Below are 57,258 nucleotides of genomic sequence, written 5' to 3'. Positions count from 1 at the left end.
GCACCACGATCACCGGGCAGTGCGCGCGGGCCGAGACGGCCAGCCCGACGGAGCCGAGCAGCAGTCCCCTCAGTGCGCCGCGTCCACGCGAACCCGTGATCAGGGCGGTGGCGTTGTTGCCCTCGTGCAGCAGGGCGTCCGCCGCGTCGGCGAGGTGGACGTCGGTGGACACCTTCACGTCCGGGTTGCGCCGCCCGGCGCGCTCCGCCGCGGAGGCGACGATGTGGTCGGCCATCACCTGCGCCGCGGGGCGGCCCGGACCGGCCTTCGGGGTGAGGTTCTCGTACCGCTCCCAGAGGGAGCCGTGGACCAGCCGCAGTGGAAGACCGTGCCGGGCGGCCTCGTCCACCGCCCAGTCGATCGCCGGCAGGCTGCCGTCCGACCCGTCGACGCCCACGACCAGGGGGAGGTCCATCATCATCGTCCCCACCGCCTCATGCTCGGGCAGTCTGCAGATCCATTCTCACCGTCGCACCCGCGGCCGCTCGGCGCGAGGGGGCGGTCGGTCCCGGGCCAGGGACCAAGGGCCCTCGGCCGGGGCCGGGCGGCCCGTGGTGCGACGCGGGCGCCGGGCACACGCTGAAGTCAGCGGCCCCGGTCTCGGCGAGTGCCGAGACACCGCGGGCCCGCGTGACGGACCCGCCGCCCTGCCGCGGCGGGAGCTGAAGGGAGCCCGGCGATGACCTCCACCACCAACGTGTCCGCAGGCCTCACGGCCGAGCATCGCGAGCAGCTGATGCGCGTCGCCCGCGAGGTGTCGTTCGACGCCGGCACGCGCCTGTTCGAGGAAGGCCGGCGTGCCGACCGGTTCTGGATCGTGCGGACCGGGACGGTCGTGCTCGACATGCGCGTCCCGGGCCGGCGGGCCGCTGTCGTCGAGACCCTGGGGCACGGGGAACTGGTCGGCTGGTCGTGGCACTTCGCGCCGTACGTGTGGCATTTGGGCGCGGAGGCGATGAGCCCGGTGCGCGCCTACGAGTTCGACGCGGAGGCCGTGCGGGCCCTGTGCGCCCGGGACCCCGAGTTCGGCTGCGCGGTCGCGTCCTGGGTCGGCCGGGTGGTCGCCGACCGGCTGCACGCGTCCCGTGCCCGGCTGCTCGACCTGTACGCCCCCTACGGCGGCGGGAGCCCGGTATGAGCGGCCCCCGCTCCGGTACGCACCCCGGCCACCGAAGGAGAACGACCATGCACGGCAGCCCGCACATCGTCAGCGACGTCATGACGCACACCGTCGTGGCCGTCGGCCGTGACGCCGCGTTCAAGGACATCGTCGAGGTCATGGAGCAGTGGAAGGTCAGCGCGCTGCCCGTCCTGGAGGGAGAGGGCCGGGTGATCGGGGTCGTCTCCGAGGCGGACCTGCTGTTCAAGGAGGAGTTCCGCGACAGCGATCCGGACCGGTTCACCCAGCTGGGCAGGCTGTCCGACCTGGTCAAGGCGGGCGGGATGACGGCGGAGGACCTGATGAGCTCCCCGGCCGTCACCGTCCACACCGACGCCACCCTCGCCCAGGCCGCGCGCATCATGGCCCAGCGCAAGGTCAAGCGGCTGCCGGTCGTCAACGAGGAAGGCCTCCTCGAAGGCGTGGTCAGCCGGGCGGACCTGCTCAAGGTGTTCCTGCGGACCGACGAGGACCTGGCCGAGGAGGTCCGCCGCGAGGTCGTGAACCTCCTCTTCCCCACACCCGCCGGGCCCGTCCGTGTGGAGGTCCAGGACGGGGTCGTCACCCTCACCGGCCACGTCCGGGACACCGCCCTCGTGCCCGTCGCGGCCCGTCTGGTCCGCGCGGTCGAGGGTGTGGTGGACGTCGACTTCCGGCTGGCCGGGCACCCGGCCAGCAGCGAGCCGCGGTAGGCCGCGCGACGACCGGACGACCGGCGGTTTCCGTTCCGGAGACCGCCGGTTCCCTTCAGGTCAGTTTCCCTTCAGGTCAGTTCAGGTCAGTTTCCCTGCAGGTCAGTCGGGTCAGTCGGGGCGTCTTCGGGCGGGGCGTGCCGCTCAGCCCGTCATCCGCTTCCTCCACTGCGGTCCGACGCGCTCCCACTCCGCGTCCCACGCGGCCAGCCGCCGCCGGTCCAGTCGCGCGCGAGCGAGTCGTCCGCCGGCCCAGACCGCGACCGCGGTGCCGGACCCGGCCAGCAGGCCGGTGGCGGCCGCCTGGAACGCCGACTCCGTCGGAGTGAGGGGCTCGTCGACCAGCGCGCCGGTGCGGTCCGTCCACACCGTCACCCGGGTTCCGGCCGCGGCGGCCGGCTCGACCTGGGTCCGTCCGGTGTGCGCGCCGCCACCCGGGCCGGTCCAGCGCACCGTGGCCCACACCGTGTCGCCGTCGGAGCCGTCCGTCGACGCCTGCGGGGTCTTCGGCGCCTGCTGGGTCAGCACGGCCGGGACGGCATACGCATGAGCGCGCTGTGCGGCGAGGGCCCCGTCCGTGGCCCCGGCCGCGGCCAGCCCCACCAGCACCCCGCCCAGCACGGCGAGGACGCGGGCGACGAGCACGATCCAGGCCTCGATGCGGTCGCTGCGCCGGCGCAGCGGGTTGTTCCGCCACCGCCACAGCCGCACCCTGCCCACGTTCCTTCGGCGCGTCTCCGTCATCGCGTTTCACCCCTCACGGGCGTGCTTCCAGTCTGCGCCGCCAGTGCCTCACCGCGCCTCTCGCGGCGTCGGTCATCACGGCGGGCAGCGCGAAGACCCCGCCCCGGACGCCGCCGATCACAGCGTGATCCGGCGCCCGGTCACGGCCACCGGCTCGATGCTCAGCCACAGTTCGCGCCGGCCTCCCGCCCACGGGGTGCTGTACGCCTCTCTGTCGAGCCGGGCGCTCTCCTCCGGATCCGTCACGGCCCTCGCCGGGCCGCGCGCCAGCACGCTCCAGCCCTCGCTGAACGCCTCGTCGATGCGGTCGACCTCGAAGGCCACCTGGCGCCCGGCCGCCTCCGCGGGGGTGCTGCCGGAGTCGGTACGGAAGACGATCGCGCCCTCGACGACGCTGTAGTTGACCGGCACGACGACCGGCCCGGAGTCCCTGATCACGGCCAGCCGCCCCACTCCGTGCGTCGTGAGCAGGGAGCGGCACTCCGCCTCGGTCAGCTCGGTGAACCGGGGGGTGCGGGCGGCCCGTCCGAGGCCGGTGGGCAGCTCGGTGTCACCGCCGGTGAGGTGCCACACCGTGGTCTTCAGCGCCCCGGCCAGCTTGAGGAGGGAGCCGGCGCCCGGGGCCGCGGTCGGCTGCTCCTCCAGGTACTGGAGGTATGCCGTCGCCATGCCGGCGCGCGCCGCCGTCTCCTTGCGGGTCAGGCCGAGTTCCGTACGCCGCTGGGTGATCCGGCGCCCCAGGTCGCCCGCCGGGCGCCCCTCCACGGTGTGCGACGGAGCCTGTTCGGTCATGCCGCGTCACCTCTTCTCTTTCGTCAGGCCGCCCGGAAGGGGACGACCTCCTCGTGCCGCTCCCCGCCGAGCACGACCTTGAGCGCACCGGTGTCGGCGGCCCGCGCGAAGACGTCGTACGCCTCCTCCATGTCGGTCAGCGGGAAGGTGTGGGTGACCAGCCGTCCGGTGGGCAGGCGGCCCGCGGCCGCCATCCGGAGCAGCGTGGGGGTGGAGTAGGTGTCCACCAGGCCCGTGGTGATGGTGACGTTCTTGATCCACAGGTCTTCCAGGTGCAGGGTCGCGGGCCTGCCGTGCACGCCGATGTTGGCCACGTGCCCGCCGGGCCGCACCATGCGCGTGCAGAGTTCGAAGCTCTCCGGGACGCCGACCGCCTCGACGACCACGTCGGCACCCAGCCCGTCGGTGAGGTCCGCGATCAGCTGCTCGGGAGCCTCCCTGGCGTCCGCCACCGCGTCCGCGCCGAGCTGCCTGGCCGCGTCCAGCCGTGGCGTGGCGAGGTCCACGGCGACGATCCGCTCCGGCGCGAACAGCCGGGCCGTGGCGATGGCAGCGAGCCCGATGGGCCCGGCGCCGACGACGGCGACGGTGTCGCCGGGCCGTACGTGCCCGTTGAGCACACCGACCTCGTAGGAGGTCGGGAAGATGTCGGCCAGCAGCACGGCGTCCGCGCTGTCCAGGGTGCTGGGCAGCACATGCACGGAGAGGTCGGCGTACGGCACGCGGACGTACTCGGCCTGGGTGCCGTCGATCAGATGGCCGAGGATCCAGCCCCCGCCGCCCCGGCACTGGCCGTACATGCCCTCGCGGCAGTAGTGGCAGCGCCCGCAGGCGGTGATGCAGGAGACCAGCACCCGGTCCCCCGGGCGCACCGTGTGCACGTCACCGCCTACGTCGACGATCTCGCCGACCGCCTCGTGCCCCAGCACGGTGCCCGGGCGCACCTCGGGTACGTCGCCCTTGAGGATGTGCAGGTCCGTTCCGCAGATGGTGACGGCGTCGACGCGCACGATCGCGTCGGTCGCCTCCTTGGTGCCGGGATCCGGGACGTCCTCCCAGGCGGACTGTCCGGGGCCGTGGAAGACGTAGCCCCTCATGGCGTTCCCACCTTCCGTGCGGGGGCGATGTGCCCGGTTTGCACTGCGATTCCAGCTTGGCGCGGACCGGTGGCCCGCGCTTGGGCCGGTCGGCCCCATCCGCACGCCGGGCAGGGCCTCACGCAGCCGGCCCGCCGCACTGGGGCCGTTCGGCCCTACCGCGCTCCCCACCCGCCAGGCTTTGCTCGGACCATGTACGACTCCCCCGGCGGCTCCGCCACGCGGCCTGCGGAGCGCACGGCACGCGTGGTGACGCTGCACGACGAGATCGACCTGCTCACGGCACCGGCCCTGCGGGAGCGCCTCGACCTGCTGACCGCCGGTCCCCGCCCCGACCTGGTGCTGGACCTGCGCCCGGTGTCCTTCATCGACTGCGCCGGACTGGGCGTCCTGTGCCGGGCGCGCAATCGCGTGCTGGCCCGGCGCGGCCGGCTGCGGCTGGTCACCGACAGCGGTTTCCTCCGGCGCGTCCTGCGGCACGCCGGTCTGGCCGGGGTCTTCGAGGTGCTGCCCGGCATGCCGCCGCAGCCCAGGGAGGAGTGCGAGGAGGAGCGCGGCAAGGGTGTGGCAACGGTATGACAGGGGCCGATCGGCCCTAGTGCTTCCGTTGACCGCACGTGATGATCGTTGTCACGGGCGGTGCGCCGTCCGTCCTTCCGGCGTTCCGGGGAACGAGGGATCGAGATGACCGAGCCGCGCGCCTTCACCGAGGAGCACCCGATCCGGGTCTTTCTGCTCGACGACCACGAGGTGGTGCGCCGCGGTCTGGCCGATCTGCTGGACGCCGAGGCGGACATCTCGGTGGTCGGGGACGCCGAGAACGTCGAGCACGCGCTCGTCCGGGGCCCCGCGCTCCGTCCCGATGTCGCCGTGCTCGACGTACGCCTGCCGGACGGGGACGGGATCACCGTCTGCCGGGAGCTGCGCAGCCGGATGCCCGAGCTGGCCTGTCTGATGCTGACCTCCTTCGACGACGAGGAGGCCCTGCTCGACGCCATCATGGCCGGGGCCTCGGGGTACGTGCTCAAACAGATCAGGGGCTCCGACCTGGTCTCGGCGGTGCGCACCGTCGCCTCGGGGCGGTCCATGCTCGACCCGGAGACCACGGCCCGGCTGATGCGCTCGCTGCGCGCCGACCCGGCCGAGGAACCGGGCCTCGCCCCGGAGCTGGCGAGCCTGTCCCCGCGCGAGCGGGAGATTCTCGCCCTGATCGGGGACGGGCTGACCAACCGCGAGATCGGCAAGAAGCTCTATCTGTCCGAGAAGACGGTCAAGAACCACATCTCGCGGCTGCTGGCCAAACTCGGCGTACAGCGCCGCGTCCAGGCCGCGGTCCTCGCATCCCAGCTGGAGCGCCCCGGACCGAGTGAACGCCCCACCCACTGACCCCGACCGCCACCCGCACCGGCCCCCGACACCCCCCGCGCCCCGCCACCCTCCGCTCAGCATGCGGCCCCCCATCCAGCCCCCGGTCCCCGCGTCACAGCACCAGCCGCCCGGGGCCGAGCGCCCGGTCCGCTGCCCCGACCGCCGGAAAGGCGGCGCTCACCCCGTCCCGGGCCGCACCGGCACCCGCCACACCACCCGGGTGCCGCCGCCCTCCGGGCGCTCGCCGAGCCGGAGGTCACCGCCGAGGGCCACGGCCCGCTCCTCCATGTTCTTCAGCCCGCTGCGCGCGGTGCCCGCTGGGATCCCGCGTCCGTCGTCGGTCACGGTCAGTGTCAACTCGCCCTGCGCGTACCGCAGGTACACGTCGACGGAGCGCGCCCCGGCGTGCCGGGCCGTGTTGCTCAGCGCCTCGCCGAGCACCGCGAGCGCGTGATCGGCGACATCGCCCGGCACGTCCGTGTCGACCAGCCCCTCGATCCGTACCGCGGGAGCGAAGCCCAGGGACGAGGTGGCCGCCGTGACCGCGTCCGACACCCGGGCGCGCAGGCCGCCGCCCTCCCCTGTACGACCGCCCTGCACGCGCAGTCCGAAGATCGTGGAACGGATGATCTTGATGGTCTCGTCCAGGTCGTCCACGGTCCGCGAGAGCCGCTTCACGCCCTCCGGATGCTCGACGAAACGCTGGGTGCTCTGCAGTGTCATCCCCGCCGCGAACAGTCGCTGGATGGCCAGGTCGTGCAGGTCGCGGGCGATCCGGTCGCGGTCCCGCAGCAGCGCGATCTGCTCGGCGTCCCGGCGTCGTTCGGCCAGCTCCAGCGCCAGGGCCGCCTGCCCGGCGAACCCGAGCAGGGGGCGCGTGTCGGAGTCGGTGAACGGCGTACGGCCCGCCGCGCGCCCCAGCAGCAGCACTCCCCCGGCCTTGCCGCCGGCCTCCAGCGGCACTCCCACGACGGGCCCGAGCCCGGCCCACTGCGGCGCGTCCCGGCTGGTCCGCGGGTCCTCCCGGACGTCGGCGCTCACCACCGGCTCCGCCGTCGTCAGCACGTCGTTGACGAACCCGTCCTGCCCGGACATCACCAGGCCACTGCGCCGCTCCGCGCCCTCTCCGACGGCGAGCAGCGGCCTCAGGGCGTTCTCCTCCGGCACCCGCTCGGCGATCATCCCGACGTCGGCGTCGGTGATCTGCCGCGCCCGCTCCACGATCAGTTCCAGGACGTCCGTGCCCGGAGCGCCCGACAGCAGAGCGCGCGTGACCTCGGAACTCGCCCCCAGCCACCGCTCGCGCAACCGCGTCTCCTCGTACATGCGGGCGTTCTCGATCGCCACGCCCGCCGCCACCGCGAGGGTGGACAGCACCGACTCGTCCTCGGCGTCGAACTCCGCCGCGCCGCGCTTCTCGGTGAGGTAGAGGTTGCCGAACACGCGGTCGCGGGCCCGGATGGGCACGCCCAGGAACGAGTGCATCGGCGGGTGGTGGGGCGGGAAGCCGTAGGAGGCCGAGTGCTCGGAGATCTCCGCGAGGCGCAGCGGCTCCGGGTGCCGGATCAGCTCGCCCAGGATGCCGTGCCCGCTGGGCAGGTCTCCGATTCGGGCCCGCTGCTCCTCGCTGACGCCGACGGTGTGGAACTCGGAGAGCATCCGGTCGTCGCCGATGACGCCCAGTGCCCCGTACTCGGCGTCCACGAGCACCACGGCCGCCTCGACGATACGCCGCAGGACCTGGGCGAGATCCAGCTCCCGGCCGACCGACAGCACCGCCTCCAGCAGGCTGTGCACCCGGCCCTGGGCGCCTCGCGCCGCGTCGATCCGCGCCTGGAGTTCGTCCAGCAGCTCGTCCAGCCGCAGCTTGGGCAGGTGCTGCTCGGATCGCCCGGGCCGTTCCCCGCTCATCGTCTCCTCCGACCGGTTCCCGCGGACGCACCGGGTGGGCGCCTTCTCTGCTCACGATAGTGGGCGGTGGCCTGGTCAGACCGGTTTCCGGCCGCGGCCCGACCCGCGGATCGGGGTGAACAGGGCGGTCACGGCGAGCAGGACACACATCGCTCCGGCGGCCAGGGCGACGGGAGCCGTGCCCTGTTCCTCTGCGGCCCAGGTGAGGAGGGCCGCGCCGGCGGGGGCGGCCGCGTAGTGCAGGGTCCAGAAGGCGGAGGTGACCCGGCCCAGGAGATGTTCCGGGGTGACCTCCTGACGGAGTGACATCGAGCAGGTGCCTGCCACGCCGACGCAGGCCAGGAAGGCGGCGCTCAGGGCGGCGACGACCGGCACGTCACGGGCCCAGCCGAGACCGGCGAAGGCGAGCCCGCACACCGCGACCGCCCCGGTCCACGTCGGCCCGAAGCCGAGCCGCCGGCGGATCCGGGCCACCAGCAGCGCACCGGTGATGGTGCCCAGCGCGCCGAGCGCCATGACGGTGCCGACCGTGCCGTCGTCGTGGCCGAGGTCGTGCTTGAGGTGGTAGATGACCAGGTCGTTCAGGCCGAGCGTGAGGAAGCTGAACACGAACAGCAGGACGGTCAGCGAGCGCAGCACCGGATGGCCGCGGAGGAAGGCGACGCCGGTGCGCAGGTCCCGCCACAGTCCCTGGCGCTCGCCCGTCCGCTCGTCGCCTGCCGTACGCGTGCGGAACCGTACGAAGAACAGGCACGTGGCCGACACCCCGAAGCTGGCCGCGTCGACGCCCACGGCCGCGGCCGGGCCGGACCATGCGGCGACCAGCCCCGCGCACAGCGGCCCGAGGACGCCCGCAGCGGCGGCGGTGGCGCCCAGCCGCCCGTTGGCCTCGGTGAGCCGCTCGGTGCCGACCAGGCCGCGCACGACGGTGACGTAGCCCACCGCGAACAGCATGCCGACGGCCTCGCAGAGCGGCAGCACCACGTACAGCAGCCAGATCTGCGGGCCGAACAGCCACACCAGCGGGATCGCCCCGTACAGGCCCATGCGCACCAGGTCGCACACGATCAGCAGCCGGCGCCGGTCCACCCGGTCCACGACCGCCCCGGCGAACACCGCCGCCACGACCGACGCCGCGCCGCCCACCGCCGTCAGCAACCCCATCCGCGCGACCGAGCCCGTGGCCTCCAGGACCAGCAGGGGCAGGGCGATCAGGGCGAAGGAGTCGCCGAGCACGGAGAGCGTCTGCGCGGCCCAGAAGATCCCGAAGTCCCGTTGCCGCCACAGCGGCCGGGGGCCACGTAAGCCGTCGCCGGACGCGCCCGCCGGAGTGCCGCCGCCATCGTCGGCCGCGTCCGTCAGGGGGTTTCCGCCGTAGCCGGCCGCGTCCCCCGGAGAGTTTCCGCCGGAGTCCTCCTCGCTCCGCGCCGCCTCGTACGTCATACCGCCCGCACCGCCCGGCAATCCACCGTGCGCCCTGCCCGCACCATGCGCCCTCCCCCGCCTCCCTGCTCTCGAGCTCCCTGGCTCCCGGCTCCCGGCTCCCGGCTCCCGGCTCCCGGCTCCCGGCTCCCGGCTCCCGGCTCCCGGCTCCCGGCAACTTTACGGCTCCCGCGGCGGCCGGGGACGGCGACCGGACATGCCGCCAACTGGCGTGCGGGGCGCGGGAAAAGCGCTACCGAGAGGCACGCGGAAGGGGTAGCGTCACTCGCGTGAGGTGATCTCTCTGCGCGGTGTCCCGGACACCGCAGACGCGAAACGAACCCGCTTTCCGTGACGTTTCCGCAGGAGAGATCACCATGCACATCGTCCTGGGCGGCACCCCCGAGGACACCCTGGCCGCCTTCACCGCACGGGCGGCCGCGGACCCCGGCGTCGCCGGGCTGGTCCTCAGCGGCTCCCGTGTCCACGAGGGCATGCCGACCGTCCACTCCGACTACGACCTGCACGTCATCGTCAGGGACGAGACCGCCACCGCCCTGACCGAGCTGGACCGCTTCCGCTCGGCCCACCTCGACCTCGTGGTGATCCCGCTGGCGGAGTTCCGCACCCGCGGCATGCCCGGCCGCCCCGACAGCTTCGCGCGGTACTCCTACGTCCACGCCGAGCTGCTGCTCGACCGCCTCGGCGGGACCGTCGCCCGGATCCTCGACGAGAAGCGGACGCTGGGCGCCGAGGAGGCCCGGGCCGCCGTCGACGGCTGGCTCGACGCCTACGTCAACCAGACCTACCGCTCCCTGAAGAGCTACCGCGACGGCCACCCCGCCATGGGCCACCTGGACGCCGCCGAGTCCGTCCCGTACGCCCTGGAGGTGCTCTTCGCGCTGCACCGCCGCGTCCGGCCGTACAACAAGTACCTCCAGTGGGAGCTGGAGCGGACCCCGCTGGGCGAGAGGCGGTGGGACGCGGAGCGGCTGCTGCCCGTCGTGCGCCGCCTGCTGGCCGACGGGGATCCGCACACCCAGCGCGCGCTCTTCGCCGAGGTCGAGGAGGCGGCGCGGGCGGCCGGGCACGACGAGGTCCTCGACTCCTGGGGCTCGGACCTGAACCTGCTGCGTCACCCCTGACGTCGGCGCGTCTCCCACTGTTCTCCCGAACCCCCTTGCGTCCCACAGGCGTTGGCCCGAACCTGAGCACCGTTCACTTTTCATCCGTTCGCCTTTCCGTCCGCTCGCCCCCCGACCGGAAGACACCCCCCATGAAGAGACTGATCGGCACCCTCGTGGCCACCGCCCTCGCCTGCACAGGCCTCGCAGCCACCTCCGCCGCACCCGCCGCCGCAGCGGACTCCGGCTCCTTCAGCGTCCTCACCTACAACGTCGCGGGCCTGCCCGAGGGCCTGAGCTCCGGACATCCCGAGAAGAACACCCCGCTGATCTCCCCGCGCCTCGGGGCGTACGACATCGTCAACGTGCAGGAGGACTTCAACTACCACGCCGCCCTGTACGCGGGCGACGACCACGCCCACCGCACCGCGACCAGCGGCGGCGTCCCCTTCGGCGACGGCCTCAACACCCTCTCGGACCATCCCTTCGAGGACTTCCAGCGGGTGAAGTGGAGCAAGTGCACCGGCACCAACTGCCTCACCCCGAAGGGCTTCTCGCTGGCGCGGGTGCGGCTGGCCGAGGGCGTCTACGTGGACCTCTACAACGTGCACACCAACGCGGACGACACGGCCGACGCGCTCGCCGCCCGCCGGGCCAACGTCGAGCAGCTCTCCGACTTCATCCAGGCGAACTCCGCGGGCAACGCGATCATCGTCATGGGCGACACGAACACGCGGTACACGCGGAGCGGCGACAACATCCGCACGCTGCTGAGCGAGAACGGCCTGACCGACGCCTGGGTCCAGCGGGTGAAGGGCGGAACGCCCCCGGCCCAGGGCGGTGCCCCTCTCGTCTGCCCCACCACGGCGCCCACGGACGACTGCGAGGTCGTGGACAAGATCCTCTACCGGGGCAGCAAGCTGGTGAACCTGAACGCCACGCGCTACCACAACGACTGGGCGTCCTTCCTGGACTCCGCGGGCGGCAACCTGTCCGACCACTTCCCGCACACGGTCGACTTCTCCTACACCCTGGACTCCTCGCTGCGCGCGAGCGACTTCTTCGGCGGCCCGCACGGCACGGCCTTCAACGACGCCGACGACCTGCCGGCGACCCCAGCTCCCCGCACCCTCACCCTGCGCGGCGGCGCCCGGCTGGACGCGGTCTCCCTGACCCACGACGGCGGCACGGTCCTGACCCACGGGGGCACGGGCGGCACGGCGGCGTCCCTCACCCTGACGGCGGGCGAGCACCTGACCTCGGTGAAGCTGACACAGGGCCAGAAGGACGGCCGCACCCGGCTGTTCTCGGCGACCTTCACCACCGACAAGGGACGCACGCTGTCCACCGGTACGGCCACCTCCGACGCGAAGACCTTCACGGCCCCGGCGGGCCGGCAGATCGCCGGATTCACGGGCCGCGCCGGCGACGAGATCGACAAGCTGGGGGTGGTGTACGCACCGATCCGCTGAGGCATCTGCGACGGGACGGACACGGCGTCGAGGAGGGCTTTGAAGCGGAGCCTCTCACAGCGTGGTGGGAAGCGGCGGCGGGCGCGGAACCGGCGGTTTACGATCACACGGCGCGCCTGTGGGCCTCCACTCGGGAGCCCGTCCGCTGCTTCGCAGGCGACATGGCCCCGTTCGAGAGGTGACCCCAAGCCCCCCATGCCCAGAGCCGGCCTCACCCCCGACCGTCTCGTCGCCGCCGCGGCCGACCTCGCTGACGAGGCCGGTTTCGAGCACGTCACCCTGTCCGCCCTGGCCCGCCGCTTCGGGGTCAAGGACGCGAGTCTCTACTCGCACGTCAGGAACCTCCAGGACCTGCGCACCCGCCTGGCCCTCCTCGCGGGCGGCGAGATGATCGACCGGATCGCGGCGGCGGTCGAAGGACGGGAAGCCGGTAAGGAAGCCCTGGCCGCCTTCGCCGGGGCCTACCGGGCCTACGCCCTGGAACACCCCGGGCGGTACGCGGCGACCCAGATCCCCGTCGACCAGGCCCTCGCCACCGACTCCCCCGCGATGCGCCGCACGGCCGACGTCACCTACGGCATGCTCCGCGCCTACGGCCTGGAGGAACCCGACCTCACCGACGCCGTGCGGCTGCTGCGCAGCACCTTCCACGGCTACTGCGCCCTGGAGTCCACCGGTGCCTTCGGCGCACCCCGTGACGTACAGGCGTCCTGGGACCGGGCGATCGACGCCCTGCACGTACTGCTTCAGAACTGGCCCGGCGAGAAGGGGACGACTCATGCGTGACACGGCGGACCGGATAGCGGAGGTCTACGCGCTCGGCCCCGGCCCCTGGACCATGACCCCGGTGACCCGGGGCGCCCTGGGCCAGATCTGGAAGCTCTCCGGGAACGGGCACGCGTGGGCCGTGAAGGAACTCCTCTTCGGCTGCGACGAGACGCAGGTCGGCCGCGAGGCCGCGTTACGGGACGCCGCGGCGGACCTGGGCATCGCCTCGCCCCGGCTCCACCCCGACCGGCACGGCGCGCACGTCACGCTTCCCGGCTCCCCGGGCGGGTCGTACGTGAAGCTGTACGACTGGGTCGAGGGCGCGAAGGCGGACGCGTCCGACCCGGAGATCCTGGACTGGTTCGGCCGGACCATGGCCCTGCTGCACCGGGCCGGTGAGGGCACCGTCGAGGCGCCGAGCGACTGGTACGAGCGGTGCCCGGACGACGCCGAGTGGGAGGACGTGCTCAAGAAGGTGCGGGACGCCGGCCTGCCCTGGTCTCAGGAGCTCGCCCGCTTTGCCGCCACGTCCGCGCCGCAACTGGCCCACTGGGTGACACCGTCAGCGCCGAGCGGCCTGGTGACCTCGCACCTCGACCTCCAGCCCCAGAACGTCCTGGTCGGCCCGGACGGGCCGGTCCTGCTCGACTGGGACAACGCGGGGCCCGTCTCGGCAGAACGCGAGTTCGCGCGTGCCCTGTACGTCTGGTCGGGCGGCAACGACGTGAACATCGCATCCGCCCGGCGCCTGGCCCGGGCCTACCGCGAGGCCGGGGGCCCGGCCGTCATCACGGGCCCGGAGTCGTTCTCGATGCTGTTCGCCACGGACCTGAACTACATCCATGTGCAGGCCGAGACGGCCGTCGACCCCGCCGTGACCGACGCGCACCGCGAGTTCGCCGGCCGCCAGGCCGTCACCTTCCTGCGCGACGCACCGGACCTGGCCGCGATCGCCCTGCTGGTCGCCGCGCTCGACACATAGCGTCGGCATCCAGCAGGTCCTCCCAGGCTCCGGCGGTCAGTTGTCCCGCAGGAACTGCTGAGCGAGGCGGTCGCCGAGGGTGACCGCCGCGTTGTGGTTCTCAAGGGGGGAGACCTGGGAGTTCTTGAACAGGATGTAGGTCACCCCGGAGTCGGTTCCGCCGGACTCCGGGTCCGGGTCGATGCCGAGAGCCTTCGCGGTGGCGTACGAGGCCTCGCCGATGATCTTCGTGGGGCCGGTGTCGCCGACGACGGCGTACTCGACCTTGTTGTTGTAGATCACGGCGACCACGCCGCCGCCCTTGATGCCGGCAGCGGAGTAGTTCCAGATGCTGCTGGAACTGGGCACCACGACGTACGGCAGTGAATCGGCCTTCAGCGGCTTGCCGTTGGACTGGTGGAACGCCGTGTCGTCCTGGTACCAGGGGTCGGTGTCCTCGTTGCACTTCGAGGTGCGTTGGCCGTCGCAGTCGATGTCCATGTCGGCCTTCCAGAACACCGCGCCGTTCTTGCCGCACACGGGGATCGTGGCAGAAGTCTCCTCGTCCGTCCGGTACTTGCCGTTGGAGAGCTGCGAGCAGCCCGTCACCTTGGCGAGCAGGTCGGCCGCGCTGACCGTGCCCTCCTGTGCGGATGTCGGTGAGGGGGCGCCGGTGGCGGCCGCGGGGAGTACTCCGGCGGTGAGCAGGGCGGCCGAGCAGGTCACGACGAGGGTCAGTGGTCGCATGCGCACGATGGAACCCTTCTGTTAGGAAAGTTTCCTTACCTGACGGGAACCAAGGTGCCCTCTCGGCATGGCCGCGTCAATCCTTCGAACAGCGCCCCGGGCTCGCTATCGGCCACAGATTGACCGGAAACGCATCCGATGTCTTCGGTCCGGACCATTGACCACGTGACCTCGTGGCGCAACTCTGTATGGCGCTGCCAAACGAGTCACTGAACTCAGTACACCCATGTGAACGCCATTGTCCTGCTGACTTTCCATGCCCCCCACCTTCCGGAAAGCAGGTCGCATCCATGAGCGAGACCACGACGCCGACCGCGTAGACGGAGGCTCCCGTTCGTCAGACATCGGATGAAAGGGTCCGGCAGGCCATGCCCTGCGCCGTAAAGGCCCCCACCGCAAGGCCTCATTCGAAAGGGAGGAACATGACACGCCGACGCATGTCCACGGCGCTGACGACCGTCGCCCTGGCCGCCGTCACCCTGGCCGCTCTGCCGGCGGCCGGCCCGTCCCCGGCCGTCGCCGCGGGCGCGCGGCCGGCGGGCCGCCCGGCCGCCGCCCCCGACTGGTCCGTGGCCCTGGTCGACTCCACCATGACCCGCTACACCCCGAACACCATAGGCAGTTGGTCCTACCCGGTCGGCCTCTACCTCTACGGCCAGTACCTCACCTACCGGCGCACGCACGAGGCCCGCTACCTCACCTACATCAAGGACTACGTCGACCGCTTCGTGAAGAGCGACGGCTCCATGGACCAGCCCTTCAACAGCCTGGACAGCATGCAGGCCGGCCGCCTGCTGGTGATCCTGCACCACGAGACGGGCGACGACCGCTACCGCAAGGCGGCGAAGAAGATCCGCGACCGCCTGAACACCTTTCCGCGCACCTCCGACGGCGGCTTCTGGCACGCCGACACCGCCGGCCGCGCGAACCAACTCTGGGCGGACGGCGTCTACATGGTGAACCCGTTCCTCGTCGAGTACGGCAAGGAGTTCGACGACCGGGCGTACGCCGACGACGAGGCGGCCAAGCAGCTCTCCCTCTACGGCAGCCACCTCCAGGTCGCGAGCGGCCTGCTGAAGCACGCCTACGACGAGTCGAAGAGCGTGAGCTGGGCGGACCCGCGGACCGGGCTCGCCCCCGAGCACTGGTGCCGGGCGGTCGGCTGGTACTCCATGGCGATCACCAACGTGCTCGACGCGATCCCCGCCGACCACCCCCGTCGGGCCCAACTTCTGAAGATCTTCCGGAAGTTGGCGGCCGGCCTGGAGAAGTACCAGGACCCGGCGACCGGGCGCTGGTTCCAGGTGATCGACAAGGGCGGCAGCAGCGGCAACTGGACCGAGACGTCCTGCTCCAGCATGTTCACCTACGCCCTCGACCGCGGCGCCCGGCAGGGGTACCTCGACCGGCACTACACGGCCGTCGCGCGCCGCGGCTATCAGGGCGTCCTGGCGAAGCTCTCGGTCGGCACCGACGGCCGCACCGAGCTCGCCGACATCTCCGAAGGCACGAACGTCGGCGACTACGCGTACTACATCGCCCGCACCCGGGCCACCAACGACTTCCACGGGCTGGGCGCCTTCCTGATCATGAACGAACAGCTGCGAGGTGATTAGTGTCATGAGCACATCCAGAAGGAGGCTGCTGGGTGCCGCCCTCGGTGGTGCGGCGGGAGCAGCGGTCGGTCTTCCGGCCGCGACCACGGCGCACGCGGCCTCCTGGCAGCAGAAGTGGGCGCCGTCCGCGAGCGAGGACGGCCTGGGCGCCTTCGAGACGATCGAGGACGACCGCGCGGACTCGCACACCGCCGGACAGCCGCACATCTACGCCACCGGCGACAACTGGCGCTTCAACATGCACACGGTCGACCGTGACACGTCGACCGACCGGCAGCGGCAGGAGGTCACCGGACTGCGCACCAGCGGCAGCAGCTACCTCAAGTGGACCCAGGGCCAGACCTGGCGGGTCACGTACTCCATGTACCTCCCGAGCTCGTTGAAGGCGACCACCACCTTCACGCACATCATGCAGATGAAGCAGCCGGGCGCGGGCAGCTCGCCGATCGTCGTGCAGTCCCTGCGCCGGGTCAACGGCAAGCAGACCATCGAGCTGAAGCTCGCCATCGACGACATCCTCGTCGGCCGAACCGATCTGGACCCCCTGCACGACAAGTGGACCGACGTCGACTTCCAGATCAAGGTCGGCAACGGGTCGGCGGGTTCGGTCCGCTGGATCCTCAAGAGCGGCGGCTCGACCGTCATCGACGCGTCGAAGACCGGCGTCGACACCTTCCTCGCGGACCGGGTGCGCCCGAAGTGGGGCATCTACCGCTCCCTCGGTGACACCTCCGGCTCCCTGCAGAACACCTACCTCCTGCTCACCAAGCTCCGCGGCTACCAGCTCGGATGAGGAGCGACACCCCATGACACCCCCCACCGTTCCCGGGCACCGGGTCGCGGCGATCGTTCTCTTCGCCTTCGCCGTGATTCTCGGGCTCACCCAACCCGCCGCTCCCGCCGCTCTCGCCGCCGCGTCGGCGAAGCCGCTCGACCTGGAGAACCCCCGCCAGGAATTCCTGCGCAACTCCGTCGGCGGCCTCTTCCTGCACTGGGGCCTGCGCACCGCGCCCGCCCACACCAGCTGCACCGAGTGGGAGAAGGACGTCACCGACGGAGGCTGGAACGCCGACTACTGGGTCAAAGAGGCCCAGAAGCTGCACACGCAGTACCTCGTCCTCGCCTCCTTCCACAGCCGCCTCGGCTACGCCCGCGCCTGGCCGTCGAAGATCCCCGGCTCCTGCTCGACCAAGCGGGACTTCCTCGGCGAACTGGTCACCGCCGCGAAGGCCAAGGGGCTGAAGGTCATCCTCTACATGACCGACGACCCCCAGTGGCACGCCGAGGGCGGGCACGAGTGGCTCGACTCGGCGGCGTACTCCTCGTACAAGGGCAAGGACGTCGACCTGACCACCCGGGACGGCTTCGGGCAGTTCAGCTACGACAACTTCTTCGAGGTCATGAACCGCTACCCGGACCTCGGCGGCTTCTGGATCGACAACGACAACGCCTACTGGGAGAGCAACAACCTCTACGCGCAGGTCTACCAGAAGCGCCCGAACTACACGATCAGCAACAACAACGAAGACACGCCGATCATGGACATGATCAGCAATGAGCAGAAGACCGGAATGACGCCGGCGTACGACTACCCGCAGGCGGTCTACACGGCCCAGCCCCGCCTCACCGAGGCCGACTTCAAGCTGCCCGCCACGGGCTCGTGGTGGTACGGCGGCACCGACCCGGCCGTCGACAAGATGCTCACCCTCGGCCGCCTCGTCACCAACGCCGGCTCGTCCGTGAAGGCGTTGATGGCCGAGACCGCCCAGGTCAACGGCAAGTTCCCGGCGAACCAGGCGGACTTCAACAACTTCGCGAACTCCTACCTCGACCCCATCTGGGAGTCCCTGCACGGCACCGAGGGCGGCGGCTACCTGTACGGCGGTCTCAAGCCGGGCTTCTGGAACGACGGCGCGCACGGCGTGACCACGATCAGCAAGACCGACGCCGACCGCCAGTACATCCACGTCCTGACCCCGCCCAGCACCAGCACCCTGCGCGTCCGCGACAACGGCTACCGCGTCGCCTCGGTCACCAACCTGCGTACCGGCGCGGCCGTTTCGTGGTCGCAGTCGGGCGGCGTCCTCACCCTCACCGGCCTCGGGAACTGGGACCCGTACGACACGGTGTTCAAGGTCACCACGGCCGGCCGCCAGGGCATCCTCTCCGGCGTCAAGGTGAGCGCGAGCGCCTCGGCGAGCTCCCACGCGGGCTCGGCCGCCGCTGACGGCGACTACCGCACCTACTGGGACAACAACAAGACCCTCCCGGTCAGCCTCACCTTCGACCTCGGCAGCTCGAAGAAGGTCCAGTACCTCGGGCTCAACCAGCGCGAGGACTCCGTCGCCTACGCCCGCTCGGACACCGAGCAGTCGGCGCGGATCAAGGACTACAAGGTGTATCTGAGCGCCGACGGCACGACCTGGGGCAGCCCGGTGAAGACCGGACAGCTGCCGAGCCGCCGCGGCATGCAGGGCATCGACCTGACCGCCGCGAACGCCCGCTACGTCCGCCTCCAGGTCGACTCCACCTGGGCCGCGTCCACCGACACGACCCGCTACCAGCGGCTGCGGATCGACGAGGCGTGGATCGGCACCTCGTACGCGACTCCCGCGAAGAGGGGACAGTCATGACAGGCATCACCCGCTTCACCCGCGTCAGATCACTGGTCGTCGCCCTGGTCGGACTGCTGATCGCCTCGGCCGTCCCGCTGCTGGCCGCCGCCCGTCCGGCGGCCGCCTCCGACAACGGCCAGTCGGTCCGGCCCGCCATGGGCTGGAGCAGCTGGAGCTTCACCCGCCGCTGGCCGACCGAGGCGAAGATCAAGGCCCAGGCCGACGCGCTGGCCTCCAGCGGCCTCAAGAACCACGGCTTCGTCTACGTCAACCTCGACGACTTCTGGCAGAAGTGCGACGACAACGGCTTCGTCGTCGACTCCTACGGCCGCTGGTCCGTGGACACGGCCAAGTTCCCCGGCGGCATCAAGGCGCTGGCCGACTACATCCACTCCAAGGGCCTGAAGTTCGGCTTCTACGTGACGCCCGGCATCGCCAAGAACGCCGTCACCAGGAACACGCCGATCGAGGGAACCTCGTACCACGCGAAGGACATCGCGGACACGTCGAAGACGGAGAAGAACTACAACTGCAAGAACATGTACTACATCGACTACCAGAAGCCGGGCGCGCAGGAGTTCGTGAACTCCTGGGCACGGCAGTTCGCCTCCTGGGGAGTCGACTACCTCAAGATCGACGGAGTGGGCAGCCACGACATCCCCGACGTCCAGGCCTGGGACAAGGCGCTGCGCGCCACGGGGAGGCCCATCAACTTCGCGCTGTCCAACAACCTCGCGATCGCGGACGCCGCCACCTGGCGCAAGCACGCGAACAGCTGGCGCACCCAGGGCGACGTGGAGTGCTACTGCGGTCCGGGTGACAACGGCAGCGGCTATCCGCTCACCGACTGGTCCCATGTCTCCTCCCGCTTCAACTCGGCGGCCTCCTGGCAGCCGCACGCCGGTCCGGGCGGCTGGAACGACCTCGACTCCCTGGAGATCGGCAACGGCGACCGGGTGGGCCTCACCGCCGACCAGCGCCGGTCCCACTTCACCCTCTGGGCGATGGCCGCCTCGCCGCTGCTGCTCGGCACCGACCTGACCGACCTCGACCCGGTCGACAAGGCGATGCTGACCAACGACCGGCTCATCGGGGTCAACCAGGACGGCGTCGCCGCCAAGCGGATCGTCAGCAGCGGGGTCAAGCAGGTCTGGAGCAAGAAGGAGAGCGACGGCCAGTACGTGGTGGCCCTGTTCAACACCGGTACGTCCGGCAACACGACGGTCTCCGTGGACTGGTCGCAGGTCGGCTTCACCGGCTCCGGTGATGTCACCGACCTGTGGTCCGGCTCCCACAAGGGTGTGATCGACGACTCCTACAGCGCGACCCTGCGACCCGGCGAGACCCGGCTGATCCGCGTGAAGCCGGTCAACTCCCTGAAGAACACGGCCGCTTCACCGGGGATGGCCGTCGCCCCGGGGGGATTCCGTTCATGAAACGACCCACCAGAACCGTGGCATGGGGCCTGCCCCTGGCTCTCGCCGTGCCGCTCGTCGGCCTCACCGGGGGCAGTGCCCGTGCGGCCACCGACTACCAGGCCGAGGACGCCACCATCTCCCAGGGCGCCGTCGCCACCAACCACACCGGCTACACCGGCACCGGCTTCGTCGACTACACCAACGTCACCGGCTCCTACGTGGAGTTCACGGTGAGCGCGACCGCCGCCGGGACCTCGTCGCTCGCCCTCCGATACGCCAACGGGACGTCCGTCAACCGGCCGATGGACATCTCCGTGGGCGGCACCGTGGTCGCCTCGGGCGTGTCCTTCCCGGGCACCGCCGACTGGGACACCTGGGCGACGAAGACCGTGAACGTGCCGCTGAAGGCCGGGTCCAACAAGATCCGCGCGACCGCCACCACCGACTCCGGCGGCCCCAACCTGGACCGTGTCGGCGTCGCGGCGGCGGCCGACAGCCAGGCGCCCACCCGCCCCGGTCAGCCCAGCTGTTCGGACATCGGCGAGAACGGCCTGACCCTCGCCTGGGGCGCCGCCACGGACAACGTGGGCGTGACGGCGTACGACATCTACGAGCACGGCAACAAGATCAGTGAGGCGTCCGGGAGTTCGGTCTCCAAGGCGTTGACGGGCCTCACGCCCGACACGACGTACAACCTCACCGTCATCGCCCGGGACGCGGCCGGCAACACCTCCTCCGCCAGCCCGGTCGTCGACTGCACGACCAAGCCCAGCTCCGACACCACACCGCCGAGCAGACCCGGCACGCTGTCCGCGGCCGGCATCACCGCGAACGCCGTCGACCTGACCTGGGGCGCCGCCACGGACGACCGGGCGGTCACCGGGTACGACGTGCGCAGCGGCACCACGGTCTACAAGACGGTCGCCAGCGGCACGTCGACCACCCTCACCGGGCTCGCCTGCGACAGCCCGTACGCCCTGAACGTCGTCGCACGCGACGCGGCGGGCAACGTCTCCCCGCAGAGCAACACGGTGAACTTCACCACCAAGGCGTGCGCCACCGACGGCGGTGTCCCGTCGTCCGTCTCCACCCTGTCCACGGGCTGGACCATCCCGTGGGGCACCTCCTGGCTGCCCGACGGACAGTCCGCCCTGGTCACCGAGCGGGACGACTTCCGCGTCTGGAAGGTCACCAAGGCCGGCGCGAAGACCCAGGTGGGGACCGTCCCCAACGCCGTCACCACCAACGGCGAGGGCGGGCTCCTCGGTGTCGCCGTCGACCCGAAGTGGGCGACCAACCACCACGTCTACCTCATGCACACCGCGTCCGAGGGCAACCGCGTGGTCCGTATGACGTACGACGGCACGAAGCTCGGCGACTACACGGTGCTGCTCCAGGGCATCAAGAAGAACCGCTACCACAACGGCGGCCGCCTCGCCTTCGGCCCCGACGGCTACCTCTACGTCTCCACCGGCGAGGCCCAGACACCCGACCTGGCCCAGGACAAGAACTCCCTGAACGGGAAGATCCTGCGCATGACGACGGACGGGAAGGCGGCCCCCGGCAACCCGTTCGGGAACTACGTCTACAGCTACGGGCACCGCAACCCGCAGGGCCTCGCCTTCGACCGCAACGGCCGGTTGTGGGAGGCGGAGTTCGGCAACAGCTCCAAGGACGAACTGAACCTGATCGAGCCGGGCGCCAACTACGGCTGGCCGACCTGCGAGGGCAACTGCGGCGTCTCGGGGATGACCAACCCCAAGGCCAGCTGGAACGTCTCCGAGGCCTCGCCCAGCGGCATCGCCATCGTCCGCAACGTGGTCTACATGGCGTCCCTGCGCGGCGAACGCCTGTGGCGGATCCCGATCAACGGCGACAACGAGAGCGTCGGCACCCCGACCGCGTACTACGTCGGCACCTACGGCCGCCTGCGCACGGTCACCAAGGTGCCGGGCGCCGACCAGCTGTGGCTGTCTACCACCAACAGCGACAACAACGGAGGTGAGGCGGACGGCTCGGACAAAATCTTCCGTGTCACCATCAGCTGAGGCACGGGGACACCCGGCCTCAAGATCTACTTTCGCGAGAGACCCTAGCCGGTCGCAAGCCGCGCCACCTCTTCGTACGACGGTGCCGCACCGCTCGGCGTCCGGCCCGCCCTGATGTCCGCCATCGCCTCCAGGGCCGCGCCCAGTGCCCGTCGGTACAGCAGAGAGCCGACGCTGACGCGGCGTACGCCGGCCTCGGCAAACTCGGCGACGGAGGGGCCGCCCTGCGAGTGGAGGACGTTGAGGGGGACGTCCAGGTGACGCACGAGCGTGGCGATCTGGCGCAGGTCGGTGAGGCCGGGGACGAACACCCCGTCCGCGCCCGCCCGGCGGTAGGCGTCGAGTCGGGTGAGGGTGTCCGTGAGGTCGCCTTCGCGGAGCCAGTGGGTGTCCGTGCGGGCGTTGACGAACAGGCCCGGAGCGGCCCTCTTGACCGCGGTGATCTTCGCCGCCAGGCGGTCGACGGGCCCGCAGCCGTCCTCCAGGTTGATGCCGGCGACTCCGACGGCGTACAGCTCCCGCGCGAACTCCGCCACCTCGTCCGGGTCGTCGCTGAAGCCCTCCTCGGCGTCGACGGACAGCAGGAACGGCTCGGACCCGAGGGCGTGGGCCAGCCGGAGCGTCTCGTCACGGGTCGCCGCCACCGCGTCCGGCAGACCCGCGACGGCGGCGACGCCCAGGCTGGTCGTGGCGATCGCCCGGTATCCCTGCGCCGCCAGCATCCGCGCCGACGCGCAGTCCCAGGCGTTGGGCAGCAGGAGCGGCTCCTCGGCACGGTGGAGGTCGGCGAAGGCGGGGGCCGTCTGCGCGGTCCTCCCGGTCTGCGCGGTCGTCCCGGTCTGCGCGGTGTCCGTGGTCTCCGTGGTCTGCGGCTGCTTCGGGTGTGCGCTCATGGGCCCACGCTAGGTCCGGATCGCTTCGGCCCCGGCCGAAGTACGTCCGTCTGGGCACCTTCCCCGGAGCGCTCGAGCGTGCCCCGGAGCCCTGTTCCGGAACGGTGAGCGGTGCCGCCCCCATCCGCTCGGCCATCCGGCGCATGACGTCCACGGGCAGCGCCCGGCTCTCAGCGGCCGTGGCAGCGGTGCGGGTGTCCCGCAGCAGCCGGCTCAGGACGCGGACCGGCAGCCGGGGATGGAGCGTGGCGGCGTTCCGGATGTGCTCGTGGGCGTCCTCGGTCAGGCGACGTTCACGCCGGAACCGTCGAGCCGGACCCGCACTTCGGGCCCCTCGTCCCAGCGGACCGTCAGCTCCCCGTCGCCGGAACCGCTGACGACGACGGTGTCCGGCAGCGGAACGGGGTTCTCCTCCGCCGTCAGCCGGGCCAGGGCGACGAAGAGGGTGGTGTTCTCGCCGGTGACGCCGGTGAGGGTCTCGTCCAGGCCGATCGCGGGCAGGAGTTCCGCCCGGACGCCCTCCGCCGCCGGCCAGCCGGTCACCCGCACCGGCGTGCCCGGCTCGGCCCCCGACACCCAGTGGGCCCGCACCTCCGACGCTCCCCGCGCCAGCACCACGCTCGTCACCCGTGCTCCGCCGCCCGCCGTGTGCCGCGAGGCCGCCCAGCCCTCGCCGGTGCCCAGCGGTTCGATGCCCGTGCGGCTCGGGTCGTCGCCCACGAACACGCTGTTGTCGTGCGACGGCGCCGGAGCCGTCACGGTCGAGTAGGCCAGGCGCGTGTAGTACGGGTCGTAGCGGACGTCCTCGCTGCCGTGGTTGTGCAGGCGGACCACGCCGTCGGAACGGGTGGACTGGAGCAGCCAGTTGGGCGGCCCGACGGGAGTGACGGCGTCCGTGCGCTCGGCGGGAGCGGGTTCCTCCGTGGCGGTCCACACCTCGTGGTCGGCCGGCAGAAGCAGGCCGAGGAAACCCTTGCTCGCCCAGTACGGGGAGGCCGGGCCCGAGTAGCCCTGGAGGACGGACTCGTCGGGGCCGTGCCAGCCCAGGGAGAGCAGGCCCCGGTCGTCCACCGCGCCCCGGTCGAGGAAGTAGCGCAGGGCTCCGGAGGCGAGGCGCCGCGTCTCGCCCGGAGACAGTGGTGTACGGCCCGTCAGGGCGCCCAGCCACAGCGGGGCCGTCGTCGCGAAGCGGTAGGTCAGGGAACGCCCCTGGTGCATGGGCGCGCCGTCACCGCCGAACAGGCGGGCGTAGTCGGAGAGGTGACGCGACAGGCGGCCCCCGTACAGGTCCAGCAGGTGCTCGTCGCCCTCCAGCCAGGCGTGCAGCACCGGGTAGAGGTGCATCGCCCAGCCGTTGTAGTAGTCGAACTTGCGGCCGTCGCCGTCGGTGTACCAGCCGTCGCCCACGTACCACTGCTCGATGCGCTCCAGGCCCCGGTCGACGGCCGCGCGGGAGGCGTCCGGCTCGTGGCCGACCTCGGCGAGGAAGCCGCCCACGGTGACGGGGAACAACTCCCAGTTGCACGGCCAGGGTTCGGCGGTGAGGGCGTCGCCGAGCCAGGCGGCCGCCCGCCGGCGTACGCCGTCGTCCAGCCGGTCCCACAGCAGCTCCCGTGTCAGCCGCAGGGCGAGCGCGATCGAGGCCGCCTCCACCAGCGGCTGACTGCGGTCCTCGATACGGGGCCAGACGCCCGAGACGCCGGCGGCGAGGCCGTCGGCATAGCGCTCCAGGGCCTTCTCGTCGCGGCGGAAGGCGGCCAGCAGCAGGGTGCGGGCGTAGCCCTCCAGGCCGTCGGAGAGCCGGCCCGACCAGCTGCTGCGGTCGCCGGGCAGGTGGTACAGCGCGCGGTCCCGCGTCGCGTACGGCTCGACGGCGGCGAGCAGGGCGTCGGCCGCCGCCTCCCAGTGGGCGCGGGTGTAGCCGGTGACGGGGCCGGTCGTGCGGTCGGCGGGCGGCAGTCGCATCGGTTCTCTCTCGTGCTCAGGACGCTCGGAACGCTCGGTACGGTCGAAACGGCTGGACGGTAGGTGAGACCTGGAGCGCCCCGGTTCCGGTCGGGGCGCCCCAGGGGTTCATCTCACCCGCACCTTGCCCTTCGGCACCAGATGCAGGGTGACGAGTTCGTCGCGGACCAGGGCCGCGTAGGCCGTCGCACCGCGCACGGAGGTGTGCGTGTTGTCCCGCGCCTCGTTGTAGAGGTACAGCGCCTTGGAACCCTCGACGCCCAGGGATTCGACGAGTGCCTTCGTCTTCGCGGTGAGGTCGATGAGCGGGACGCCCTGCGCGGCGGCGACGGCGCGCGTGACCGCCGGGTGGTCGACGCCCAGCCCGTTGACCAGGAGCGCGGTTGCGTTGTTCAGCGTGCCGTCGGGGTTGAACCAGCGTCGCACGATGGGAGTGACAAGGACCGGCTGTCCGCCCCGCTCCCGGACTCCCGCCACCAGGGTCTCCAGGTTGGCCCGGTAGGTGGTCTCGTCCGTGGTCTTGTCGTTGTGGGCGAGCTGGACGAGGACCAGGTCGCCGGGGCGGATCAGGGGCCGTACGGTGGCCCACAGCTTCGGGTTCCCCAGATACGAGACCGTACTCTCGCCGGAATCGGCGTAGTTGGCGACGGAGACGCCCTCGCGCAGGTACTGGGGCAGTTGCTGGCCCCAGCCGGAGTACGGGTCGCCTGGCTGGTCGCAGACGGTGGAGTCGCCGATCAGGAAGATCTGGCGGGTGTGCCGGGCCGGGGTGACGCGGATGCCGGCGAGGGCGGGCGCTGAACCGCCGATCCGCAGGTCGAGGCCGGGGGTGCCGTCGGGGCCGGTGGGCTCGCCCTCGGGGGTGCGGACGTTCACGGTGAAGCTGCGGGTGAGGCGTTCACCGGCCGGGGCGGCCGTCTCGGGCAGCAGGGTGCGGCGGGTTTCGCCGCTGACGCTCGTGCTGGAGGCGGCCTCCCCTCCGAGGGTGACCCGCACGTCGTAGGTGCCCGGGGAGACGTCGAAGTGGCAGGCGCCGGCGGCGCAGTGCGCGAGGCCCGGCCTGCCGCTTCCCCCGCCCGCGTGGGCGGGCACGGCGGACAAGGCGGTGCTCAGCGTCACAGCCGCCAGCACGGCGATGTTGAAACGTCTCACTCGCGGCTCCTCCGTCACGGTGACAAGGCCTGGCGCTGGACCGTACCGCGTGCGGCAAGCGCTTCCTAGACTATCGCTCGATTTCACAGGAGTGCTTCGCCGGGAGCGCGAAAGGCCTTTCGCGAAATCGATTCAACTGTCACTCTCGCTCACACCCGCAGACCCCCCACCTCCTGAAGGAGACACCTCCATGTCCGGATCCGCGCGCAGACCGGTCGGCCGCCGCAGCTTCGTCCTCGGCGCGACCGCCGTCGCGGGCGCCGCCCTCACCGGCACGGCGCACGCCGCCGCCTTCGGCTGGTCCGACGACGGCTCGAACTACGTCGTCGACACCGGCGCCCAACTGGTCTTCAAGGTCAGCAAGTCCACCGGCGACCTGACCTCCCTGGTGTACCGGGGCACGGAGTACCAGGGCTACGGCGGCATGAACTCGCACATCGAGTCCGGCCTCGGCGCCTCCACCGTCGGCATCAGGCAGTCGGGTTCGACGATCCTCGTCTCCGTCACGCACGGCACGCTGAAGCACTACTACGCGGCCCGCAGCGGCGAGAACAACGTCTACCTGTGGACGAACAAGGCCGACGCGTCCGTCTCGGCGACCCGGTACATCGTGCGCGTGAAGAAGGGCGCGTTCCTCAACGACGAGCCCGACTCCTACACGTACGCGCCGACCACCATCGAGGCCTCGGACGTGTTCCGGAAGTCCGACGGGCAGACCCGCTCGAAGCACTACGCCAGGCGGCGTGTCATGGACTACGACTACGTCGGCTGGTCCTCCGGCGGCGTCGGCCTCTGGGTCGTGCGCAGCAACCACGAGAAGGCCTCCGGCGGCCCCTTCTACCGCTCCCTGCTGCGTCACCAGAGCGCGGACGGCGGTGGCCTGTACGAGATCCTCTACTACGGCCAGAACCAGACCGAGGCCCAGCGCTTCGGCCTCCAGGGTCCGTACGTCATCGCCTTCACGGACGGCGGGGCGCCCTCCTCGGCACTGTTTCCGGGCACGCTGACCACTCCGTGGGCCGACGGGCTGGGCATCTCCGGGTACGTGCCGGCGAGCGGCCGGGGCAAGGTGGCGGGCGTCGGCATCTCCGGGCGGGACACGGCGTACCCGTACACGGTGGGGCTGGCCAACGCGGGGGCGCAGTACTGGGGTTCGGCACGCTCCTCGGACGGCTTCTTCTCCATCCCCGGGGTCCTGCCGGGCTCGTACACGCTGACCGTCTTCAAGGGCGAGCTGGCGGTGTACACCACGTCGGTGGGTGTGACGGCGGGCGGGACGACCACGCTGAACACGATCGCCGTCCCCGCCTCGAACGACCCGTCCAACGCGAGCGCGATCTGGCGGATCGGTGACTGGAACGGCACACCGGGCGGGTTCAAGAACGCGGAGCTGATGACGTACGCGCATCCGTCCGATGCGCGGGCCGCGTCCTGGACGGGCAACGTCGTCATCGGCAACGGGGAGACGGCGGCCTTCCCCTGCTACCTCTGGAAGGACGTCAACAGCGGCATCCTGGTGTACTTCAAGCTGACCTCGGCCCAGGCGGCCGCCGCGCACACCCTGCGCATCGGGGTGACGACGGCGTACGCGAACGGCCGCCCCCAGGTCACCGTCAACGACACCTGGACGTCCGCGATCCCCTCCCCGCCCACCCAGCCGAACACCCGGTCGCTGACCAACGGTTCGTACCGGGGCAACAACCACACGTTCACGTACAGCGTTCCGGCGTTCGCCTGGAAGACGGACGCGAGTCAGTACAACGTGCTCAGGATCGACGTGGTGAGCGGTTCGGGGACGACCGGCTACCTCAGTGCGGGCACGGCGATCGACGCGATCGACCTGCTCGCCTGATCTCGGTCAGGTACCGCGCGTCCACTGCTGGTTGGTTCCTCCGTTGCACGTGTACGTGATCAGGGCGGCGGAGTTGGCGGTGGACGCGCCGTTCACGTCCAGGCACTCGCCGGTGGCGCGCGACTTGACGTTCACGTACGAGCCGGTGGTGGTCAGCGACCACTGCTGGCTGGTCGCGGAGGCGTCGCAGTTCTCCTGCGTGACCGTGCTCGCGTTCTCCTGGACGCACAGGGAGCTGTTGCGGACCATCAGCTGGTAGGAGCCGCTTCCGGCGGACTTGAACCAGTACTTCTGGTTGACGCCGCCGTTGCAGTCGTACTGCTTGAGCTGGGCACCGGCCCAGAGCGACTGGCTCGTCACGTCCGCGCACTTGGAGGAGTGACGGGCGATCAGGGTGTTGTACGTGGCGCCGGTGCCGGAGACGGTTCCGGCCGCCGTGTCGACGGTGACCTCCGGCGACCAGGACATGGACATCGTGGTCGAGTTGGAGAACGTCAGCGGCAGCCAGACGTACCGGGAGTCGTTGACGGTCCCGCCGAAGGAGTTGCCCCAGCGGTCGCCCAGGTAGAGGTACGAGGTGCCCGAGGTGCCCTGCACGGGCAGGACGAACGCGGTCTGCGAGCCGTAGGCCGTGGAGTCGCCGATGTTCTTCATGGCGGACCAGGGGCCGGCGAGGTTGGTGGCGGTGGCGTACTGCTGCTGGTTGGGGTTCCAGCCGGTGGCGCCCGAGGTCAGCATGAAGTACACGCCGTTCCGCTTGAACAGGGCCGGTGCCTCGCGGTGGCCGCCGGGCCAGGGGTTGGCGACCAGGCTCGCTATGCCGGTGTAGTCGGCGGTGAGGCGGTAGATCTGGAGGTCGTAGTTCTCGCGGGCGGCGGAGATCATGTACCCGGCGCCGTCGGTGTCGACGAAGACGGTGATGTCCCGGGACATGTGCTGGCCGAGTGGCCGGAAGCTGCCCTTCCAGGTGTAGTCGCCGTCGACGGTGTCGGAGACGGCGACGGCGGCGCGGGCCTCGCTGTAGTCGGCGCCGTTCTCCTTGTGCATCCACATCACGAACTTGCCGGTGGCCGCGTTGTACATGACCTTGGGCCGCTCGATGTTGGCGGTGGCGAGCTCCGGGTCACTGGCCTCGGTCAGGACGTGGTTGCGGAACTCCCAGTTCTTCAGGTCGGTCGAGCGGTAGGCGTCGACGTACCGGAAGGTGTTGTCGGCGTTGCGGTGCTCGCCGAACCAGTAGTAGTACGAGCCGACCTTGAGGACTCCGCCGCCGTGCGCGTGGACGGGGCTGCCCGAGGTGTCCGTGAACTGGGTGCCGTTGGTGACGGTCTGGGACGCGGCCTGGGCGGGTCCGGCGGTGGCGAGTGCGCCGAACAGCCCCAGACACAGGGCGAGGAGAAGCGCGTACGCACGTCTCATCTCATGCCCCCGCCTTCGCGGTGTCGGCGACCGGGATGCCGAAGTCGGGGGTGCCGTCCGGCTTCCAGCCGAGCCTCTGGACGCGGGTGTGGCGGTTGGGGTCGTTCAGCGGGTCGCCGTTGATCTCCTTGTACTGGCGGGCGTGGTAGACGAGGACGTCGGTGCGGCCGTCCTCGGCGACCGTGAAGCAGTTGTGGCCGGGGCCGTACTGCTTGGTGGTGTCGTTGCTGGTGAAGACCGGGGTCGGCGACTTGGACCAGCTCATGGGGTCCAGGAGGTGGCTGTCGGCGTCGGCGGTCAGCAGGCCCATGCAGTAGTTGAAGTCGGTGGCGCTGGCCGAGTACGTCATGAACAGGCGGCCGTTGCGCTGCAGCACGTACGGCCCCTCGTTGACCTTGAAACCGATGCACTCCCAGTCGTACTCCGGGGTGGAGAGCCGCACCTGAGGGCCCTTCAGGGTCCAGGGGTTCGCCATCTCGGACAGGAAGATGCCGGTGTTGTTGTCCAGGCCGGGCTCGTGCTGCGCCCAGGCGAGGTGATCCCGACTACCTCTTCGCCCGCCTCCTGCACCAGGCGTGGTCTCCCAGGCCGTCTTCACCTGCCCCCGCTCCACCCAGGTGCCCTTGAAGGGGTCGGGGTGGGCGTTCTCCAGCACCCATATGCGGATCGCCCAGACGTCCTCGGCGGGCGCGGAGGCGAAGTAGATGTACCACTTGCCGCCGATGCGGTGCAGTTCGGGCGCCCAGATGTGCGCGCCCATGGGGCCGGTGGCGTGGGCGCGCCAGATGACGGACTCGGCGGCGGTGCCGAGTCCGTTCAGGGTGCGGGAGCGGCGCAGGATGATGCGGTCGTACTCGGGGGCGGTGGCGGTGAAGTAGTAGAAGCCGTCCTTGTGCCGGTTGACGTGCGGGTCGGCCCGGTTGCGGACGAGCGGGTTCACGTAGGGGGCGGCCTGCTTCGGGGACCTGGCGAGCTCGGAAGCCTGGGCCACGGCGGGGACGGCGGGAACGGCGGCGAGGGCACCGGCGGCTGCGGCGCCCTTCAGCAGCAGCCTGCGGCTGGGGGGTTCGGGCAGAGCGGGGTCGCGGTCGCGGCTCATGGGGAGGGGCCTGCCTCTCACTGGGGACACACGGCGTTGTCTGGTATGTCGAACACCATCTGTCATTACGAACGCCGAAAAGGTAAGGGTGTGTCACGGGGAGGTCAACGGGTCTGACGGGACGAAGGCGGCGGGATCTAGAAGGGGCGGCGGTACGGGTAGGCGTTCACCCGGTCGTAGATCGCGCGCAGCCACGGCTCACGGACGGCGGGCAGCCGGGCCAGTGCGGCGAGGAGAATGCGCGAGTCGGGCCGGAACAGGCTGTGCGACCGTGGCGGCGGGGGCTCGTCACGCAGGATGTCACCGCTCAGGGGCAGGGGCGACCGCTCGGCGTGGAAGGCCAGGTGGAGCCACACGTCGGCGGCCAGCGGCACGGCATGGGCGATGCCGGGCGGTGGTTGCCACGTCTCTCCGGTGCCCGGGTGGCGTGGGACCAGCGCGATGTCCGGGGCGGGGCCCGGGGGTGACAGACCGGGTCCGGCGAGGGCCGCCATCTTCCGCTGCGCGCCCTCGGCCGGCAGCAGGATGTCGAGGGCGCGGCCGAAGGTCTCGGCAAGGAGACCTTCGGGGACGTCCACGGGGACGCCCTCCGACGCGGCCAGCAGGTGGGCGAGCGCCACGCCGACGGCCGCCTCCCAGCGGGGATCCCACCATCCACCCGGCTCGACGGGCGGGATGGCCTCGCTCTCCCGCGTCAGTGCCTCCCAGTCGGCGGGGCGGGCGGAGCCGTCGGTGGTGAGGGGCTGTACCGCCTCCGGGGCGAGCCACACGGTCTGCCAGAACGTGCAGTCGTCGACCCGGGTCGCCACCGCCCGCCCGCACCGCGCACAGGCCAGATTGGGGCCGTCCCTGCCGTCCAGCCCGAGGCAGTAACCGTCGCACCGCTCGGGGATCAGGACGGTGCCGCGCACATCGCCCGGCGCGACGACGACCGCCCCGGGGGCCCCGAAGGACAGGGCGGGCACCGGCGCGAACACGCCCCGGGCCGCCGCCCCCTCCGCCCCGACCTCGCTCCAGAGCCGCCAGGGCGGTCCGAAGGGCTCGGGGTCGACGGCGTAGGTGCCGGACTCCATCAGGGCGGGGAGCAGTTCGTGTCCGTACCGCTGGTGGGCATGGGCGGGCAGCGCCACCCGCGACACCGGCACCGTCAACTCGGCACCGCACCGCGCGCACCCGAACACGATCACGCTCCCGCCCCCGCTCCCGAACTCCCCCTGATCAAGGGGATTATGGCGACGCGGCGACGGACCGCCAATCGCTTTTGCGGTCGGCTGCCTCCGTCAGGCGCTCTTGGCGTCGAACGTCCAGATGTACGGCTCGCCGTCGACCGAGTCCTCGGCCCAGTGGACCCGGTCTTGGCGGCCTCCGCCTCGGTGCTCAGGTCGACCTTCCGCGCCAGGATCTCGTAGGTGACCTCGCCGGGGTCCTCGTCGACCTTGCCCATGCCCCTCTCCCCCTCCTCCATCTCGCCGCCGGACGCCGGCGAAGGCGTCGGAGTGCTCCTGGCCTTCTGACCGGCCGGCTTCGCGTCGCGGACGGAACAGCCGGGATCACGGGGGACTCGGGACGCACGACTCGGCGTACGCCGCCGGCGAGAGCCCTGGCTGTTTCCGCGGCGGCGGTGGGACGGGTGCGTCGGGCGGAGCGGACCGCGACAGGCAGGCCGGTGGCGGGTCCGCACGCGGCGGACCGCAGGGGGCGGCCCACGGTGTCTTTCGGCCACGGTGTACGGGCGGGGCCGAATGCGGATGATCTTGAGTCACGCGCAAGTGCGCTGTCAAACACAGGTAAAGGAGAGAACTGCCGGGACAGCCGCCACACCCGAACCGGGCGCCGCACCACACGAGTTCACGCCGTGACCGAAAGAGGGCGACTAGCTTGTTTCGGCGCCGTGACGCTAGTCCGACGCCTCCGCCCTGTCCTTGCGTCCGCGCAGCCACACGTACACCGGGATCCCCGCGAACAGGAACAGCACGCCCTGGTAGACGGCCGCGTAACCGGCGCCCGCGATCAGCCAGAAGGAGAAGGCGAAGGAGACGGACGCGACGATCAGGTCGCGGACGAGGCCCGCCGGGCGGACTCGGTCGCGGGTGCCGCGGGCCAGCCAGTACAGCTGGGCGGCGGCCGACAGCAGGTACGGCACGCAGCCCGTGAACGTGGTGATCAGGACGAGGACGCGGAACGTGGTGTCCGGGCCCGCCGTGTAGTTGAGGGCGATGAGGAGCGTGCCGAGGACGGCGCAGGCCCAGACGCCGAAGCCGGGGACGCCTCCCTTGCCGACCCGGGCGAACGGCGCCGGGAAGAGGCCGTCACGGGCGGCGGCGTACGGCATCTGCGCGGCCATCAGGATCCAGCCGTTGAGGCATCCGGTGATCGAGGCGACCGCGACCAGGGCAATCGCGGTGCCGCCCCAGCCGCCGCCGGTGATCGTGTTCACCGCGTCGGCGAACGGGGCGCCCGAGTCGACGAGCCGATCGTGCGGGACCAGGCCGAACACGGCGACCGTGCCGAGGATGTAGACCAGGGCCGAGGCCAGCGTGCCGAGGACACTCGCCCGGCCGACCGTGCGCTCCGGGTCGCGGACCTCGCCCGCGCTGACCGCGGCCGACTCGACGCCGAGGAAGCTGTACAGCAGCAGCGCGGCGGAGGCGGCCAGCGCGCCGGAGACGCTCTGGCCGGAGGCGTTGAACGGGCCGAAGTTGTCCACGTCGACGAAGAACAGGCCGATGGTGGCGAGCAGGAGCAGCGGGACGAACTTCAGGACGGTGGAGACGACCTGCACCGCACCGACCCACCGGGTGCCCGCGAAGTTCGCGGCGGCGGGCAGCCACAGGGCGGCCAACGCGACGGCGGCCTGGAGGACATGGTTGCCGTGCAGCGGTATCAGCACGTCGACGTAGCCGACCACCGCGACGGCCAGGGCGGCGATGCTGACCCAGCACATCGTCCAGTACGACCATGCCGACAGGAACCCGGCGAACTCGCCGAAGGCGTCCCGCGGGTAGACGTACAGCCCGCCGGTGACCGGGCTGCGCCGTGCCAGCCTGCCGAAGAGCAGCGCGAGTCCGACCGCGCCGACCGAGAGCACGACGAAGGCGAGCAGGCTGACCGTGCCGTACGGGGCGACGGTGGCGGGCAGGGCGAAGATGCCGCCGCCGATGATGTTGCCCATGACGAGGGCCGTGGCGGCGGCGAGGCCGAAGGTACGGCGGGGAGCGGGCGCGGGGGCCGGGGCCGGCTCGGCGGGTTCGGCGGCCTCGGTGGGGGTGGGGACGGTCATGGGCGTTCCTGGTGCAAGCGGAGGGGGGGGAGGCCATGATCGTAACCCGCCATCCCACATGCTGGGCGACCTGTTCATGTAATGGACACAATCGGCTGGGGTCCGCCGCCGGATCTGGACTACCGTCGTCCGCATGACCAGCACCATCACCCTCGCCGAAGCCCTCGCCGCCGGGACCGTCGTCCTCGACGGCGGCATGTCCAACCAGCTCGAGTCCGCCGGGCACGACCTGAGCGACGAGCTGTGGTCGGCGCGGCTGCTCGCCGAACAGCCGGAGGCCGTCACCGAAGCGCACCTGGCCTACTTCCGGGCGGGCGCGGACGTCGCGATCACGGCCAGCTACCAGGCCACGTTCGAGGGCTTCGGCAAGCGCGGCATCAACCCCGGCCGGGCGGCCGAACTCATGGCGCTGAGCGTCGAGTCGGCCCGGGAAGCCGCCGGGCAGGCAGGTGTCTCCCGCCCCCTGTGGGTGGCGGCCTCGGTCGGCCCGTACGGGGCGATGCTCGCGGACGGCTCGGAGTACCGGGGCCGCTACGGGCTGACGGTGGACGAGCTGGAACGCTTCCACCGCCCACGGATGGAGGCGCTGGCCGCCGCCCGCCCCGACGTCCTCGCCCTGGAGACGGTCCCCGACGCCGAGGAGGCCGCGGCCCTGCTGCGGGCGGTGCGCGGACTCGGGGTGCCTGCCTGGCTGACGTACTCCATCGCCGGCGGCAGCACCCGCGCCGGGCAGCCACTGGAGGAGGCCTTCGCCCTGGCCGCCGACGTGGACGAGGTGATCGCGGTGGGCGTCAACTGCTGCGCGCCCGAGGACGTGGACGGTGCCGCCGCCACGGCGGCGCGGGTCACCGGCAAGCCGGTCGTCATCTACCCCAACAGCGGCGAGACCTGGAACGCCGAGGCCCGCGCCTGGACCGGCCGCTCCACCTTCACCCCCGACCAGGTGAAGGGCTGGCAGCAGGCCGGGGCCCGGCTGATCGGCGGCTGCTGCCGGGTGGGCCCGGAGGCGATCTCGGGGATCGCGGGGACGCTGGGGGCGGCGTAGCCGGAACCCCTGCCCCGGTCCGCGTCCCCCTACCCCCTAGCCTCTACCCCCGCTCTCCCGCCACCGCCGCGACCGCCATGGACCGCCACCCTTGCTGGAACCATCCCCGTGGGTGCGGGGAGCAGCGCATGGCGCGGGTGGCGTCGGTGGCGTCGTAGGGACCATCCCCGCGGGTGCGGGGAGCAGAGCGGCGGCGCACCGCGTTCGGTCAGCTTGCGGGGACCATCCCCGCGGGTGCGGGGAGCAGGACACCGCCAGGCTGTTGCCCTTCGCCCCCAGGGGACCATCCCCGCGGGTGCGGGGAGCAGATCTCACCCGACCAGGAGCGGGACCTGAAGTGGGGACCATCCCCGCGGGCGCGGGGAGCAGGTGCTTGGGCAGCAGCCCGAGGACGTCGAGGAGGGACCATCCCCGCGGGTGCGGGGAGCAGCGGACCGGCCCGGACGGCGGGCTCTTCTGCCCGGGACCATCCCCGCGGGTGCGGGGAGCAGTCTGCAGCCTCGCCACCGTGCCGCCCGAGCTGAGGACCATCCCCGCGGGTGCGGGGAGCAGCTGGAGACCGACGGGCCGGGCCAGGGCGGCGTGGGACCATCCCCGCGGGTGCGGGGAGCAGACGTTGGCCGTGTTGCCCTCGATCGTGTACACGGGACCATCCCCGCGGGTGCGGGGAGCAGGCCGCGGGCCGTCTGGGCGAGCAGCCGACGCAGGGACCATCCCCGCGGGTGCGGGGAGCAGGTCGGCACGGGCGCGACCGGCGTGAACGAGCTGGGACCATCCCCGCGGGTGCGGGGAGCAGTTCTGCTTCGCCTTCAGGCCGCGGATCAGACCGGGACCATCCCCGCGGGTGCGGGGAGCAGGCCTGGGCGCGGGTCACGCCGGAGCCGTGGCCGGGACCATCCCCGCGGGTGCGGGGAGCAGTTCGCCGTCGTCAGCGCGGCCGCAACGTTGATGGGACCATCCCCGCGGGTGCGGGGAGCAGGACCCCTTGCGCCCGAAGAACGCCAAGATCTGGGGACCATCCCCGCGGGTGCGGGGAGCAGAAGTGCGCTGAGGCCCTGGCTCTGCGGAAGGCGGGACCATCCCCGCGGGTGCGGGGAGCAGCGGAGCCCGATGGCGCCGATAACCGGGCCACGGGGACCATCCCCGCGGGTGCGGGGAGCAGATCACGGGAGCGACCACCGCCAAGCGCGAGCTGGGACCATCCCCGCGGGTGCGGGGAGCAGCAGTCGCACCGGGGGTGCCGCTGGAAGCCCTTGGGACCATCCCCGCGGGTGCGGGGAGCAGCCGATCGTCCTGATGGGCGCCCCGAGATAGATGGGACCATCCCCGCGGGTGCGGGGAGCAGGTGGATTCGTTGTCGCCCCAGTGCACGGTGGCGGGACCATCCCCGCGGGTGCGGGGAGCAGGGCCCTGCCCGGAAGATGATCAAGGTTCTGGGGGGACCATCCCCGCGGGTGCGGGGAGCAGGTCCTGGCCGATCTCGCGATGGAGCAGCCGAAGGGACCATCCCCGCGGGTGCGGGGAGCAGTGGGACGTCATCCTCAAGCCCATTTTTCAGGCGGGACCATCCCCGCGGGTGCGGGGAGCAGCCAAGTACCCCGGCTCGGCGATGGAGTCCAACGGGACCATCCCCGCGGGTGCGGGGAGCAGACTGTCTGGCCTGGGGGTTTATTGCCACCAAGACGCACTTTCACCAACTTTTGCAGATTTCGGCAAATGCGACACATGGCGACATCTAGACTCGCAGGTGCTTCTAATCGGCTCGCGGGCGAGCCAATCATCGTACGTCTCACGAGTGCTGTCTTCCTGCAGATTCTTCCATTTGCTTGTTTTGGCGTGTGGAGCCGGATTTTCCCTGTATCAATCACTCATGAGCGTTGGGGGGAGGGCTCGTTCCGATCTGTTGCCTCGGCTCGGGGAGCCGGCTCGGTCGGTGTGGGCCAAGCATGACCGTGACACCGATGGTTGGCTGCCGTTGTGGCGGCACATGGAGGACAGTGCCGCGGTAGCCGGCCTGTTGTGGGACCGGTGGCTGCCCGTAGGGGTACGGCGGCTGGTGGCCGAGGGCTTGCCCCAGGGCGAATCGGACGCACGTGCCCTCGCCGTATGGCTCGCCGGTGTGCACGACATCGGCAAGGCCACACCGGCGTTCGCCTGCCAGGTCGATCAGCTCGCCGACACCATGCGCGACCAAGGGCTGGAGATGCGCTCGGCGAGAGCGATGGGGCCGGACCGCCGGATCGCGCCACACGGTCTGGCCGGACAGGTACTGCTGGGTGAGTGGCTGGAGGAACGACACGGGTGGGCGCCTGCTCGGACCGGGCAGTTCACGGTCGCTGTGGGGGGACATCATGGTGTGCCGCCCGAACACGGCCAGATCAAGGCCCTGTACGAGCATGAGGAGTTGCTGCGCACTCCTGGTGCGAGCAACCGGGTCTGGCGGCAAGTGCAGACCGAACTGCTCGACGCCTGCGCCGAGCGTTTCGGGGTGGCGGCACTGCTGGGGAGCTGGCGGGCGGTCAGGCTGCCGCAGCCGGTGCAGGTGCTGCTCACCGCGCTGGTCATCGTCTCAGACTGGGTCGCGAGCAATCCGGACCTCTTTCCGTACTTTCCCGACGGTGCCTCCCACAATGACCAGGAGCGACTTGCTGCGGCCTGGCAGGAACTGGACCTGCCGGACCCCTGGCGGGCCGAAGAGGCGGGCCCAAGCGCTCAGGAGCTGTTCGCCTCCCGGTTCGAACTGCCGCCAGGAGCGGAGATACGTCCTGTCCAGGAAGCGGCCGTGACACTCGCCCGGGAGACGGAGACGCCAGGGCTGTTGATCGTCGAGGCGCCGATGGGCGAGGGGAAGACGGAGGCGGCGCTCGCCGTGGCCGAGATCTTCGCGGCGCGCTCGGGTGCAGGGGGAGTGTTCTTCGCCCTGCCCACGATGGCCACCGGCAACGCCATGTTCCCCCGCCTCCTCGAATGGCTGCACCGATTGCCAGGCGTGGCGGGATCTCGCCGCTCGGTGCACCTGGCCCATTCCAAAGCCGCTCTCAACGAGGACTTCGTCGACCTGATGGGCCGCGCAGGACGGGTCGTGTCCGTCGGTGTCGATGACGCGGCACCCACGTCTCGACAGCAGCGCGACGGACAGCACCGCGCGGGTGCCGAACTCGTGGCGCATGCCTGGCTGCGTGGCCGCAAGAAGGCCATGCTGGCCTCGTTCGTCGCGGGCACCATCGACCAGTTGCTGTTCGCCGGGTTGAAGAGCAGGCACCTGGCGCTGCGTCATCTTGCCGTGGCAGGGAAGGTCGTCGTCATCGACGAGGCGCACGCCTACGACACCTACATGAGCGTGTACCTGGACCGAGTGCTCTCCTGGCTGGGTGCGTACAGGGTCCCGGTGGTGGTGCTGTCCGCGACCCTGCCGGCCGCACGCAGGCGTGAACTCGTCGCGGCGTACTCCGGCCGGGCCGATGCGGTCGCCCTTGAGGACACGACTCCATCGGACGCGTACCCGCTGCTGACCGCAGTCGCACCGGGCGGAGCCCCGCTGGTCCGCCGTCCGCAGGCGTCGGCGCGATCGACGGAGGTACGGGTCGAGCGGCTCGCCGACGACCTGGACGTCCTCGCCGACCGGTTGGAGAGCGAACTGGCCGACGGCGGGTGCGTCCTGGTGATCCGGAACACGGTCAGACGGGTGCTCGAAACCGCTCGTGCGCTGCGCGACAGGTTCGGCGCCGAGAACGTGACCGTCGCCCACTCGTGCTTCGTCGATCTCGACCGGGCGGACAAGGACAGCACCCTGCTCCGTCTCTTCGGGCCTCCGGAAAAGACGGACGACAGGCCCACGGGCCGGCACATCGTGGTGGCCAGCCAGGTCGCCGAGCAGTCCCTGGACGTCGACTTCGATCTGCTGGTCAGCGACCTGTGCCCTGTCGATCTGCTCCTGCAGCGCACGGGCCGCCTGCACCGCCACCAGCGTGGACAGGACCAAAAGGAGCGGCCCGCGCCCTTGCGGACGGCGCGCTGCCTGGTGACGGGAGCCGACTGGACAGCGGACGTGCCCGCCCCGGTACAGGGGTCGGTCGCCGTGTACGGGCGGCACACCTTGCTGCGGTCGGCCGCGGTGCTCCTCCCCCACCTCGACGGCGGGGCCCGGCGACCGGTACGACTCCCGGCGGACATCAGCCCGCTCGTGCAACGAGCGTACGGAGAAGGTTCGGTCGGGCCTGAACACTGGCAGGACGTGATGAAGGAGGCACGCGAGCAGTTCGAGCGACAGCTCGAGGACCAGGCTGAGCGCGCCGCCGTGTTCCGTCTGGGAGACGTCGGCAAACCGGGGCGGCCGCTGTTCGGCTGGGTCGCCGCCGGGGTGGGTGACACGGACGACACTCCCACCGGGCGTGTCCAGGTCCGCGACAGCCGGGACAGCCTGGAAGTCGTCGTCGTGCAGCGGCGCGGTGACGGAAGCCTCGCCACCTTGCCGTGGCTCATGCCGGACCGCGGGAAGCGACAGCGCGCCGGCATCGAACTGCCGCAGGACGCGACGCCGACTCGGTTCGCGGCTCGTACGGCCGCAAGCTGCGGACTGCGGCTTCCCCTCCAGTTCTCCGGGGAGATCATGGACCGGGCCATCGAGGAGCTGGAGCAGCTGTACCTGCCCAAGTGGCAGGGCAAGGACTGCCCTTGGCTCTCCGACCAGTTGATTCTCGCTCTCGACGAGGATTGTCAGACCCGCCTGGCAGGATTCTCGCTCCGGTACTGCCCTGAAGACGGCCTCGAGGTGACCCGTGACGCAGACGACTGATTCCACTGGCGCCGGTGCGGACGGGGCGTTGTCCTTCGATCTGACCAGTCGGCCGTGGGTCCAGGTGCTACGGAGTGACGGCTCTCAGGACGAGTTGTCGCTACGTCAGATCTTCGCCCGCGCTGGCGAGTTACGACGGGTCACGAGCGATCTGGCCACTCAGGAATTCGCCTTGATCCGTCTCTTCTTGGCCGTCGCGCACGACGCCCTGGACGGGCCCAAGGACATCGAGGAGTGGGCGGAGCTGTGGGAGGACCCCGACTGCTTCACCCCTGTCCAGGCGTATCTGGGGGAGCACCGCGAGCGGTTCGACCTCTTCCACCCGGTCACGCCGTTTCTCCAGACCGCAGGGCTGCGCACGGCGAGGGACGAGGTCTTCTCCCTCAACCGGATCGTGGCCGACGTGCCCGCCGGGGAACCGTTCTTCAGCGCACGGATGCCGGGCGTGGAACGGTTGACCCCCGCCGAAGCCGCCCGCTGGGTCGTCCACGTCCATGCTTTCGACACCTCCGGTATCAAGACCGGGATGACCGGCGACGACCGGGCCAAGGGCGGCAAGGTCTACCCGCTCGGCACCGGCTGGGCGGGCGGGCTGGGCGGCGTCTTCGTGGAGGGCGAAACACTGCGTGAGACCCTGCTGCTCAACCTGGTGGCAGCGGATACCGAAGGGCTCGAGTTCTCCCCCGGCGACCGGCCGGCCTGGCGCCGTGAGCCTTGCGGGCCCGGTTCCGACGGGCGTTCCACGACCGGTCTCCGTGACCTGTACACCTGGCAGTCACGCCGGGTGCGGCTGCACTACGACGCGGACGGCGTCCACGGTGTCGTCCTCGGCTACGGCGATCCGCTCGCCTGGCGGAACATGCACCGCAGTGAGCCGATGACTCCCTGGCGGCGCAGCCCAGCGCAGGAGAAGAAGCTAGGGCGGTCACCCGTGTACCTGCCACTGGAACACGATCCGGCCCGCTCGGCCTGGCGGGGTATCGCCGCCCTCCTCGCAGACCGGCTGGAGGAAACCGGCGGCGCTGAGGCACCCTCGCGTCTGCGCCCGCGAATCCTCGAGTGGGTGGCCCGGCTGGTGGCCGAAGGGCTTTTCCCGCGCCGTTTCCTCGTCCGTGCCCGCGTGGCAGGCGTCCGGTACGGGACCCAGCAGTCCGTGATCGACGAGGTTGTCGACGACCGCCTGGTGATGCCGATCATCCTGCTTCACAGGCAGGACCCCACGTATGCCCACCAGGCCATCGCCGCGGCCGAGGATGCCGACCGGGCCGTACGAGCCCTGGGGGACCTCGCCTCTGACCTGGCCCGAGCGACGGGAGCCGAGCAGGAGGGGGCGAAGTCCGCGGCCCGTGTCGAGGGATTCGACGCGCTGGACCAGCCGTACCGCGGCTGGCTGTCCGCCATGGCGGAGGCTCCCGATCCCTTCGAGTACCGGCAGACGTGGCAGCGGCAGGTGCGCGAGGTGGTGGGGCGTCTCGGTGACCGTCTCGTCGACGCCGCGGGTGATGCGGCCTGGGAGGGACGGGCCCACACCGACAACAAGGGCGGCACGCACTGGCTGAACGCGGGCCTCGCCGACGTGTGGTTCCGGCGGCGGCTGGCCAGGGCGCTGGGCGACCCCGGTCATCCGGGCTCTGCGAGCAGCGGCGGAGGTGCCACCGCACCGGCGGACGACGGCCCGCCTGGGCCGAGTCCCACCGGACCGCCGGACACCGATCACGCCGAGACCGCGCCGGAGGTGCACGTATGACCACCGCATCCACACCAGCCCCGCCCACTCCAGTCCCGGTTCACCGGCGGGTCGCGGACCTCGCCGCCGCACACATCGGCTCCTGGCAAGAGTGCTACCTCAAGGACAGGTCTTCGGCGGTCGCGGCTCTCGCCCGCCTGCGTCGCGGCGCGGGCCGCGAGGCCGGCGAGACGCCCGACCTTTGGAGTCTGATCGACACCGATCCACTGCACACCGCGGCCGAGGGGACGCGGCCGCTGAGCGAGCCGGAGCTGGTCCGTGCCGAGAACGGGCTGCACGCGGCCCTCACCCTGTGGGCGTTCCATCAGCAGTCCCGCGGCGTCCCCATGCACCGCCGGCACACCCGTGAGCGGCCGGGTGGCCTGGGCGCGGCGGTCCGGCAACTGATGCCGATCGACGGCATCGACGAACCCGTCCGCAAACGTCTGGTCCGCGCGGGTACCGCCCCCGACCTCGTCACCCTCACGCTACGGCTGCGCGACATCGTCGCCCTGCTGCGCCGCGACGACATCCCGCTCGACTACGCGCTCCTCACCGGCCAGCTCTACCTCTGGCAGTGGCCCGACGGGCCCGCCGCCGTCCGCCGCCGGTGGGGCCGCTCCTTCCACGAGCAGCGGCGCCGGCCGGCCACCGACGAGAACACCACCCCGGACACCGACAAGGACGCCTCGTGAACCGCATCTTCCTGGACGTGCACGCCCTGCAGACCGTTCCGCCCAGCAACCTCAACCGGGACGACACCGGCGCGCCCAAGACGGCCGTCTACGGCGGTGTCCCCCGCGCCCGTGTCTCCAGCCAGGCGTGGAAGCGGGCCATCCGCACCTACTTCAGGGATGAGCACTTGCTCGATCCCGCCGAGCTGGGCGTGCGGACCAAGAAGGTCGTGGAGCTCCTGGCCGACCGGATCACCGGGCTCGACGCATCCGTCGACCGTGAGACGGCACTGAAACTCGCCGACGAGACGGTCAAGGCCGCGGGCTTCAAGACCGAGGTCCCCAAACGGAAGGCCGACCAGGCGAAGAAGGACGGGGGCGCCGCACCCGCTCCCGAAAGCAAGTACCTGGTCTTCCTCAGCTCCCGGCAACTCGACGGTCTGGCCCGCCTCGCCCTCGACGGTGCCGCCGACATCACGGCGTTCTTGAAGACCAAGGAGAACAAGGCCCGGGCCAAGGAGCTCGCGGACACCCGTCACTCCGTGGACATCGCTCTCTTCGGCCGGATGGTCGCCGACATCGCCGACATCAACGTCGATGCCGCCGTGCAGGTCGCACACGCCCTCAGCGTCCACCGGGTCGACAACGAGTCCGACTACTACACGGCCGTCGACGACGAGAACACCGAGGAGGAGACCGGCGCCGGAATGATCGGCACCGTCGACTTCAACTCCGCGACCCTCTACCGCTACGCCGCCCTCGGCGTGCACCAGCTCGCCGCCAACCTCGGCCAAGGCCTGCGCGACGACGAACCACGCACCGAACCGGTACGCCGCGCAGTCGAGGCGTTCGTGCAGGCCTTCGTCTCCTCTCTGCCCACCGGGAAGATCAACACCTTCGGGCACCACACTGAGCCCGACGCCGTCGTCGTCAAGCTCCGCACCACCCGGCCGATCAGTTGCGTCGCCGCCTTCGAGGACCCGGTCCGCAGCGACGGCGGCGGGCACCTGCGCGAAGCCGCCGACCGGCTCGCCGCCTACGCCTCCGACGTCGAACGCGCCTACGGCGATCCCGAGACCACCCTCACCTGGGTACTGCGCGTCGGCCCCGCCACGCAGAAGCTCGCCGAGCTCGGCACCGAGACCGGCACGCTGCGCGAACTCGCCACAGCTGTCGGCCAGGCCGTCGCGGAGCGCATGGAGAAGCCCGTATGAGCCGCACCGGCGTGCTCGTCCTTCGCCTGGCAGGCCCCCTGCAGTCGTGGGGGGCTTCCTCCCGCTTCACCCGCCGCACCACCGAATCGGCGCCGACCAAGAGCGGCGTCGTCGGCCTGCTCGCCGCGGCGGCCGGCGTCGAACGCGGCGACGACACAGCTCTCGCCCCGCTGGCGGCACTCCGGTTCGGCGTCCGTATCGACCAACCCGGCACCCGTATCCGGGACTTCCACACCGCCCATCACGGCGTCAGCGGCGTGTCCATGCCGTTGTCCGAACGGTTCTACCTCGCCGACGCCGTCTTCGTCGCCGCCGTCGAAGGCGACCAGACCCTGCTCACCGGCCTGCGCGATGCTCTGCTCGCCCCGGCATACCCGCCGTACCTCGGCCGGCGTTCATGCCCGCCCTCCGAACCGGTGGATCTCGGACTGCACGAGGATGCCCGCCTCGAAGACGTACTGACGAGCGTGCCCTGGCAGGCCTCCACCTGGTACCGCAGGCGCCACCGGACCCCGCAGACGCTGACCGTGCTGCGCGAGACGGCCACCGACGAGCCCGCCGCAGGGGCGGACGTCCTGCGCGACCAGCCGGTGAGCTTCGACGCCGCCCACCGGCAGCACGCGCTGCGCACCGTCGTCACCGTCCCCGTGGCCACTCCGATCCCGTCGGGCGGCGGCAACCCACAGGACGACGCACACGATCCGTTCGCCGCCCTCAACGCCCTTGATGGCCTTGACGGCCTTGACGGCCTGGAGGATGAGAGCGCCTGATGTTCATCTCCCGATTCCGCGTCAACACCGCACGGCCCGGCGCCCGCCGCCTCCTGTCCTCACCTCAGGCCATGCACGCGGCGGTCATGTCGTCCTTCCCTCACCTCCTGCCCTCCGACACCCCGGAGCCCGACGCCCCGCGAGTGCTGTGGCGTCTGGACCAGCGGGCCCGCGCCGAGGTACTGCTGTACATCGTCAGCCCCGACCGTCCCGACCTGACGCATTTGGTCGAGCAGGCCGGATGGCCCGCCGCCGCGGGCCCCGAGAACCCCGGCTGGCAGACCCGGCCTTACGCCCCGCTCCTCGACCGGCTGGCCGCCGGCGATCGCTGGGCCTTCCGCTTGACTGCGAACCCCGTGCACACCGTCCGCCGCAAGGAGGGCGAGCCTCGCAAGCTCACCGCTCACCTCACGCCCGTTCACCAGATGGGCTGGCTACTCGACGAGGAACGTCAGAAGCGCCTCGGTTTCCGCATCTGCGAGAAACCGGCGGACCGACGGCTCCTTCCCGAGGGCACCACCCACCACAACCGCCCCCACCCCGGGGACCGTTACCAGTTGGCCGTACAGGACACACGGTCCCTCTCCTTCGGCAAGTCCCATGGTTCCGGCGGACGTCGGGACAAGCCGGTCACGATCGTCACCGCCACCTTCGAAGGGCAGCTGGAGGTCACCGACCCCGACGCCCTGCGCCGCGCCCTCACTCAGGGCATCGGCCGGGCCCGCGGCTACGGCTGCGGCCTCCTCACCCTGGCACCCCCTGCCCAGTCCGCCCGGCGGACACCGTGAGCACGGTCTCCCAGCGCCGGGCACTCACTCCCCGGCAGCTCACCCGCGCCGACGAGCGCCTCTCCTTCGTCTACCTGGAACGCTGCACGGTCCATCGCGACGCGAACGCCATCACGGCCCAGGACGCGGAGGGCACCACCCACATCCCCTCGGCGACCATCGGCACGCTTCTCCTCGGCCCCGGAACCCGCGTCACCCACCAGGCCATGAGCGTCCTGGGCGAGACCGGTGCGGCAGTCTGCTGGGTCGGTGAACACGGCGTGCGTTATTACGCTTCCGGCCGCGCACTCAGTCGCTCCTCCGCCCTCATGGAGGCCCAGGCACGGCAGTGGGCCAACCCGCGCAGCCGCCTCGCCGTGGCCCGCGAGATGTACCGGCTGCGTTTCCCGGACGAGGATCCGGCCGGGCTGACCCGGCAGGAGCTCCTCGGCCGTGAGGGAAGGCGGGTCAAGGACTGCTACCGAGCCGAGGCCGCCCGCACCGGCGTCCCTTGGCGGGGCCGCCGCTATGTTCCCGGCGACTTCACCAGCGGTGACGCCGTCAACCAGGCCGTCACGGCCGCCGCCCAGTGCATGTACGGCATCGCCCATGCCGTCGTCACCTCCTTGGGATGCAGCCCCGCCCTCGGTTTCATCCACTCCGGCCACGAACTGTCTTTCGTCCTGGATGTGGCCGACCTCTACAAGACGGAGATCGGCATCCCGCTCGCCTTCGACGTGGCCGCTCAGGACGAGGAGGACGTCGGCCCCCGCACTCGCCGTGCACTGCGGGACCGCATCAACGAAACCTCCCTACTGAACAGGTGCGTCGACGACATCAAACACCTCCTCCTGCCGGAGACGACCGGATCCTCCGACCCCGGTGACGACCGGGATGTGGTCACGCTCCAGAGCGACCACGGCCACCAGGTCGCCTCCGGCGTCAACCATGACGGGCCCGAGGACTACGGAGACGAGCTCTGGTGACCGTTATCGTCCTCACCAACTGCCCGGCCGGACTACGCGGCTTCCTCACACGCTGGCTGCTTGAGATCTCCGCCGGCGTATTCGTGGGAAGTCCCTCGGCCCGGATCCGCGACGTGCTCTGGGAGGAGGTCCAGCAGTACGCGGGGCAGGGCCGCGCTCTGCTGGCCCACACCACGAACAACGAGCAGGGCTTCACCTTCCGCACCCACGACCACGCCTGGCACCCGACCGACCACGAGGGCGTCACGTTGATCCACCGCCCCGACCCGAACGCTCCCGCTTCCGGCAAGGCCCCAAGGAACGGGCCACCATCCGGCTGGAGCAAGGCCGCCAAACGCCGCCGCTTCGGGAGGGGTTGATGCACATCGATGCACCTATGACCCATTTGCCGGGTTCAATGAAAGTACTCAGAAATGGCGCCCGTCACCAGTAAAGCCGCAGGTCACCCAGTCCTGCTCCCCGCACCCGCGGGGATGGTCCCGGGGGCCGGCCGTAGCGGGCGGGGGTGTACTGCTGCTCCCCGCACCCGCGGGGATGGTCCCCAGACGACAGCGAACGCCGAACCGAACAGCAGCTGCTCCCCGCACCCGCGGGGATGGTCCCCACAAGCATTTCGAGATCGAAATCCCCGATTCCTGCTCCCCGCACCCGCGGGGATGGTCCCGCGATCTCGTCGGTCTCGAAGTACCGCTCCTCCTGCTCCCCGCACCCGCGGGGATGGTCCCCACGAGTGGCTCGTAACGAACGAAGGGGCCGCCTGCTCCCCGCACCCGCGGGGATGGTCCCCCTCCCGCCCCGAGGCACAACACGGTGGACGGCTGCTCCCCGCACCCGCGGGGATGGTCCCGAAGCCTGGCTGAAGGACCTCGGGAACCCGCACTGCTCCCCGCACCCGCGGGGATGGTCCCGCCAGAAAGGGGTGGAGGGGCCTGAGACCTCACTGCTCCCCGCACCCGCGGGGATGGTCCCACCTGCACGTCGGGCGCGAGGGTCGGACCCGGCTGCTCCCCGCACCCGCGGGGATGGTCCCCTCAACGACCAGCGGGCCATCCAGACCCGGCTCTGCTCCCCGCACCCGCGGGGATGGTCCCTCCAGCTTCAGGTGCCGCGCCTTGACCGGCCGCTGCTCCCCGCACCCGCGGGGATGGTCCCTGGGGGTGGACCACCATGCCCAGCAGGAACGGCTGCTCCCCGCACCCGCGGGGATGGTCCCGCTCATTCCTCGAAAACCTGCTGGCGTCCGATCTGCTCCCCGCACCCGCGGGGATAGTCCCACGGCCAACGTGTGCGCGCGCCGCGTGCGCCGCTGCTCCCGCACCCGCGGGGATGGTCCCCCGAGCCGCGAGTTGATGCGGACCACCTGCCGCTGCTCCCCGCACCCGCGGGGATGGTCCCGGAGCCACCGCGTGAGACCTGAGATGCTGACCCTGCTCCCCGCACCCGCAGGGATGGTCCCACCAAAGACTCGCGGGACCTGTTGGACCGTCTCCCGTGGCCTGCGCTGCCTCTCAGGTTCCTTGTCCCTGATCCCCGGCCGGACATGAACCTTCCTGAGCCGTGGGGTCGCCGAAATCCGGGCCTTCCTCATTGCCGGGTTCCCCGCCGGGACCTGGGGGACGAACTGTTATCTCGTCGCCCCCAGAGTTGACGGGCCGCCGTGACGTAAGGACCGGGCAGCGGCCCACAGGGCCGCCGACGCGGCCGGGTCAGCCTCGAGCTTGGCGACCAGACGCGCCCGGTCGGCCGTTGAGGAATCAGCGGTGACCAGGACCCGCGAACTCACACCACACGATCTTGCCTGGGTGTCGCAGCCCCACGCCCCACTTGTCCGCCAGCTCCGACACCAGCAGCAGTCCGCGTCCGCCCTCGCGGGGTTCTCCCTCGTCCTGCCGCGGCAGCATCGGCACACCGCCGTCGCCGCTGTCGTGCACCTCGATCCGTACGCCGCCGCCCTCGCCGTACGGCACGAGCCTGAGCAGGAAACCCCGGCCGGGCGGCACGCCGTGCACCAAGGCGTTCGTCGCCAGTTCGCTCACGCACAACAGCACGTCGTCGGCCCGCCCGCACTCTCCCCAGTCCCGCAGCGCGTCTCGCGCGAACGTCCGTGCGGCCGGTACGGACTGGCGCTCCCGGCGGTAGAACCGCTCGCGCGGAGAGGGGGGTTGGTGCAGGAGTGGAGTTTCGTCGTTCACGGGACGACAGTCACACTCCGTGGCCATCATGAAACAGAGCGCGCATCCGTACAGCTGCTTTGTACGAGTGCGCGACGGTGAAAGTACGCGCACGGGTGGGGAGTTCGCCGCCATGAGCACCACGACACGGTCACGACGGTCACGCAGGAACGCCTCGGCGATGAAGATGGTGGGCGCGCTGCTCGCCCTCTTCCGGGAGGCCGCCGGGCACACGCAGAGGTCTCTCGGGGAGATCTTCGTCGTCGGCGAGCAACAGATCGCGTCGATCGAGCAGGGCCGACGGCCACTCAAGCCGGATCTCGCCGAGCAGCTGGACCAACTGCTGGACACCAAGGGGGCTTTGGTGGCTGCGCTGTCGGAGATGCCGGAGGTGGATCTCATCCCGCTGTGGGCGGAGGAGTACCTGGATCGGGAGCGGGAGGCTATTGCGATCTCCTGGTACGAGGGCCTCGCCGTGCCCGGCCTGCTTCAGACGGAATCATATGCGCGGGCGGTCTTCCGAAGCCGCGTTCCTGTGTACGACGAGGACCAGATTGAGCAGTTGGTGGCAGCTCGCATTGAGCGTCGAGAGATCTTGCACCGCAAGGTGCCACCCACGACGAGCTTCGTCATTTGGGAAGCAGCGCTGCGGGACCACCTGGGCGGGGATGCGGTGTACGTCGAACAGGTACGGAGGTTGCGCCAGTACGTAGAAGTCCCCGGCATCACGCTCCAGATTCTGCCGCTGGGCCGCACTTCGCACGCCGGGTTGGATGGCCCATTCATTCTCCTGGAGACCCCCGAGCACCAGCGGCTGGCCTACATGGAGACCCACCGAGGAAGCCAACTGATCGCCGACCCCGACGGGGTGGGGATCCTTACCCAGAAGTATGCGATGCTGCGAACACAGGCCCTCAACACGGAGGAGACGAGGGCCATGTTGGACCGTCTTCTGGGAGAGCAATGAGCGGCACCGCACTTGAGTGGTTCAAATCGAGCTACAGCGGCAGCGAAGGCGGCGCCTGTCTCGAAGTCGCCTACGCCTGGCGCAAGTCCACCTACAGCGGCGACGAGGGCGGCAACTGCCTCGAAGTAGCCACCCACCCCTCCGCCATCCACATCCGCGACAGCAAAACCCCCACCACCCCCCACCTCACCGTCACCCCCGCCGCCTGGACCGCCTTCCTCTCCTCAGTGCCGACGGAGCCGTCGCAAGGCTGACCGGGACGCCGGTGTGAGTTCCTCAGAGGGCGGGACCGCGGCCGTCGCCCAGAGGGCGAGTTCACGGTCCCGTGGGCCGTACGCCGTGTAGGCCAGGCCGTTCTCGGCGTCCGGGGCGCGGTCGCCGAAGATCCGGACCGGGTGGGACGCGTCCCAGCGTTCCCAGCCCGGGTCGCCGTCCGTGGCGAAGCGGACCCACGCCGCGTGCATCGCGTCGGCCAGCTCCTGCGGCGCCCCCTCCCCGGCGAGTTTCCGGGACTCGGGCGCCTCCCCGGTGTCGAAGACGAAGCCGAGCTCCAGGGCGTGGCAGGCACCGAGGGCGGGGAGGTTCGAGGGCCAGGCGAACTCGTAGACGTACGAGGGTTCCGTACGGGCGTCGGCCAGGTGGTGCAGGGGGATGCGGAGCAGGTGGTCGGTGACGAGCTGGCCGACGGTCTCCGCCGTGCTCGCCCCGGGGTGCAGGGCGCGGTAGCCGCGCGGGACCTCGCTGCCGCAGTGGCAACGCGCCATGGCACCGGCCAGGGCGACGGCTCCCAGGCGGTCGACGCGGTCGAGGAGGCCACCGGGGACCAGCCAGAGCCGGTACTCGTCGCGCGTCCAGCCCATCAGCAGCTCCACACCGGGCGCGGCGCCGTCCGTGAGGGCCTGAAGGGGGTCACGCGGGACGACGTCACCGTCGATGACGAGGCCGAAGGCGGGGCCGCCGACGACCGGGCTGCTCAGCCGGCCCACCTCGGCCTGGGTGCGCAGCAGCAGGTCGCGGTCGACGGCGGCGAAGGCCTCGGCGGTGGCGGGGATCTTCAGCCGGGAGGCCATCCGGCGGACCATGCGCCGTACCTTGGCCCGGTCGGACGCCTCGGGCGGGCCGCTCTGGAGGATGGCCCGGCGGACCAGCCCTTGCGTCTGGGGGGCGGCGATGAGGGCGCCGATGCTGATCGCCCCGGCGGACTGACCGAAGAGGGTGATGCGGCCGGGGTCGCCGCCGAAGGCCTCGATGGCCTCGTACACCCAGGTCAGGGCGGCGATCTGGTCGCGCAGGCCGGGGTTCGGGGGCGTGTCCGGGAACAGTCCGTAGCCTTCGACGCCGAGTCGGTAGTTGATCGAGACGCAGACGACTCCGTCGCGGGCGAAGGCGTGGCCGTCGTAGACCGGGACGGCGGAGGAGCCCCTGGTCAGGGCGCCGCCGTGCAGCCAGACCAGGACGGGGAGGCGGGCTCCGGGGTCGGGTTGCGGGGTCCAGACGTTCAGGTTGAGGCAGTCGTCGCCCGGCACGACCGGGTCCGAGAGGTAGTGCGCGAAGGCGTCGGAGTACGGGGGCTTCGGCGGGGTGGGGCCGAAGGAGCCGGCCTCACGGACACCGTCCCAGGGTTCCAGGGGTACCGGCGGCCGGAAGCGGCGGGGGCCGAAGGGGGGCGCCGCGTAGGGGATGCCGCGGAAGACGGCGACTCCGTGCTCGTAGCGGCCCCGGAGGGCGCCGTAGGGCGTGCTCGCCACGGGGTCTGCCTGGACTGCCGTCATAGGTCCACCAGCCTCCTCACCGCGCTCGTGCACCGTGAAGATCAGAGCAACTCATTGTGGCCCGATATTCCGGTGCGCGAGCGGGTGAGAGGGCTGTTCGGCGTACCCGTCACTCGGCGTACACGGTGGCACTGCGTACACGGTTACTTCGCGTACATCAGCGTGCCGAACCCATGCCCGGGCCTCGGCTCTGCCGGCCGTTGCGGACGTCGTAGGGGATCTTGAGGCCACGAGCACCCCATGGCAGGCTCATGCCGCATGATCGATGAATTCGCGAAAGACAACCTGCACGCGAGACTGCGGCGGGACCGCAAGGCGCTGCTCTGGAAACTCGACGGCTTATCCGAATACGACGCCCGCCGGCCTTTGACAGCGACCGGGACCAACCTCCTCGGCCTGGTCAAACACGTGGCCACCGTCGAGGCCAGGTATTTCGGCGAGGTCTTCAACCGCCCTTTCCCGGAACCGCTGCCCCGGTGGCAGGACTACGACGGCAGCGATCTGTGGGCGGCCGAGGACGAGACCCGCGATCAGATCATCGGGTTCTACCGGCGCACGTGGGAACACTCGGACGCGACGATCGACGAGCTTCCCCTCGACGCCCCCGGCCACGTGCCGTGGTGGCCGGAGCCTTACCCCAACACGAACTTGTTCGCCATCCTGGTCCATGTCCTCGGCGAGTCCATCCGGCATACCGGGCACGCCGATATCCTGCGCGAAGGCCTCGACGGCCGGACCGGGGTGCGCGCAGAACACGAGCAGCAGATCGACGAGGAAGCCCGTGCGGCCTACTGCGCGAGGATCGAACAGGCCGCCAGGTCGGCCGCACCTGTCAAGGCTTAGAGGTCGTCTCACGTGACGTGATGTTCGTGCGGCATGATGCCGGGCGTGGGCGCTGATCTAACGAAGCGTCTGGTTCGTGACGAACTCTGGGGATCGGCATCACTCCCCTGCTGCTCCTGCTCGCCACCCTGGACGTGTGGCTCGCCCTCGCCGTTCTCCTCTGACTCCGGCGCGGCCGGACCGGCGCGCTTCATCCGGACCTGACACTCAAGCCGTGGGCCCTTGTTCGAGGTTTCGAAAGTTTTGACCGGCGGGAACCGTGAATTCACTTCCGTCTTCCCGCCGTCCGGCGCCCCACCTAGAGTAGGAAGCGCTTTCTGCCCGGTCGGGACTCCGGACCGCCGTGAGCAGCGCTGGTCGAAACTTTCCACGGCCCTCGGGCGGGCCGGAGAGGTGGGTTCTTCGATGGTCCGTACGGCGAGTGCGAGCGTGGCGGCCGGTCCGACGCTGGCGGTCGTGGCCCGCGAGGCGGGGGTGTCGGTGCCGACCGCGTCCAAGGTGGTCAACGGCCGCGAGGACGTGGCGCCCGAGACCCGTCGCCGGGTCACCGAGGCGCTCGACCGGCTCGGTTACGTGCGCAGACCCCGCTTCGACGCGACGAAGGCACCCCGGCTCGTCGACCTGGTCGTGCACTCGCTAGAGAGCTCGTGGTCGGGAGCGGTGCTGCACGGGGTGGAGGAGGCGGCGCACGACGCGGGCCTGGAGGTGGTGGTGTCGGCGGCGCTGACCCGCAACCGGGCCGGGCGCCCGGAGCGCGGCTGGCTGGACAAGCTCGTCGCCCGGGGCTCCTCCGGCGTCCTGTTCAACCTGGCCGAGCTGAGCGGCTCCCAGTACGCCTGGCTGGAGCAGCACCGCATCCCCTACGTGATGATCGACCCGGTCCAGGAGCCCCCGGAGGGGGTCGCGTCGGTGGGCGCGGCCAACTGGCAGGGCGGTCTGACGGCCACCGAGCATCTGCTGTCCCTGGGGCACGAGCGCATCGCCGTCATCGCGGGGCACCGGCGCACGATGTGCAGCAGTGCCCGGGTCGCCGGTTACCGCTCGGCGCTCGCGTCGGCCGGTGTCCGGCACCGCGCCGACTACGTGCGGCACGCCGGCTTCGACGAGGGCCGGGCCCGCCGCCGCATGCTGGAACTCCTCGACCTGCCCGAGCCGCCGACGGCTGTCTTCGTCTGCTCGGACCGGATGGCGCTGGGGGTGTACGAGGCGCTGGCCGAGCGGGGGTTGAAGGTCCCGCACGACGTGAGCGTGGTGGGTTTCGACGACCTGCCCGAGGCCCGCTGGGCCTCCCCCGCCCTGACCACGGTCCGCCAGCCGCTGTCCGAGATGGCGGCGACGGCGCTGCGGTCGCTGCTGCGCATGATGGACGGCCACCAACCGGAGAGCACGCGCACGGAGTTGTCGACGCGGTTGGTGGAACGGGCGAGTACGGCGGCGCGGCGGGTGTAGGGCGGCGTCCTCCTCGCGGGCGCGGACGGTCGGCCACGCGTTCACGTTGCACGGAAATGGTCGCGTTGACCTGGGGCCGTAGGTGGGGCCGTTGCATGAGAGCGGGCCCCACGTCACAGGGGCAGGGGGGCGTGTCGACCGGGGGGGGATGCGTTCGCTGTTGTTCGGCATCTCGTTCGGCAAGGCCGATCCGGCTGCTTCCGTGAACACCTTCCGCATGGGGCGGGTCCCGCTCGAGCGGAGCGTGGTGCTGCACGGAACCCCAGGAGTCCTCGACGAGCGGTCGTCCGCAGAACGGTAGGCGGCACCCGGCGGCCCGCGCTGTCCGATTCCTTCAAGACCGGCCCGCCAGGCCCTGCCTACGGTGGCCGCATGACCGCACGATTCAACGCCATCGGCCTCGTCGTCTCGGACATGGCCGCTTCCGTGACCTTCTACCGCCGGCTCGGGTTCGCCTTCCCGGAAGGCTCCGAGGACCAGCCGCACGCCGAGGCCGAGCTGCCGGGCGGGCTGCGGCTGCTGCTCGACACCGAGGAGACGGTCCGCTCGTTCCACGCCGGGTGGCAGCCGCCCACCGGCGGGGGCCGGTCCTCGCTGGCCTTCCTGTGCGACGGTCCCGAGGAGGTGGACAGGGTGTACGAGGAGCTGGTCGGCGCCGGTTACCACGGCGAGCTCAAGCCCTGGGACGCGTTCTGGGGGCAGCGGTACGCGGTGGTGGCCGACCCGGACGGCAACGGCGTCGACCTGTTCGCTCCGCTACCGGCCGCCCAGTAGGGCACGCACCGGTACACCGGCCAACTCCTTGACGTCCCGGGCCAGATGAGCCTGGTCCGCGAACCCGGCCCGGGCGGCCGTCTCCGCGAGCGGCACTCCGGCACGTGCGAGCGCGAGGGCGCGCTGCATCCGGAGCACCCGGGCCAGTGTCTTGGGGCCGTAGCCGAAGGCGGACAGCGAGCGGCGATGCAACTGCCGGGCGCCGATGCCGAGTTCGTCGGCGGTCGCGGCGACCGGGCGGCCCGCGTCGAGGGCGGCGACGACCTGCCGGAGCAGTGGATCAGGGGGGCCGGCGTCGGACGCGCATGCCAGGGCCACCTCCTCCAGCCCGCTCGCCGGGTCCGTAGCCCTGTTCACCCGGGCCGTGAGGCGCCGTACCTCCGAGGCCGGCCACAGGTCGGCGAGGGCGACCCGACGGTCACGCAGCTCGTGCGCGGGCACGCCGAGGAGGGCGGGCGCGGTGCCCGGGTGGAAACGGATGCCCGCCCAGCTGCTGGGCTCGCCCTCGGTCAGGTACGCGTGCGTGTCCGGGCCCGCGACCAGGAGCCGGCCGTCGTTCCAGAGAAGGTCCATACAGCCGTCGGGCAGGATGCGTCCCGCCCCGCCGCCGGCCGGGGTGTTCGTCCACAGGACCGCCCCGGCCAGCCGGGACGCCCTCTGCGTGTACATGAGTGAGAGGCTACGCCGTCCGGCCCGGGTGAGGGCCCTGGGGAGCGAGCGCCTGTCGCGGCACTAGTCGCCGTCGTCGCCACTGCTCCGGTTTCCGCTCCCGCGGCCGGCCTTCCTGGCGGTGTGCAGCAGCTCGCCCGCGGCACGCGTCACGGCTGCCACGACACGGACCCAGCGAGGCCCCCCGCGCTCGGCCCAGACCACACAGACGCACCCCCCGATGACGAGCACCAGGACACCGAGCAGTACCAGAACGGCCACATCCCCCACCTCTGCATTCGTACGGCTGTTCTGATTTTCTCACGCCAGGAAAAGATTCGGCGCGACGTGCACGCGCGGCACAGCGAACCTTCCTTTCCCGCTGCCCGACATGGCCGGTGCACCTTTGGTGAGGCTGGTCCGGTCGCGGCTGACGGCGGACGGTGAACACCCCCTGGGCGTGGCCCGGCCGTTCGGTCGGCGGCGTCAGCGACCCGGCCCCGTACGCTCAGCCGATGATCGCGACAGGCGCGTCCCAGGCGTTGCGGTCGACGGTGATGGTGTGGCCGCTGCGGGTCTCTTTGCTGTTGACCATGTACTGGTGGCCCCGGCTGTGGTCGGTGAACAGCTTCGGGTCCCACGGCCAGTCCTTGGTGGTGGTCGCCTGCTTGTCCCACAGCGCGTACCAGAGGTTGCCCGGCAGGTCCGTCTTGTTCGCCGCGGTGGCGATCGCCTTGGCGCTGGAGCTGCTGAATCCGTAGTAGCCGGCGCGGTACGTCTTGGCACGCAGCGTCTTCGTGAAGGAGCGCACGTAGGTCAGCACGGCGTCGTTGCACGCCTTGTCGGCGATGTCGTACGGCTCCATGTCGAGGTAGATCGGGCTGCCGGCCTTCATGCCGAGGGCCGACGCCTTCGCCACCGCGTCGGTGGCGTTGCGCGCACCGAGGGAGGCGGCGGTGGAGGCGGTGAACTTCTCCGGGTTCCCGCCGGTCTGGCAGGGAGGCTGGGCGCCGACGTAGAGGGGGATGAGCTTCCAGCCCAGGGAGTTGACGGACTTCACCCACGACGCGGTCAGGTTGGGCTGGGCGCAGCCACGGTTCTTGCCGCCGATGTAGACGGCGGCGCCGCCGTAGAAGCCGTCGGTCTTCCATGCCTTCATGGCGGCGAGCGAGGGGGCGGTGCAGGTGTCGAAGGCACGGCCCGTGAAGGTCTTCTGCGCGGGCCAGGCGGTCGCGGCCATCGAGGTCTGAGCCGCGATTCCGGCGCCGGCGACGACAACGGCGCCGGCCGTTGCCCATGCGATGTAGCGCCCCTTCTTGGACAGCCGGTGACCGGCCATTCCCCACCCCATTCGAAAGGCGGCCCCCCGGGCCGCCGCTGATGTTCTGTCCCCCACGAGCGCGAACGTGACCGCACCTCATGATGTGCGGTCACATCGAAGGTGCCTGACGCAGCGTGTGTAGCTCCGGTGTTCGAAGCAACACGCACTTTATCCGAGCTTTGACCGTGTCCGTACAGCACCCGGCTTCACACTCGTACGCCGGCTACGCCGCCCGCCCCCCGGTCGAGCGTGTCGTCGGAGTCGCGGAGGCGGTCGGCGGCGAGGGCGAGGCGCCAGCCGGTGAGGTAGCTCATCGGGGGCTCGCCGACCAGCGCGGTGAAGCGGCGGGCGAGGGCGGCGCGGGACACTCCGGCCTTGGCGGCGAGCGTGGCGATGGTCCACGGGTACGCCGGGTCGTCCTGGAGCAGGCGCAGGACGCCCCCGACGACCGGGTCGGCGAGGGCCTTGTACCAGGCCGGGGCCTCCGCCTCGGGCCGGGCGAACCAGGCCCGCAGCGCGGCGATGACCAGCAGGTCCAGCAGCCGGTCCAGCACGACCTCCTGGCCCGGCTCGTCCCGGACGATCTCCTGCGAGAAGTACGGCGTGAGCGGGCAGTCCCACACGTCGGTGGTGAGGGTGAGCAGCGGCGGCAGCGCGTCCAGCAGCCGGCCGCTGATCTCGCCCCGCATCGGGTAGGTGCCGATCAGCACCACGGTGGCACCGTCGAGCCGGTTGCCCCAGGTGCGCACGCCCAGGTCCATGGAGCCGTTGAGGGGGCGTCCGTCGGGGTAGCGGCACTCCTGGCCGGGCAGGATCAGCACCTGCGGTGCCGTGCCGGGGTCGTCGGCGCAGGTGTAGGGGTCCGGGCCGCGGGCGATGGCGAGGTCTCCGGCCCGCAGCCGCGCCGGCTCGCCCCCGTCGGGCAGGACGCAGGCGTCGCCGCGCACGACGAGCATCACACGGGAGCGCCGGCGTCACTTCTCGGCGGGCGGTGAGCCCTCCCCGTTGGCCTGGCTGTTGCCGCTCTTCGCGTGCGTGCTCTTCACATGGCTGCTCTTCACATGCGCGCGCAGCCGGGCCGAGACGTCCTCCGGCGGCAGGAAGCGGGACCAGCGTTCCGGGAACTCGGAGGGCATGTCGGGGTCGGCCTCCCCCTGGGCGGCGGCGCGGGCCACGTACTCGGCGACCTGTGCCTGCCGCAGCCGCTCGTTGGCCTCGCGGGCCGCGGCCGTGGCGGCGGCCGGCCAGACGCGGTCGATGGCGGCGTTGACCGCGGCCCCCACGAGCACCGCGAACGCGGACACACCGATCCACAGCAGCACGGCGACGGGCGCGGCCAGGGAGCCGTAGATCGTCGGGCCCTCGACGGTGCTGGTCAGGTAGATCCGCAGCAGGAAGCTGCCGAGCACCCACATGCCGAGGGCGACCAGCGCGCCGGGCACGTCCTCGATCCACGGGGAGCGGACGGGGACGGACACGTGGTACAGCGTGGTCAGGAAGGCGATCGACAGCAGGATCACCACGGGCCAGTAGAGGACCTGCACGACCGTCGTCGACCACGGCACGATCCGCACCACGGCGTCCGGCCCGGCCACCATCAGCGGCAGCGCGACCGAGCCGATCAGCAGGGCCACGATGAACAGCAGGAAGGCCAGCAGGCGGGTCTTGACGATGCCCCGGACGCCGTCGAGGGCCGTACATCACGGTGATCGTGTCGATGAA

The 57,258-nt window shown here is 71.2% G+C and carries 47 protein-coding genes, 2 pseudogenes and 2 CRISPR repeat arrays (1 of these 51 only partly in view); of the genes and pseudogenes, 28 read left to right on the top strand and 21 right to left on the bottom strand.

The window, feature by feature from the left end:
- Positions 1-421 carry the 5' portion of a universal stress protein gene (locus tag SSQG_RS31010; RefSeq protein WP_003993900.1) on the bottom strand. Its footprint begins 461 nt before the window's first position, so 421 of the gene's 882 nt are visible here — the first part of the coding sequence; it begins with the start codon at positions 419-421; the stop codon falls past the left edge of the window.
- 258 nt (positions 422-679) lie between these two features.
- On the opposite strand from SSQG_RS31010, the gene SSQG_RS31005 reads away from it, so the two are divergent.
- Both SSQG_RS31005 and SSQG_RS31000 read left to right on the top strand, forming a co-directional pair.
- On the top strand, positions 680-1,138 hold the full coding sequence (locus tag SSQG_RS31005; protein ID WP_003993899.1) for a Crp/Fnr family transcriptional regulator: 459 nt from the start codon (positions 680-682) through the stop codon (positions 1,136-1,138).
- A 47-nt stretch (positions 1,139-1,185) separates the two neighbouring features.
- A complete protein-coding gene (locus SSQG_RS31000) occupies positions 1,186-1,851 on the top strand; it encodes a CBS domain-containing protein (RefSeq protein WP_003993898.1) in 666 nt (221 codons plus the stop codon).
- A 144-nt stretch (positions 1,852-1,995) separates the two neighbouring features.
- Here SSQG_RS31000 and SSQG_RS30995 read toward each other — a convergent pair whose 3' ends face one another.
- From SSQG_RS30995 to SSQG_RS30985, 3 genes are all read right to left on the bottom strand, one after another.
- A complete protein-coding gene (locus tag SSQG_RS30995) occupies positions 1,996-2,595 on the bottom strand; it encodes an Rv1733c family protein (RefSeq protein WP_039934010.1) in 600 nt (199 codons plus the stop codon).
- 117 nt (positions 2,596-2,712) lie between these two features.
- The gene (locus SSQG_RS30990) at positions 2,713-3,387 is read right to left on the bottom strand and encodes a helix-turn-helix domain-containing protein (protein WP_003993896.1); all 675 of its coding nucleotides are present in this window, start codon (positions 3,385-3,387) and stop codon (positions 2,713-2,715) included.
- Positions 3,388-3,410: 23 nt separating this feature from the next.
- Entirely contained in the window at positions 3,411-4,484 is a 1,074-nt protein-coding gene (locus tag SSQG_RS30985) for a zinc-dependent alcohol dehydrogenase family protein (RefSeq protein WP_003993895.1), read from the bottom strand.
- Positions 4,485-4,676: 192 nt separating this feature from the next.
- Here SSQG_RS30985 and SSQG_RS30980 point away from each other — a divergent pair, with 192 nt between their 5' ends.
- Complete coding sequence (locus SSQG_RS30980) at positions 4,677-5,063, top strand: STAS domain-containing protein (RefSeq protein ID WP_003993894.1); 387 nt, start codon at positions 4,677-4,679, stop codon at positions 5,061-5,063.
- Positions 5,064-5,168: 105 nt separating this feature from the next.
- Positions 5,169-5,870 carry a response regulator gene (locus SSQG_RS30975; protein ID WP_003993893.1) on the top strand — a complete coding sequence of 234 codons (702 nt, stop codon included), beginning with the start codon at positions 5,169-5,171 and terminating at the stop codon, positions 5,868-5,870.
- A gap of 159 nt (positions 5,871-6,029) precedes the next feature.
- Here the strand turns inward: SSQG_RS30975 and SSQG_RS30970 are convergent, their stop codons facing one another.
- Together SSQG_RS30970 and SSQG_RS30965 are read right to left on the bottom strand one after the other, a co-directional pair.
- On the bottom strand, positions 6,030-7,763 hold the full coding sequence (locus SSQG_RS30970; protein WP_003993891.1) for a GAF domain-containing protein: 1,734 nt from the start codon (positions 7,761-7,763) through the stop codon (positions 6,030-6,032).
- A 75-nt stretch (positions 7,764-7,838) separates the two neighbouring features.
- Entirely contained in the window at positions 7,839-9,125 is a 1,287-nt protein-coding gene (locus tag SSQG_RS30965) for an MFS transporter (RefSeq protein ID WP_003993890.1), read from the bottom strand.
- A gap of 437 nt (positions 9,126-9,562) precedes the next feature.
- Between SSQG_RS30965 and SSQG_RS30960 the strand changes: the two genes are divergently transcribed.
- From SSQG_RS30960 to SSQG_RS30945, 4 genes are all read left to right on the top strand, one after another.
- Complete coding sequence (locus SSQG_RS30960; RefSeq protein WP_039934009.1) at positions 9,563-10,330, top strand: hypothetical protein; 768 nt, start codon at positions 9,563-9,565, stop codon at positions 10,328-10,330.
- Positions 10,331-10,461: 131 nt separating this feature from the next.
- Positions 10,462-11,781 carry a jacalin-like lectin gene (locus SSQG_RS30955; protein WP_003993888.1) on the top strand — a complete coding sequence of 440 codons (1,320 nt, stop codon included), beginning with the start codon at positions 10,462-10,464 and terminating at the stop codon, positions 11,779-11,781.
- A 195-nt stretch (positions 11,782-11,976) separates the two neighbouring features.
- A complete protein-coding gene (locus SSQG_RS30950) occupies positions 11,977-12,567 on the top strand; it encodes a TetR/AcrR family transcriptional regulator (protein WP_003993887.1) in 591 nt (196 codons plus the stop codon).
- Positions 12,560-13,531 carry a phosphotransferase enzyme family protein gene (locus SSQG_RS30945; RefSeq protein ID WP_003993886.1) on the top strand — a complete coding sequence of 324 codons (972 nt, stop codon included), beginning with the start codon at positions 12,560-12,562 and terminating at the stop codon, positions 13,529-13,531. The genes SSQG_RS30950 and SSQG_RS30945 overlap by 8 nt, the downstream gene beginning before the upstream one ends.
- Before the next feature lie 36 nt (positions 13,532-13,567).
- On the opposite strand, the gene SSQG_RS30940 is transcribed toward SSQG_RS30945, so the two are convergent.
- Positions 13,568-14,263, bottom strand: a complete 696-nt coding sequence (locus SSQG_RS30940) for a glycoside hydrolase family 75 protein (protein ID WP_003993885.1) — start codon at positions 14,261-14,263, stop codon at positions 13,568-13,570.
- Positions 14,264-14,679: 416 nt separating this feature from the next.
- Here SSQG_RS30940 and SSQG_RS30935 point away from each other — a divergent pair, with 416 nt between their 5' ends.
- From SSQG_RS30935 to SSQG_RS30915, 5 genes are read left to right on the top strand one after another with little or no spacing between them, the layout of a single operon-like run.
- Entirely contained in the window at positions 14,680-15,873 is a 1,194-nt protein-coding gene (locus SSQG_RS30935) for a glycoside hydrolase family 88/105 protein (protein WP_039934007.1), read from the top strand.
- Positions 15,874-15,877: 4 nt separating this feature from the next.
- On the top strand, positions 15,878-16,666 hold the full coding sequence (locus tag SSQG_RS30930; protein ID WP_003993883.1) for a heparin lyase I family protein: 789 nt from the start codon (positions 15,878-15,880) through the stop codon (positions 16,664-16,666).
- 13 nt (positions 16,667-16,679) lie between these two features.
- Positions 16,680-18,506, top strand: a complete 1,827-nt coding sequence (locus SSQG_RS30925) for a discoidin domain-containing protein (protein WP_003993882.1) — start codon at positions 16,680-16,682, stop codon at positions 18,504-18,506.
- Entirely contained in the window at positions 18,503-19,924 is a 1,422-nt protein-coding gene (locus SSQG_RS30920) for a glycoside hydrolase family 27 protein (protein WP_003993881.1), read from the top strand. Before SSQG_RS30925 ends, SSQG_RS30920 begins: the two co-directional genes overlap by 4 nt.
- Entirely contained in the window at positions 19,921-21,954 is a 2,034-nt protein-coding gene (locus SSQG_RS30915) for a PQQ-dependent sugar dehydrogenase (protein ID WP_039934005.1), read from the top strand. The genes SSQG_RS30920 and SSQG_RS30915 overlap by 4 nt, the downstream gene beginning before the upstream one ends.
- Before the next feature lie 44 nt (positions 21,955-21,998).
- Here SSQG_RS30915 and SSQG_RS30910 read toward each other — a convergent pair whose 3' ends face one another.
- The 3 genes from SSQG_RS30910 to SSQG_RS30900 all read right to left on the bottom strand — a co-directional run bounded on the left by SSQG_RS30910 (position 21,999) and on the right by SSQG_RS30900 (position 25,964).
- On the bottom strand, positions 21,999-22,847 hold the full coding sequence (locus SSQG_RS30910; protein ID WP_003993879.1) for an isocitrate lyase/PEP mutase family protein: 849 nt from the start codon (positions 22,845-22,847) through the stop codon (positions 21,999-22,001).
- Between the two features lie 282 nt (positions 22,848-23,129).
- A complete protein-coding gene (locus SSQG_RS30905) occupies positions 23,130-24,812 on the bottom strand; it encodes a DUF2264 domain-containing protein (RefSeq protein ID WP_003993878.1) in 1,683 nt (560 codons plus the stop codon).
- Positions 24,813-24,920: 108 nt separating this feature from the next.
- Positions 24,921-25,964: a rhamnogalacturonan acetylesterase gene (locus tag SSQG_RS30900; protein WP_039934003.1), complete on the bottom strand. Its 1,044-nt coding sequence runs from the start codon at positions 25,962-25,964 to the stop codon at positions 24,921-24,923.
- Between the two features lie 190 nt (positions 25,965-26,154).
- Here SSQG_RS30900 and SSQG_RS30895 point away from each other — a divergent pair, with 190 nt between their 5' ends.
- Positions 26,155-27,816: a rhamnogalacturonan lyase B N-terminal domain-containing protein gene (locus SSQG_RS30895; protein WP_003993876.1), complete on the top strand. Its 1,662-nt coding sequence runs from the start codon at positions 26,155-26,157 to the stop codon at positions 27,814-27,816.
- Between the two features lie 6 nt (positions 27,817-27,822).
- Here SSQG_RS30895 and SSQG_RS30890 read toward each other — a convergent pair whose 3' ends face one another.
- The 4 genes from SSQG_RS30890 to SSQG_RS30870 form a co-directional block, all read right to left on the bottom strand.
- Positions 27,823-29,235, bottom strand: coding sequence for a family 43 glycosylhydrolase (locus tag SSQG_RS30890; protein WP_003993875.1), 1,413 nt, complete (start codon positions 29,233-29,235; stop codon positions 27,823-27,825).
- 1 nt (position 29,236) lies between these two features.
- Positions 29,237-30,334 carry a glycoside hydrolase family 43 protein gene (locus tag SSQG_RS30885; RefSeq protein WP_039934001.1) on the bottom strand — a complete coding sequence of 366 codons (1,098 nt, stop codon included), beginning with the start codon at positions 30,332-30,334 and terminating at the stop codon, positions 29,237-29,239.
- Between the two features lie 137 nt (positions 30,335-30,471).
- Entirely contained in the window at positions 30,472-31,521 is a 1,050-nt protein-coding gene (locus SSQG_RS30880) for a hypothetical protein (RefSeq protein ID WP_003993873.1), read from the bottom strand.
- A 710-nt stretch (positions 31,522-32,231) separates the two neighbouring features.
- A complete protein-coding gene (locus tag SSQG_RS30870) occupies positions 32,232-33,614 on the bottom strand; it encodes an amino acid permease (protein WP_003993871.1) in 1,383 nt (460 codons plus the stop codon).
- A gap of 133 nt (positions 33,615-33,747) precedes the next feature.
- Here SSQG_RS30870 and mmuM point away from each other — a divergent pair, with 133 nt between their 5' ends.
- From mmuM to cas2e, 9 genes are all read left to right on the top strand, one after another.
- Positions 33,748-34,659, top strand: a complete 912-nt coding sequence (mmuM, locus tag SSQG_RS30865) for a homocysteine S-methyltransferase (RefSeq protein WP_003993870.1) — start codon at positions 33,748-33,750, stop codon at positions 34,657-34,659.
- Between the two features lie 96 nt (positions 34,660-34,755).
- A CRISPR array of direct repeats spans positions 34,756-36,309; the repeat unit is 29 nt; unit sequence GGGACCATCCCCGCGGGTGCGGGGAGCAG.
- Between the two features lie 337 nt (positions 36,310-36,646).
- Positions 36,647-39,454 carry a CRISPR-associated helicase Cas3' gene (gene cas3, locus SSQG_RS30860; RefSeq protein ID WP_244299307.1) on the top strand — a complete coding sequence of 936 codons (2,808 nt, stop codon included), beginning with the start codon at positions 36,647-36,649 and terminating at the stop codon, positions 39,452-39,454.
- A complete protein-coding gene (gene casA / locus SSQG_RS30855) occupies positions 39,438-41,201 on the top strand; it encodes a type I-E CRISPR-associated protein Cse1/CasA (RefSeq protein ID WP_003993868.1) in 1,764 nt (587 codons plus the stop codon). Before cas3 ends, casA begins: the two co-directional genes overlap by 17 nt.
- On the top strand, positions 41,198-41,875 hold the full coding sequence (gene casB, locus SSQG_RS30850; protein ID WP_003993867.1) for a type I-E CRISPR-associated protein Cse2/CasB: 678 nt from the start codon (positions 41,198-41,200) through the stop codon (positions 41,873-41,875). Before casA ends, casB begins: the two co-directional genes overlap by 4 nt.
- On the top strand, positions 41,872-43,068 hold the full coding sequence (gene cas7e / locus SSQG_RS30845; protein WP_003993866.1) for a type I-E CRISPR-associated protein Cas7/Cse4/CasC: 1,197 nt from the start codon (positions 41,872-41,874) through the stop codon (positions 43,066-43,068). Before casB ends, cas7e begins: the two co-directional genes overlap by 4 nt.
- Positions 43,065-43,838 carry a type I-E CRISPR-associated protein Cas5/CasD gene (gene cas5e / locus SSQG_RS30840; protein WP_003993865.1) on the top strand — a complete coding sequence of 258 codons (774 nt, stop codon included), beginning with the start codon at positions 43,065-43,067 and terminating at the stop codon, positions 43,836-43,838. Before cas7e ends, cas5e begins: the two co-directional genes overlap by 4 nt.
- Positions 43,838-44,626, top strand: coding sequence for a type I-E CRISPR-associated protein Cas6/Cse3/CasE (gene cas6e, locus SSQG_RS30835; RefSeq protein ID WP_003993864.1), 789 nt, complete (start codon positions 43,838-43,840; stop codon positions 44,624-44,626). The genes cas5e and cas6e overlap by 1 nt, the downstream gene beginning before the upstream one ends.
- Entirely contained in the window at positions 44,623-45,591 is a 969-nt protein-coding gene (gene cas1e / locus SSQG_RS30830; protein ID WP_003993863.1) for a type I-E CRISPR-associated endonuclease Cas1e, read from the top strand. Before cas6e ends, cas1e begins: the two co-directional genes overlap by 4 nt.
- Positions 45,588-45,950: a type I-E CRISPR-associated endoribonuclease Cas2e gene (gene cas2e / locus SSQG_RS30825; RefSeq protein WP_039933997.1), complete on the top strand. Its 363-nt coding sequence runs from the start codon at positions 45,588-45,590 to the stop codon at positions 45,948-45,950. Before cas1e ends, cas2e begins: the two co-directional genes overlap by 4 nt.
- A 93-nt stretch (positions 45,951-46,043) precedes the next feature.
- Positions 46,044-46,865: direct repeats of the CRISPR family, unit length 29 nt; unit sequence CTGCTCCCCGCACCCGCGGGGATGGTCCC.
- 480 nt (positions 46,866-47,345) lie between these two features.
- Here the strand turns inward: cas2e and SSQG_RS30820 are convergent.
- Positions 47,346-47,810, bottom strand: coding sequence for an ATP-binding protein (locus tag SSQG_RS30820; protein WP_078506953.1), 465 nt, complete (start codon positions 47,808-47,810; stop codon positions 47,346-47,348).
- Positions 47,811-47,895: 85 nt separating this feature from the next.
- Here SSQG_RS30820 and SSQG_RS30815 point away from each other — a divergent pair, with 85 nt between their 5' ends.
- Together SSQG_RS30815 and SSQG_RS30810 are read left to right on the top strand one after the other, a co-directional pair.
- The gene (locus SSQG_RS30815; protein WP_039935547.1) at positions 47,896-48,729 is read left to right on the top strand and encodes a helix-turn-helix domain-containing protein; all 834 of its coding nucleotides are present in this window, start codon (positions 47,896-47,898) and stop codon (positions 48,727-48,729) included.
- Positions 48,726-48,983, top strand: a complete 258-nt coding sequence (locus SSQG_RS30810; protein WP_003993858.1) for a DUF397 domain-containing protein — start codon at positions 48,726-48,728, stop codon at positions 48,981-48,983. The genes SSQG_RS30815 and SSQG_RS30810 overlap by 4 nt, the downstream gene beginning before the upstream one ends.
- On the opposite strand, the gene SSQG_RS30805 is transcribed toward SSQG_RS30810, so the two are convergent.
- Positions 48,954-50,501, bottom strand: a complete 1,548-nt coding sequence (locus tag SSQG_RS30805) for a carboxylesterase/lipase family protein (RefSeq protein ID WP_039933995.1) — start codon at positions 50,499-50,501, stop codon at positions 48,954-48,956. The two genes, SSQG_RS30810 and SSQG_RS30805, sit on opposite strands and share 30 nt — an antisense overlap.
- 258 nt (positions 50,502-50,759) lie before the next feature.
- Between SSQG_RS30805 and SSQG_RS30800 the strand changes: the two genes are divergently transcribed.
- The 3 genes from SSQG_RS30800 (at position 50,760) to SSQG_RS30790 (ending at position 53,567) form a co-directional block, all read left to right on the top strand.
- The gene (locus SSQG_RS30800) at positions 50,760-51,344 is read left to right on the top strand and encodes a DinB family protein (RefSeq protein WP_003993856.1); all 585 of its coding nucleotides are present in this window, start codon (positions 50,760-50,762) and stop codon (positions 51,342-51,344) included.
- 405 nt (positions 51,345-51,749) lie between these two features.
- A complete protein-coding gene (locus SSQG_RS30795; RefSeq protein ID WP_003993855.1) occupies positions 51,750-52,793 on the top strand; it encodes a LacI family DNA-binding transcriptional regulator in 1,044 nt (347 codons plus the stop codon).
- 372 nt (positions 52,794-53,165) lie between these two features.
- Positions 53,166-53,567: a VOC family protein gene (locus SSQG_RS30790; RefSeq protein WP_003993853.1), complete on the top strand. Its 402-nt coding sequence runs from the start codon at positions 53,166-53,168 to the stop codon at positions 53,565-53,567.
- On the opposite strand, the gene SSQG_RS30785 is transcribed toward SSQG_RS30790, so the two are convergent.
- From SSQG_RS30785 to SSQG_RS30765, 5 genes and pseudogenes are all read right to left on the bottom strand, one after another.
- Positions 53,550-54,236: a helix-turn-helix transcriptional regulator gene (locus SSQG_RS30785; protein WP_003993852.1), complete on the bottom strand. Its 687-nt coding sequence runs from the start codon at positions 54,234-54,236 to the stop codon at positions 53,550-53,552. The genes SSQG_RS30790 and SSQG_RS30785 overlap by 18 nt on opposite strands.
- A gap of 63 nt (positions 54,237-54,299) precedes the next feature.
- The gene (locus tag SSQG_RS30780) at positions 54,300-54,506 is read right to left on the bottom strand and encodes a hypothetical protein (protein ID WP_003993851.1); all 207 of its coding nucleotides are present in this window, start codon (positions 54,504-54,506) and stop codon (positions 54,300-54,302) included.
- Positions 54,507-54,723: 217 nt separating this feature from the next.
- Positions 54,724-55,554: a glycoside hydrolase domain-containing protein gene (locus SSQG_RS30775; RefSeq protein WP_003993850.1), complete on the bottom strand. Its 831-nt coding sequence runs from the start codon at positions 55,552-55,554 to the stop codon at positions 54,724-54,726.
- Between the two features lie 227 nt (positions 55,555-55,781).
- Positions 55,782-56,495, bottom strand: a pseudogene (locus SSQG_RS43565) (cupin domain-containing protein); the annotation flags it as partial.
- Positions 56,496-56,510: 15 nt separating this feature from the next.
- A pseudogene (locus tag SSQG_RS30765) lies at positions 56,511-57,258 on the bottom strand (YihY/virulence factor BrkB family protein); the annotation flags it as partial.

It is taken from the genome of Streptomyces viridochromogenes DSM 40736, from assembly GCF_000158955.1.
Classification (GTDB): domain Bacteria; phylum Actinomycetota; class Actinomycetes; order Streptomycetales; family Streptomycetaceae; genus Streptomyces; species Streptomyces venetus.
This window is presented reverse-complemented; position numbering and strand designations above follow the sequence as displayed.

Bases quoted from the DNA above. Each gene is read 5' to 3' on its own strand.
- SSQG_RS30995 (WP_039934010.1), bottom strand. From the start codon at position 2,595: ATGACGGAGACGCGCCGAAGGAACGTGGGCAGGGTGCGGCTGTGGCGG.
- SSQG_RS30970 (WP_003993891.1), bottom strand. From the start codon at position 7,763: ATGAGCGGGGAACGGCCCGGGCGATCCGAGCAGCACCTGCCCAAGCTG.
- SSQG_RS30805 (WP_039933995.1), bottom strand. From the start codon at position 50,501: ATGACGGCAGTCCAGGCAGACCCCGTGGCGAGCACGCCCTACGGCGCC.
- SSQG_RS30985 (WP_003993895.1), bottom strand. From the start codon at position 4,484: ATGAGGGGCTACGTCTTCCACGGCCCCGGACAGTCCGCCTGGGAGGAC.
- SSQG_RS30785 (WP_003993852.1), bottom strand. From the start codon at position 54,236: ATGTACACGCAGAGGGCGTCCCGGCTGGCCGGGGCGGTCCTGTGGACG.
- SSQG_RS30980 (WP_003993894.1), top strand. From the start codon at position 4,677: ATGTACGACTCCCCCGGCGGCTCCGCCACGCGGCCTGCGGAGCGCACG.
- SSQG_RS30790 (WP_003993853.1), top strand. From the start codon at position 53,166: ATGACCGCACGATTCAACGCCATCGGCCTCGTCGTCTCGGACATGGCC.
- SSQG_RS30935 (WP_039934007.1), top strand. From the start codon at position 14,680: ATGACACGCCGACGCATGTCCACGGCGCTGACGACCGTCGCCCTGGCC.
- SSQG_RS31005 (WP_003993899.1), top strand. From the start codon at position 680: ATGACCTCCACCACCAACGTGTCCGCAGGCCTCACGGCCGAGCATCGC.
- SSQG_RS30885 (WP_039934001.1), bottom strand. From the start codon at position 30,334: ATGAGCCGCGACCGCGACCCCGCTCTGCCCGAACCCCCCAGCCGCAGG.
- mmuM (WP_003993870.1), top strand. From the start codon at position 33,748: ATGACCAGCACCATCACCCTCGCCGAAGCCCTCGCCGCCGGGACCGTC.
- SSQG_RS30975 (WP_003993893.1), top strand. From the start codon at position 5,169: ATGACCGAGCCGCGCGCCTTCACCGAGGAGCACCCGATCCGGGTCTTT.
- SSQG_RS30990 (WP_003993896.1), bottom strand. From the start codon at position 3,387: ATGACCGAACAGGCTCCGTCGCACACCGTGGAGGGGCGCCCGGCGGGC.
- SSQG_RS30945 (WP_003993886.1), top strand. From the start codon at position 12,560: ATGCGTGACACGGCGGACCGGATAGCGGAGGTCTACGCGCTCGGCCCC.
- SSQG_RS30910 (WP_003993879.1), bottom strand. From the start codon at position 22,847: ATGAGCGCACACCCGAAGCAGCCGCAGACCACGGAGACCACGGACACC.
- cas5e (WP_003993865.1), top strand. From the start codon at position 43,065: ATGAGCCGCACCGGCGTGCTCGTCCTTCGCCTGGCAGGCCCCCTGCAG.
- SSQG_RS30920 (WP_003993881.1), top strand. From the start codon at position 18,503: ATGACAGGCATCACCCGCTTCACCCGCGTCAGATCACTGGTCGTCGCC.
- SSQG_RS30795 (WP_003993855.1), top strand. From the start codon at position 51,750: ATGGTCCGTACGGCGAGTGCGAGCGTGGCGGCCGGTCCGACGCTGGCG.
- cas3 (WP_244299307.1), top strand. From the start codon at position 36,647: ATGGAGGACAGTGCCGCGGTAGCCGGCCTGTTGTGGGACCGGTGGCTG.
- SSQG_RS30955 (WP_003993888.1), top strand. From the start codon at position 10,462: ATGAAGAGACTGATCGGCACCCTCGTGGCCACCGCCCTCGCCTGCACA.
- SSQG_RS30905 (WP_003993878.1), bottom strand. From the start codon at position 24,812: ATGCGACTGCCGCCCGCCGACCGCACGACCGGCCCCGTCACCGGCTAC.
- SSQG_RS30810 (WP_003993858.1), top strand. From the start codon at position 48,726: ATGAGCGGCACCGCACTTGAGTGGTTCAAATCGAGCTACAGCGGCAGC.
- cas6e (WP_003993864.1), top strand. From the start codon at position 43,838: ATGTTCATCTCCCGATTCCGCGTCAACACCGCACGGCCCGGCGCCCGC.
- SSQG_RS30960 (WP_039934009.1), top strand. From the start codon at position 9,563: ATGCACATCGTCCTGGGCGGCACCCCCGAGGACACCCTGGCCGCCTTC.
- SSQG_RS30930 (WP_003993883.1), top strand. From the start codon at position 15,878: ATGAGCACATCCAGAAGGAGGCTGCTGGGTGCCGCCCTCGGTGGTGCG.
- SSQG_RS30775 (WP_003993850.1), bottom strand. From the start codon at position 55,554: ATGGCCGGTCACCGGCTGTCCAAGAAGGGGCGCTACATCGCATGGGCA.
- SSQG_RS30925 (WP_003993882.1), top strand. From the start codon at position 16,680: ATGACACCCCCCACCGTTCCCGGGCACCGGGTCGCGGCGATCGTTCTC.
- SSQG_RS30890 (WP_003993875.1), bottom strand. From the start codon at position 29,235: ATGAGACGTGCGTACGCGCTTCTCCTCGCCCTGTGTCTGGGGCTGTTC.
- SSQG_RS30950 (WP_003993887.1), top strand. From the start codon at position 11,977: ATGCCCAGAGCCGGCCTCACCCCCGACCGTCTCGTCGCCGCCGCGGCC.
- SSQG_RS30820 (WP_078506953.1), bottom strand. From the start codon at position 47,810: ATGGCCACGGAGTGTGACTGTCGTCCCGTGAACGACGAAACTCCACTC.
- SSQG_RS30915 (WP_039934005.1), top strand. From the start codon at position 19,921: ATGAAACGACCCACCAGAACCGTGGCATGGGGCCTGCCCCTGGCTCTC.
- casB (WP_003993867.1), top strand. From the start codon at position 41,198: ATGACCACCGCATCCACACCAGCCCCGCCCACTCCAGTCCCGGTTCAC.
- SSQG_RS30895 (WP_003993876.1), top strand. From the start codon at position 26,155: ATGTCCGGATCCGCGCGCAGACCGGTCGGCCGCCGCAGCTTCGTCCTC.
- SSQG_RS30870 (WP_003993871.1), bottom strand. From the start codon at position 33,614: ATGACCGTCCCCACCCCCACCGAGGCCGCCGAACCCGCCGAGCCGGCC.
- SSQG_RS31000 (WP_003993898.1), top strand. From the start codon at position 1,186: ATGCACGGCAGCCCGCACATCGTCAGCGACGTCATGACGCACACCGTC.
- SSQG_RS30800 (WP_003993856.1), top strand. From the start codon at position 50,760: ATGATCGATGAATTCGCGAAAGACAACCTGCACGCGAGACTGCGGCGG.
- SSQG_RS30815 (WP_039935547.1), top strand. From the start codon at position 47,896: ATGAGCACCACGACACGGTCACGACGGTCACGCAGGAACGCCTCGGCG.